At 65.9% G+C, this 40,885-nt stretch carries 43 protein-coding genes (1 of these 43 running past the window's edge); 18 read left to right on the top strand and 25 right to left on the bottom strand.

Annotation, left to right across the window (positions count from 1 at the left end; all coding sequences use genetic code 11):
* The first annotated feature begins 344 nt into the window (after positions 1-344).
* The 5 genes from DFO45_RS23165 to DFO45_RS23145 are packed head-to-tail and all read left to right on the top strand — an operon-like array spanning position 345 to position 4,999.
* Positions 345-866 (top strand): hypothetical protein, encoded by a 522-nt coding sequence (locus tag DFO45_RS23165; protein WP_012169145.1) that lies wholly within the window; start codon positions 345-347, stop codon positions 864-866.
* A 25-nt stretch (positions 867-891) separates the two neighbouring features.
* Positions 892-2,592, top strand: a complete 1,701-nt coding sequence (locus DFO45_RS23160; protein WP_012169146.1) for an ATP-binding protein — start codon at positions 892-894, stop codon at positions 2,590-2,592.
* Positions 2,592-2,963, top strand: a complete 372-nt coding sequence (locus tag DFO45_RS23155) for a response regulator (RefSeq protein WP_012169147.1) — start codon at positions 2,592-2,594, stop codon at positions 2,961-2,963. Before DFO45_RS23160 ends, DFO45_RS23155 begins: the two co-directional genes overlap by 1 nt.
* Before the next feature lie 30 nt (positions 2,964-2,993).
* Positions 2,994-4,214: an EAL domain-containing response regulator gene (locus DFO45_RS23150; protein ID WP_012169148.1), complete on the top strand. Its 1,221-nt coding sequence runs from the start codon at positions 2,994-2,996 to the stop codon at positions 4,212-4,214.
* Positions 4,211-4,999, top strand: coding sequence for a response regulator (locus DFO45_RS23145; RefSeq protein WP_012169149.1), 789 nt, complete (start codon positions 4,211-4,213; stop codon positions 4,997-4,999). Before DFO45_RS23150 ends, DFO45_RS23145 begins: the two co-directional genes overlap by 4 nt.
* Positions 5,000-5,228: 229 nt before the next feature.
* Here DFO45_RS23145 and DFO45_RS23140 read toward each other — a convergent pair whose 3' ends face one another.
* Both DFO45_RS23140 and DFO45_RS23135 read right to left on the bottom strand, forming a co-directional pair.
* Positions 5,229-5,897 (bottom strand): response regulator transcription factor, encoded by a 669-nt coding sequence (locus DFO45_RS23140; RefSeq protein ID WP_012169150.1) that lies wholly within the window; start codon positions 5,895-5,897, stop codon positions 5,229-5,231.
* Between the two features lie 912 nt (positions 5,898-6,809).
* The gene (locus DFO45_RS23135; RefSeq protein WP_012169151.1) at positions 6,810-7,193 is read right to left on the bottom strand and encodes a response regulator; all 384 of its coding nucleotides are present in this window, start codon (positions 7,191-7,193) and stop codon (positions 6,810-6,812) included.
* Between the two features lie 191 nt (positions 7,194-7,384).
* Between DFO45_RS23135 and DFO45_RS23130 the strand changes: the two genes are divergently transcribed.
* The gene (locus DFO45_RS23130; RefSeq protein ID WP_012169152.1) at positions 7,385-8,095 is read left to right on the top strand and encodes a protein phosphatase CheZ; all 711 of its coding nucleotides are present in this window, start codon (positions 7,385-7,387) and stop codon (positions 8,093-8,095) included.
* Positions 8,096-8,287: 192 nt separating this feature from the next.
* Here DFO45_RS23130 and DFO45_RS23125 read toward each other — a convergent pair whose 3' ends face one another.
* The 23 genes from DFO45_RS23125 to motA form a co-directional block, all read right to left on the bottom strand.
* Positions 8,288-8,911 carry a transglycosylase SLT domain-containing protein gene (locus tag DFO45_RS23125; protein ID WP_070097019.1) on the bottom strand — a complete coding sequence of 208 codons (624 nt, stop codon included), beginning with the start codon at positions 8,909-8,911 and terminating at the stop codon, positions 8,288-8,290.
* Entirely contained in the window at positions 8,856-10,775 is a 1,920-nt protein-coding gene (locus tag DFO45_RS23120) for a flagellar hook-length control protein FliK (protein WP_133866694.1), read from the bottom strand. Before DFO45_RS23120 ends, DFO45_RS23125 begins: the two co-directional genes overlap by 56 nt.
* Positions 10,772-13,390, bottom strand: coding sequence for a hypothetical protein (locus DFO45_RS23115; protein WP_133866693.1), 2,619 nt, complete (start codon positions 13,388-13,390; stop codon positions 10,772-10,774). Before DFO45_RS23115 ends, DFO45_RS23120 begins: the two co-directional genes overlap by 4 nt.
* On the bottom strand, positions 13,390-14,808 hold the full coding sequence (locus tag DFO45_RS23110) for a MotB family protein (protein WP_133866692.1): 1,419 nt from the start codon (positions 14,806-14,808) through the stop codon (positions 13,390-13,392). Before DFO45_RS23110 ends, DFO45_RS23115 begins: the two co-directional genes overlap by 1 nt.
* An 8-nt stretch (positions 14,809-14,816) precedes the next feature.
* On the bottom strand, positions 14,817-15,533 hold the full coding sequence (locus DFO45_RS23105) for a hypothetical protein (protein WP_133866691.1): 717 nt from the start codon (positions 15,531-15,533) through the stop codon (positions 14,817-14,819).
* The gene (gene fliF, locus DFO45_RS23100) at positions 15,530-17,209 is read right to left on the bottom strand and encodes a flagellar basal-body MS-ring/collar protein FliF (RefSeq protein WP_012169158.1); all 1,680 of its coding nucleotides are present in this window, start codon (positions 17,207-17,209) and stop codon (positions 15,530-15,532) included. Before fliF ends, DFO45_RS23105 begins: the two co-directional genes overlap by 4 nt.
* 469 nt (positions 17,210-17,678) lie before the next feature.
* On the bottom strand, positions 17,679-18,557 hold the full coding sequence (locus DFO45_RS23095; protein WP_133866690.1) for a flagellar biosynthetic protein FliP: 879 nt from the start codon (positions 18,555-18,557) through the stop codon (positions 17,679-17,681).
* Positions 18,554-19,084, bottom strand: coding sequence for a flagellar basal body-associated FliL family protein (locus DFO45_RS23090; RefSeq protein ID WP_012169160.1), 531 nt, complete (start codon positions 19,082-19,084; stop codon positions 18,554-18,556). Before DFO45_RS23090 ends, DFO45_RS23095 begins: the two co-directional genes overlap by 4 nt.
* An 18-nt stretch (positions 19,085-19,102) precedes the next feature.
* Positions 19,103-19,822, bottom strand: coding sequence for a flagellar basal body L-ring protein FlgH (locus tag DFO45_RS23085; protein WP_012169161.1), 720 nt, complete (start codon positions 19,820-19,822; stop codon positions 19,103-19,105).
* Positions 19,822-20,517, bottom strand: coding sequence for a MotE family protein (locus DFO45_RS23080; protein WP_043878836.1), 696 nt, complete (start codon positions 20,515-20,517; stop codon positions 19,822-19,824). The genes DFO45_RS23085 and DFO45_RS23080 overlap by 1 nt, the downstream gene beginning before the upstream one ends.
* Positions 20,518-20,864: 347 nt before the next feature.
* Entirely contained in the window at positions 20,865-21,965 is a 1,101-nt protein-coding gene (flgI, locus tag DFO45_RS23075; RefSeq protein WP_012169163.1) for a flagellar basal body P-ring protein FlgI, read from the bottom strand.
* Positions 21,962-22,534 carry a flagellar basal body P-ring formation chaperone FlgA gene (flgA, locus tag DFO45_RS23070; RefSeq protein ID WP_012169164.1) on the bottom strand — a complete coding sequence of 191 codons (573 nt, stop codon included), beginning with the start codon at positions 22,532-22,534 and terminating at the stop codon, positions 21,962-21,964. The genes flgI and flgA overlap by 4 nt, the downstream gene beginning before the upstream one ends.
* Before the next feature lie 41 nt (positions 22,535-22,575).
* On the bottom strand, positions 22,576-23,364 hold the full coding sequence (gene flgG / locus DFO45_RS23065; protein ID WP_012169165.1) for a flagellar basal-body rod protein FlgG: 789 nt from the start codon (positions 23,362-23,364) through the stop codon (positions 22,576-22,578).
* A 12-nt stretch (positions 23,365-23,376) separates the two neighbouring features.
* On the bottom strand, positions 23,377-23,706 hold the full coding sequence (locus DFO45_RS23060) for a flagellar hook-basal body complex protein FliE (protein ID WP_012169166.1): 330 nt from the start codon (positions 23,704-23,706) through the stop codon (positions 23,377-23,379).
* Entirely contained in the window at positions 23,703-24,122 is a 420-nt protein-coding gene (gene flgC / locus DFO45_RS23055) for a flagellar basal body rod protein FlgC (protein WP_043879967.1), read from the bottom strand. Before flgC ends, DFO45_RS23060 begins: the two co-directional genes overlap by 4 nt.
* Before the next feature lie 2 nt (positions 24,123-24,124).
* Positions 24,125-24,610, bottom strand: a complete 486-nt coding sequence (gene flgB, locus DFO45_RS23050; RefSeq protein WP_348633850.1) for a flagellar basal body rod protein FlgB — start codon at positions 24,608-24,610, stop codon at positions 24,125-24,127.
* 104 nt (positions 24,611-24,714) lie between these two features.
* Positions 24,715-25,167, bottom strand: coding sequence for a hypothetical protein (locus tag DFO45_RS23045; protein ID WP_133866689.1), 453 nt, complete (start codon positions 25,165-25,167; stop codon positions 24,715-24,717).
* Entirely contained in the window at positions 25,151-26,230 is a 1,080-nt protein-coding gene (flhB, locus tag DFO45_RS23040) for a flagellar biosynthesis protein FlhB (protein ID WP_012169170.1), read from the bottom strand. Before flhB ends, DFO45_RS23045 begins: the two co-directional genes overlap by 17 nt.
* Positions 26,231-26,245: 15 nt before the next feature.
* The gene (locus DFO45_RS23035; RefSeq protein WP_012169171.1) at positions 26,246-27,271 is read right to left on the bottom strand and encodes a flagellar motor switch protein FliG; all 1,026 of its coding nucleotides are present in this window, start codon (positions 27,269-27,271) and stop codon (positions 26,246-26,248) included.
* A 10-nt stretch (positions 27,272-27,281) separates the two neighbouring features.
* Complete coding sequence (gene fliN, locus DFO45_RS23030; RefSeq protein ID WP_012169172.1) at positions 27,282-27,644, bottom strand: flagellar motor switch protein FliN; 363 nt, start codon at positions 27,642-27,644, stop codon at positions 27,282-27,284.
* A 112-nt stretch (positions 27,645-27,756) separates the two neighbouring features.
* On the bottom strand, positions 27,757-28,101 hold the full coding sequence (locus DFO45_RS23025) for a hypothetical protein (RefSeq protein WP_043878838.1): 345 nt from the start codon (positions 28,099-28,101) through the stop codon (positions 27,757-27,759).
* On the bottom strand, positions 28,082-29,011 hold the full coding sequence (locus tag DFO45_RS23020) for a FliM/FliN family flagellar motor switch protein (RefSeq protein WP_012169174.1): 930 nt from the start codon (positions 29,009-29,011) through the stop codon (positions 28,082-28,084). The genes DFO45_RS23025 and DFO45_RS23020 overlap by 20 nt, the downstream gene beginning before the upstream one ends.
* 4 nt (positions 29,012-29,015) lie before the next feature.
* Entirely contained in the window at positions 29,016-29,906 is an 891-nt protein-coding gene (gene motA, locus DFO45_RS23015; protein WP_133866688.1) for a flagellar motor stator protein MotA, read from the bottom strand.
* Positions 29,907-30,141: 235 nt separating this feature from the next.
* Here motA and flgF point away from each other — a divergent pair, with 235 nt between their 5' ends.
* The 12 genes from flgF to DFO45_RS22955 form a co-directional block, all read left to right on the top strand.
* Entirely contained in the window at positions 30,142-30,864 is a 723-nt protein-coding gene (flgF, locus tag DFO45_RS23010) for a flagellar basal-body rod protein FlgF (RefSeq protein WP_012169176.1), read from the top strand.
* 61 nt (positions 30,865-30,925) lie between these two features.
* On the top strand, positions 30,926-32,248 hold the full coding sequence (fliI, locus tag DFO45_RS23005) for a flagellar protein export ATPase FliI (protein WP_012169177.1): 1,323 nt from the start codon (positions 30,926-30,928) through the stop codon (positions 32,246-32,248).
* A 108-nt stretch (positions 32,249-32,356) separates the two neighbouring features.
* Entirely contained in the window at positions 32,357-33,649 is a 1,293-nt protein-coding gene (locus tag DFO45_RS23000) for a flagellar hook protein FlgE (protein ID WP_133866687.1), read from the top strand.
* A gap of 36 nt (positions 33,650-33,685) precedes the next feature.
* Positions 33,686-35,143, top strand: coding sequence for a flagellar hook-associated protein FlgK (flgK, locus tag DFO45_RS22995; RefSeq protein ID WP_012169179.1), 1,458 nt, complete (start codon positions 33,686-33,688; stop codon positions 35,141-35,143).
* Positions 35,144-35,152: 9 nt separating this feature from the next.
* The gene (locus DFO45_RS22990) at positions 35,153-36,211 is read left to right on the top strand and encodes a flagellar hook-associated family protein (protein ID WP_012169180.1); all 1,059 of its coding nucleotides are present in this window, start codon (positions 35,153-35,155) and stop codon (positions 36,209-36,211) included.
* A 20-nt stretch (positions 36,212-36,231) separates the two neighbouring features.
* A complete protein-coding gene (flaF, locus tag DFO45_RS22985; RefSeq protein ID WP_012169181.1) occupies positions 36,232-36,579 on the top strand; it encodes a flagellar biosynthesis regulator FlaF in 348 nt (115 codons plus the stop codon).
* The gene (gene flbT, locus DFO45_RS22980) at positions 36,576-36,986 is read left to right on the top strand and encodes a flagellar biosynthesis repressor FlbT (protein ID WP_245518235.1); all 411 of its coding nucleotides are present in this window, start codon (positions 36,576-36,578) and stop codon (positions 36,984-36,986) included. The genes flaF and flbT overlap by 4 nt, the downstream gene beginning before the upstream one ends.
* 68 nt (positions 36,987-37,054) lie before the next feature.
* Complete coding sequence (gene flgD, locus DFO45_RS22975) at positions 37,055-37,471, top strand: flagellar hook assembly protein FlgD (RefSeq protein WP_133866686.1); 417 nt, start codon at positions 37,055-37,057, stop codon at positions 37,469-37,471.
* On the top strand, positions 37,468-37,734 hold the full coding sequence (gene fliQ, locus DFO45_RS22970) for a flagellar biosynthesis protein FliQ (protein WP_012169184.1): 267 nt from the start codon (positions 37,468-37,470) through the stop codon (positions 37,732-37,734). The genes flgD and fliQ overlap by 4 nt, the downstream gene beginning before the upstream one ends.
* Positions 37,735-38,018: 284 nt before the next feature.
* Complete coding sequence (flhA, locus tag DFO45_RS22965; protein WP_133866685.1) at positions 38,019-40,100, top strand: flagellar biosynthesis protein FlhA; 2,082 nt, start codon at positions 38,019-38,021, stop codon at positions 40,098-40,100.
* Positions 40,097-40,846, top strand: coding sequence for a flagellar biosynthesis protein FliR (fliR, locus tag DFO45_RS22960; protein ID WP_012169186.1), 750 nt, complete (start codon positions 40,097-40,099; stop codon positions 40,844-40,846). The genes flhA and fliR overlap by 4 nt, the downstream gene beginning before the upstream one ends.
* A 3-nt stretch (positions 40,847-40,849) precedes the next feature.
* Positions 40,850-40,885, top strand: partial view of a hypothetical protein gene (locus tag DFO45_RS22955; RefSeq protein WP_133866684.1) — the start only. The gene runs 396 nt beyond the window's last position; only the first 36 of its 432 coding nucleotides appear in the window; it begins with the start codon at positions 40,850-40,852; the stop codon falls past the right edge of the window.

The following is a 40,885-nucleotide window of genomic DNA, read 5'->3' as shown; positions in this document are numbered from 1 at the left end:
CACGCAAAGCCCCCGCATCCCAAAAAGAGCGGGGGCTTCGTGCGTTCTGCACACACAACGAAAAGCCCGAAGACCCCGCAGAGCAAGCAGGGCGCCCAAGGCGGACCGCGCTACGGCTGCGGTCGCTCGAATGCACCGGCGAGGTGCCAAATACATATGGGCGGGTTCGGGATACCGCCATATCGGATGGAATGGACCGCTATCTCGTCCAAAGTGGAGGGGTTTGGCCGCCGTTTCCGACCGTTCGTGTGCAAATCTCTCTGCGTTGAGGTGGGGTTGGCGGGGCCGCATCGTCGGATCTGGCGTGCGCCCGGGCGTGAATCCCGCGAAGAGAGGCGCGGGTCGTGCAGGCCGCCACCATTGGTTTCAGATGGGCCGTTTTCGCCCTTTTGCTCATGGTCGCGGCGCAGGCACCGGCGCTGGCCACGGGTGCGCGCCTCTATCTCTCCGTCTCCTTCGTCACCGTCAGCGGCCTGCCTCTGTCCGATCACGCGTTCGATCTGGACCAACTCGACCTGCTGCCGCAGGACCGCATCATTACCGCCACACCCTGGACCCACGGGCCCCAGAGCTTCACCGGCCCGCCGCTCGCAACCCTTGCGGGGCTTGAGGCGAACCGGGGCCGGCGGGTGCGCGCGGTGCGCGTCAGTTCATGGGCGGACTGGACAGTGACGATTCCTGCTTCCGATTGGGAGCGTCTCAATGTCATTCTTGCCACGCGGCTGAATGGGCAGACCATGCGGGTGCGAGACAAGGGGCCCTATTGGATCATGTACCCAATCGGTGATACGCGGGATGTCGATACGCAAATGTATCAGGCCCGCATGATGTGGCAGGTCAAATCTCTTGAATTCGTCGTTGAATAATCGATCCCGCTCGTGGTCCAGGCTGATGCCGGCCGCGCTGATCGTGACGACGCTCGGCCTCTTCCTGGCGACGGGGATGCTGTATGTGACGCAGACGCAGCATCGCGCGCTGCTCTCGGCCACCGTGCGCTCCTCCGGCTGGGTGGCCTATCAGGCCCAGCTCGAGTTCGTGAAGACGCAGGGCCAGTTCGAAATCGCCATGCTGCGCCCCAGCCGTCGCGCGCTGGACGAGCTTCAGTTCCGACTGGAGCTCCTGCGCTCGCGGTTGCCGCTGCTTTATGATTCCGACGAAGGGCGGCTGCTTCAGGAAGTGGCCGCCCAGAAGGATGTGCTGCAGGCCTTCGAGCGAACGCTGGATGCCACCATCGATTCCCTGCCGGACACCTCGCCCTCGGCGCCCGAGACGGTGGCGCGTCTGCGGGGGGCCTATTATGAGCTCGAGCCTCTGGGGCGGGTGCTCCAGAAGGTGCTGATGCAGTCCATCGCCTATAATGAGGAGATATTCCGACGCGAGCGGGAGGTCGCGGCAAGCCCGGCCATCGTGCCCTTTGCCCTGCTGTTCGTCTCCGGCACCTGCCTTGTCGCCATTCTCTTCATGGACGGTCGGCGCGACCGGCAGCGTCTTGCGGACGTCACGGCCGCCAAGGCCGAGGTGACGGCGGTGCAGGACAATCTGCGCGCGATCATCGAGGCCATGCCCATCGGCACGATCATCGTCGATCCCGACGGCGATCAGGTGCGCTTCATCAATCCGAGCGCGGCCGCGCTTGTGGACCCGTCTCCCGATCATCCGGAATGGCGGCGGCTGATCCGCGCCGCCTTCGAGGCGGCGATCGACGAGAACGGCCGCAAGACCGGGACTCTGTCCATGGCGTTCGCCAAGCCGCTCGGCGACATCGTCTCCCTGCGCGGCGCGGTGTGCGGCGTGATCTGGGAAGGGCGCCCCCAGATCCTCATCCTGCTGACCGACACGAGCCGGGTGCGCAATGCCGAGTTGCAACTGATGCAGGCGGCCAAGCTCGCGACCCTGGGCGAGATGGCCACCGCCATTGCCCATGAGCTCAACCAGCCGCTCGCGGTGATCAAGATGGCGGTCGCCAATGCCCGCCGGCTGGTGCTGAGCGAAGCGGACCCGGAGGCCATCACCAGCAAGCTCGATCGCATCGGTGCGCAGGTGGACCGGGCGAAACGCATCACCGATCAGGTGCGGCGCTATGCCCGCATGCCCGGCGACCAGACCGCCTCCTTCGTATTGCGGCAGGCTGTCGAACTGGCGGCGGGCTTCGTGGCCGAGCAATATCGCGCCGCGGGCATCCGCATGGTGCTCGATCTCGAGGTGTCCCCGGAGCTTCTGGTGAGTGGCGACCAGACCATGTTCGAGCAGGTGATCGTGAACCTGCTGATCAATTCGCGCGATGCCTACGACAGCCAGCGGCAGGATACGCACCAGCCACAGGTGGTGGTGCGTGCGGTGGTGCGGGGCGGCGAAGTGGTGATCGAGGTGACGGACGATGCCGGCGGCATCCGGAACGATATTCTGGGCAACATCTTCGATCCCTTCTGCACCACAAAATCGGCGGAAAAGGGCACTGGTCTCGGTCTCTCCATGGCGCGCAATGTGGTGCGTGACATGAACGGGACCATTGCTGCCGAGAACGTGGAGGGCGGAGCGCGCTTCACCATCGTTCTGCCGGCAGCCCGCACGCAAGCCCAGGATGTTGCCTGATGCCGGGTTATTCGATTCTGATCTGTGACGACGAACAGGAACTGGCCGAGGAACTGGGGGAGTTTTTCAGCTCATTGGGGTGGAACGTGCGGGTGTGCCTGACGGCGCCCGCGGCCCGCGCCGCGCTGCATGACGGCTTCGTGCCCAACTGCCTCCTCACCGACCTGCGCATCGCCGATCACGATGGAGCCGAGCTTGTGTCGCACGTCCGCGGGCTTCCAAAGGAATTGCAGCCGAAGGTTGTTGCGATTATTACTGGCCATGTGGTGAGCGAGACCGAAGCGGCGGACTTCAAAGCAGATTTTCTGTTTGTGAAGCCGGTTGATCCGGTGGTCGTGATGGAGGGAATTGAGCGTCTCCTTGCCGGCTGAGCTCCGGGAAGGGCGCCAACAGGGGATAGAATGCCGCGCGCCCAGGCCGTGCTCGTTCTCGATGATGAACCGGAATTACGGGAAGATCTGGCTGAGCTTCTCGTGGGTGCCGGTTTTTCGGCCGAAGGGCGGGGCGATGCCCGGAGCCTGACCGACGCCGAGTTCGGGGCCTTCGACGTGGTGATCCTCGACCTCGCCATGCCGGGAACGGACGGGCTCAGTGTCCTCGGCCGTCTCGCCCATGTGCCGCAGGCCCCCCGCATCATCTTCATTTCCGGACATGGCGAGGATGTGCTCCAGACGGCCGCCGCCGTGGCGCGCCGGGAGCACCTCCAGGTCGCGGGTGTTCTGCGCAAGCCTTTCACGGCCGAGGACGTGCTGCGGCTGCTCGGCCAATCCTGGGTGCCGCTCGATTCCGGCGCGAGCATCGCCTGGTCCGACGCCGACATCCGCTCGGCGCTCGCCGAAGCCATTGATGAACGCGCACTCTCCGTGGCGTTCCAGCCCAAGGTGACCGCCAAGGGGCTGATTTTCGCCGGGGCGGAAGCGCTGCTGACCGGAGACCTGCCGCGGCTCGGATATGTCTCCCCCGAAATCATCGTGCGGGCCGCCACCCGCGAGCCGGAACTGATCGGGGCGATGAGCCTTGAGGTGCTGCGATGTTCTGCCGCGGCGTGCCGGGCCTGGATCGATGCGGGCTGGGATGTGCCGGTGAGCGTCAATCTGCCTTTCGAGGTGCTGTGCCTGCCGGACATTTCGGAACGGCTGTTGTCGCCGATCCATGAAGAGGGCCTCATGCCCCGGCATGTCATCTTCGAACTCACCGAAGATGCAATTTATGATTCCTCAAGTGACGTACTGGCAATCTTGGCGAGGTTGCGCCTCGCGGGATTCGGCCTGTCGCTGGATGACGTGGGGCGCCGGCAGAGCGGCTTGCTCCAACTGGCCAATCTGCCGATCACGGAAGTGAAGATCGATCTCCAACTGCTCGCTCAGGCACGAACCTGGAGCAAATCCCGCAGCGTGTTTGTGTCGGTGGCCGAACTCGGTCATCGTCTCGGATTGACGGTCGTGGCGGAGGGCGTTGAAACGCGTGATGACCTTGTGCTCGTCCGCAGCCTTCCCGTGGATTATGTTCAAGGCTATCTCGTGTCGAGAAAACAACATTTGCCGGATCTCCTTGCCATGCTGGCAGCCAGTTCATCCCGCGGGGCGCCCTTCGCTCCGGATCACGTGGTTCCGATATCATGAGCACCGAAAACTCCGTTCCGCGCGTTCTGCTGGTTGACGATGATCCGGATGTCCTCGCCGAACTGAGCGAGGGGCTCGATGCGCTGGGCCTGCCCTCGCTGACGGCTGAAACGGCTGTTGAGGCGCTCGACATCGTGCAGCGCCATGACGATCTCCAGGTGATCGTCACGGATCTGCAGATGCCGCGCATCGACGGCATCGAACTCCTGCAGAAGCTGGCGGTCCGCCGGCGGACGAAGCCCATGGCGGCGATCGTCATCACCGGCCATGCCTCGCTCGACCGGGCGGTCGGGGCCCTGCGCCTGCACGCGGTGGACTTCCTTCAGAAGCCGCTGTCGGCCGAAGAAGTGGCGCACGCCATCCATCGGGCGTTCTCGCTGGTGGAGGACGAGACGGCGGCGGCGAACGGCAATCCCACCACTCTGGTGCAGCCCACCGCGCGGCCGAACTATCTCAAGGCGCTCGTGGCCGCACGGGCGGATCGCGATGCGATCTTCCAGGCGGGGCTATTCTCTGATCCGGCCTGGGACATGCTGCTGGATCTGGCGGTGGCGGAAGCCACGAACCGTCCCATCTCGGTGACGAGCCTGTGCATCGCGTCCGGCGTGCCGACGACGACCGCCCTGCGCCGCATTGATGATCTGAAGGATGCCGGGCTTCTCGACCGCATTCCCGATCCCGGCGATCGGCGGCGCATCCTCGTCAAGCTGACCGCCATGGGGCGCGAGCGCATGGAAGCGTTCGTCCAGAAGCAGGCGGGCCGTCTTGGCCTGAAGCTCGACTGAAATCTGAAACTCCGCGCGCCGGATCTCCGGCGTGCCCTCATCCCGTGCGTTTGGCTTCGGGATTGCATCGCCGCGGCCCTTAGGCGGGACGGCATCGGGCTTATGGTTCACATGCGTCGCGGAACAGGCATGCGAACCTTGTCTTTCGTCCTCTTGCACCGTCACGAACCGCCGCGAGGGCGGCGCCCCGGCAGGAGATGCAGGCCTGCCGGGGGAACGCTCTTCCTGATCAGCCGATGAACTGGTAGCCGATGTAGCGCTTGGCGTCGATCACGTCCTCGCCGAGCTTCATGCGCAGCTTCTTGCGCAGCTTGCTCATGTGGCCTTCGATCACGCTCTCGTCCACGTCATCGTTGAAGATGCCGTAGATGGTGTTGAAGATCTGGGTCTTGGTGACGCGGCGGCGGCTGTTCTTGACCAGATACTCAAGAATATGACGCTCACGGCGGGGCAGGGGCAGCGGAACACCGTCCACTTCCGGGTCGCGGCCATCGAAGAACACGCGCAGGCGGCCGTTGGTGGCCGGGCCGGCGGCCGAGTTCACCCGGCGCCACACCGCGTCCGAGCGGGCAACGATCTCGCGGACATGGACGGGCTTGCGGACCACGTCGTCGATGCCGGCGGTGAAGAGTTCCAGCGTCTGCTGCAGCGAGCGCACGTCCTCAAGGGCGATGATCGGCGCGCGGCTGTGGGTGCGGATCATTTCCGGGAAGGCCGGGCGGTTGTCGAACTCGCCAAGGAGGAAGCCCTGCACGGCACCGATGTCCTGGTCGGACGCCGTATTCAGCCATTCCTTGAATTCGTTGCACCCGAGGCCGAGGGACGAGAAGCCCTCGCGCGAAAAGCTGGAAACGTAACCGTCCGTGACAGTGGCTCGTTGATCAACGACGACGTACATGGCTGCATCCCCCGTACAGTCGCGCCTGGCGGCGCGGTGCGATTCAGAAACGAGGCATCGGCTGATTGCGGGTTCCGAGGCTTCGTTGAGAAACGGTTACCGGCCGGGGGGTGAACGGGCAATCTCAATAGATTCACGAATGGACGCAGAATCGATCCAGTTTGGGCTCAGTTGCGCTGCGGCGGATGTGCTTTTCGCTTTGCGTGTTGCAAATCCTTTAAATTTCGACCGAATTTCGAGCGAAATACCACTCCAGGATTTGTCCGCCTTGTCACCTCCCGTTTAGATTGACGCCGATTTGGGCCAATTATGGGAGGAAACGAGGCAAAAACGCCCTGTGTAAAAAGCGTCCTGCAAGCTTCATCCGATCAGGAACGTAATCGGTTGCAGAGAGTTCCCGCGTTGCAGAATCGGAAGTTGTAGCGCGCGCGTCATTTCTGTCGAAATGTTCATTAACATCTATGAACGGACGTTCAGGCTTCTTGTTAATCTGAAAATTCGTTCAGGTTCGCGCGGCGCCCCGTACAACGGACGTTGAGGCCTCATGTGTCATCCACGAGCCTGCCCTGGCCTGCGGACAGATGGAACCATCCTGTGCGGTCCGGAAAACCGGGACGCCCGGCAGCGCAGGATAAGGATGCCAAGGGAGGTCTGAACGGATCTGAAGGAGGGGCGAAGCTGGCGCGGCTCTGACGGGCAGCGCGGGCACGCGATCCATGCCCCGTTCCTCTACCGTTCAGGATGTCGGCCGGCGCTTAGAAAGCGCTCGGGCCGGATGCGGAGCATCCGGCCCGAATATTCGCCCTGCCGATACCTGCCCGGACACATGCCGTGGGCCGGGCGGGGCCATTCCCGGGAAGGGCTTTCGCCCTTCGATGTGCAGACCGCAGAGGCGAAGGGGCTGTCGCCCGATCAGGCCTCGAACACGGTGTCGATCTTGCCCTTCAGCGTCTGCGCATTGAACGGCTTCACGATATAGTTGCTCACGCCGGCCTTCTTGGCGGCGATCACGTTTTCGGATTTGGCTTCCGCCGTCACCATGATGAAGGGGATGTCGCTGAGATCGGCGTCATCACGCACGCGCTTCAGCAGCTCGTAACCCGTCATCGGCTCCATGTTCCAGTCGGAAATCACGAGGCCGTACTTGCGCTCTTTCAGCTTGGCGAGCGCCTCGGTCCCGTCGGACGCCTCGTCAACGTCCTCGAAGCCGATCTGCTTCAAGAGGTTACGAATAATCCGAACCATCGTCTTATAATCATCGACGACGAGAACCGGCATTGTCAGGTCAACCGCCATGGCACACTCCGTTAGCGGGAAGCAAGGTCGATACTACCGAGAGGTGACTCATCGGCTGGGCAGTTTCCGTTTTAGCCAATAACACCTTGCCCCAAGCTTGCAACGCTAGATGGGGGGGACTATCCGACATCGGTTGCGATGAACTATAGAAGTACACCATCATTCGTCGACTGCCCAGTAAGGAGGTTCGGATGTCGGTTAGCCGACGGCCGTTTCGCATCGAGGCTTCGGACCGCATGACCAGCATTGTGGAACCCGCTGGCAGCGGCCCTATTGCAAATGGCCTCGACGGTCAACTCGATAGGATTCTCAATGAACTCGAGGCGGTTCGCACCGAGATCTCGAAGTTCAAGGAGCGTGATCCGTCGGTGGATCGCGAGCGTGACCGGAACGCCTTGTGGGCCGGTATCGAGACGATCCAGGACGCCATTCGCAGCACCAAGCGCGAGATCGCGACCCTCCATTCCGAGGGCACCCGCGGCGAGAACCTGTTCACCGCCACGGACGAGCTCGACCATGTCGTGCAGGATACGGAAGACGCCACCGAGGTGATCCTCTCGGCGGCCGAAACCATCGACAATTCCATCGCCACGCTGGCTGCGCGCCTTTCGGGTGAGGATCTGACGATGGCCGAGGAGATGCAGGCGCAGATCGTCCGCATTTTCGAGGCGTGCAACTTCCAGGACATCACCGGCCAGCGCATCCGAAAGGTTGTGAAGCTGATGGTCTTCATCGAAGAGCGCGTCACCCGTATGACGGACATCTGGGGCGGCGCCGACATGGTGGCCCAGAATTCCGGCATCGCCCAGCGCGAGGGGGACGAGAAGCTTCTCAATGGTCCGGCGCTCGCGACCGACGAGAATGTGGTGTCGCAGGACGACATCGACTCCCTCTTCGCCTGACGCGACCCGCATCGATCCGAAAGGCCGGCCTTGTGCCGGCCTTTCTTTTTGGGGCTGATCCTCGATCGGCAACACCCGTTCCGAGGCTGGCCGCGCGCCGGCCTTTTTGTTGCGCGGAGCCCGGACGCATCGCCGGAAAAGAAAAAGCCGCCCCGAGAGGCGGCTTGCTGGCTTGATGGATGCCTCGGCGCGTCAGTCCGGCTGCTGGACCTGAGCCTGCTGGGGCGAGGGGGGCGGGGCGTCGCAGAAGGCCTTGGCCGAGGGCGTCCAGGCGCCGACGCCGACCGCCACCAGATTCTTCATCACGCGGCACACATAGCGGTGCTGGGCCACATTGTTGTTCGGGCCGGCATTATAGCGTGCGGCCGCCATGGTCCAGCTGCCGTGGCGCTGCTTCAGCTCGCTCAGGAAGCGGGCAGCCTGCTCGACATTCTCGCGCGGATCGAACATCGCCTCGAGCGATTTGAACTCGGCCCGGTGCCAGTAGAAATTCGCCTGCATGCAGCCGATGTCGATCAGCTTCACGCCGCGGTCGTTGGCTTCCTTGAAGCGGGCCAGGGCCTCGGTCAGGGTCTTGGGCTGATAGTCCTTGCCCTCGATATAGAGGGTGAAGGGGTGCATCTTGCCGTTGACGCCGGTCTCCGTAAGGCCGACCGCATAGAGGATCGGCAGCGGGATCTTGTACTTGGCCGCCGCCCGCACCAGTTCCTTCTCGCAGGCGTCCGGCTGCACCGTCTGGGGCGGGCCGGCCTGCGCGGGACTAAACGCGGAAATCGAAGCCAGCGTCAGCAGAACGGCTACGGTTGCGCGCTTCATCATCCCTGCCTCCTTTCTGGCTGTCGTCGTTGCCGGAGCCGCGGTTATCCTGGTCGAGGCCATCACGGGAATCCCGCGCCTCGGGCTGCGTCTGGGCGCCGTCGCCCTCGAAGGGACGGCCGGCATCGCGGCCGGTGATCTGGCTCGTGCCCCCGTCGATACCGACGATGGAGATCGTATCGGCAGAAATGCCGGACGCCTTGAGCAGGTCGGTGAGGGCGTCGCGATCACGCTCCAGCATCCGGGCGGTTTCCGGATTGCTGGCGCGCAACTGGATCTCCAGCGTACCGCCGCTGAGCCGCATGCGCACGTTCACCGTGCCGAGTTCGTCCGGCTTGAGCTGGATCTGCAGGATGCGGACCGGCCCGGCGAGAACCTGCGCGGTGGAAGAATCCGCGCTGGCGATGCCGGCGCCCTGGTCCATGGAGGTGGCTTCGGCCGCGATGGCTGCGCCGATCTGCTGGAGGGCCGGCAGGTTGGGCGTGGCGATGGCATTGGTCGGAGCGATGCCGGCGGTTCCGGTCAACGGCGCGGTCTCTGCCGTGCCGTGGGCGGCTTCGCTGACATTTGAGGTCTGGCCCTGCTTCACGTCCGATCGCGCGGCCTCAGCCGTGGTTTCGGTCAGGCGCTGGGTGTCGGGCTGGTTCCGGTCGTCCTTGCCGGAATTGCCGCTGCGGCTGTCCTGCCGGGTGCCGGTGCGGGCAGCATCGGCGACGGTCGCCTGCGTGGAGTCGGTGGTGGTCGCGTCCTCTCCCGCATCCGCAATGACGGTCTTCCCGGAGAGGGGGGCGGCCCCAGACGTGTCCTGCACCGCCAGGCGCTCGGGGCGCAGGCCGCGCAGGCCGGCCGCAGCACGGGTTTCGGGCTTGGCGACGGTCGTGTCGGCGCCGAGGGGCGCCGCCGCGGCGGAAGTTGCCGCCGCATCCGTCGGTGCGCTGCCGCCATTCATGGCCAGCGTGCGGATGGGGGCGAAATGGGTTTCCCGCGAGAGCACCGAGACGCTCAGCGTCCGGCCCTGTCCGGTGCCGCCGTCCTGGTCTCCGGTGTTCGGCGCGACGACGGCCGTGGAGGCGGCATCCCGCCCGTCCGTCTGGCCGTCCTCGGTGGTGCGCGGAACTATATCGGTCAGCTGCGCCAGTCCCTGAAGGACCACGGCCGCCGGATCGGACAGAGCAGGCGTCGCGGACGCATTCGCATCCGTTGCACCTTGTGTATCGTCCGCCTCGCTGATGAGGAGGGGCTGATCGGCGTTGGCGCTCCGGATCTCGTCGTCCGAGAGCACGGCAGGCTTTGTGGCGGGGCTGAGGCCGTTGATGCCGTCCTTGCTGCCGAACAGCAGGCGGTTGAGGCCGTCATTGGCCAGCCGGCGGCCGCGTGCGGCCCGCTCCATCTCGGTCTGTGACTTGCCCTTGCCCTGGTCGTCCTTGGGCGTCGCGACGTCGCTCGACGAGGCATCCGCGCCATCCTGGCCTGGTGCCGCACCGTCGAACATCGCGAGAAGCGTGGAGGCTTGCGCGGTCGTCGCGCCGTCCGCGGTTGAGCTGATGGATGCGTTGGACGGGGCCGTCTCCCCGCTGCGCTTGCTCGCCGCAGTGGCGAGCGCGTCCGCGAGCGAAAATGCCTTGTCCGGCTTTGCGTTCTGGTCGGCGGCCTTGCCGTTGCGCCCGGCCTGCTCTTCGCCGGCCTTGTCGGACTTGGCGCCGGACAGGCTGTCGCCGCCGTCCTTAGACGCGCGGCCGAGATCGCGGAACACGTCCGCGAACCCGTTCCCGCCCTCGTCACCGCCCATCTCCTGGACCTTGCCGGCGCTCACGTCTGACGTGACGGCCGAGGGCAGGGCACGGGAGATGTTCAATGCGCTCATAAAGGCGACTCCTTCAGCATTGCGTCGACCTTATCGAGCGTGCCTTGCGCGCGGCTGACGAGTGCACCAGCCGGCGAACCTTCGTCGAAGAGCGAGGGCTGCTTGGCTTCCGGCGCGGGCGCCGCAGCCGGCTGTCCGGCCTGCGCCGTCTGCGCGGCGGGGGCCTGCGGGGCCGGGCGCGCGGGCTGTCCAGCCTGCGGGGGAGGCGGGGGAACGGCACCGGGTGCGGGCGGCGGCGGGCCGCCGGCCGGAGGCTGGCCCGGGGCAACGCCGCGCGACTGTGCCGCGGCCTGCACCTGCGCCGCGATCTGGGCCTGCGCGCTCGTGGCATCGCTGCGCTGGGCGGTCGCCGGCTGTGCCACCGGCACGGTTTCGTTGGCCGTCCACTTGGGCAGCAGAGCTGTGCCGGCGGTGTGGGTCACCTGCATCGGGTCGACCTTCACCTGCGGCTTCACCGCCGCCTGCTTCACCGTCTCGCCGGCCGAGCGAACCAGCTCCGCCGTGGTCAGCGCGGCGTTCAGCAGCATCACGTCGTCCGGCGGGAGCCGGCTGCGGATGATGCTCTTCAGCTCGACAACGGCCGCATCCACTTCCTTGCTGGAAGCCGCGTTGACGGCGGCCTTGTAGACGCGGGCGCGTTCGGCGTCGGTCGACACGGGGTCGGCATCCACAAGCACGCGCTCGGAGGCGAGCGAGGCCGCCGTGAACTTGCCCTGGTTGAGCGCACCGCGCGCCACCATGAGGTAGATGTCGACGCGGCTGTCGCGATCGAGCGGCTGCAGCAGCGAGACGAGGCGCTGGAACTGGTCGCGGTCGTTCACGAACGCCATGCGGGTCAGAGCGGCAGCGAAGCGCTGGCGGAAGTTGCCCGCATAGACCGAGTGCCGGAAGCGGTAGAGATACTGCTTCGAGAGATGCTCGAACTTGTTCAGTTCGCCGAGCTGGGCGGCGACGAGGATCTCGCGGCGCAGAGCTGCTTCCTCGACCAGCGTGCCGGGCATGACGAGGCGGGCGATATCGAGCTGCGCCATGGCCTTGCGCGGGTCCTTGCCGACCGTGACGGCGGCCTGGACCATGGCGATCTGGCCGCCCAGCGCGTCGGGCAGCTGCAGCGGGTTGATGTTCGCCAGATAGCGCTCGGCGTCCTCCGGGCGTCCTTCGACGTACGCGAGCGCGCCCTGGAGCAGGCGCTCGTCGATGGCTGGCGCGGGCTTCAGCGACAGCAGATTGCGCAGTTCCTTCGGCGAGCCGCCGCTGAGGAAGAAGACGACCGCCGCGCGGGCATTGCGCGGGTCCTGCCAGACCTTGGGATCGGCCTTGTGGAAGGCGTCCTCGATCTCGGCGATGAGCGCCCGCTGGGCCTGGAGAGCCGCGGTGTCGCCGGTGGCGATCCGGTCCTGAAGGCGCTGCAGGCGGCGCACCTGCTCATAGGGCAGGGGGCCGGTGCTGCGCTCGACCGGGATCGCCTGATCGGGCGGCGGCGGCGAATTGCTGGTGTCCGCCGGAGGTTGCGGGATTTCCTTCTGGCCGGCGGCTTGCGCCGGCGTCGGGCCGACCGCCGAGACGATGCCGGCAAGGGCGGACGTCACGGTGGGGATCCGCTGGAGCATGGCCTCGGCCACGACGGACGGATCCGGCGGAAGCTGCGGCGGCAGACCGTCTTCGGTCCGCGGGCGGGCGGCCGGTGCCGCGGCCGCAACGGCGACCGGCGTGATCCGGGGCACGGCGGATTCCGGCGGGGTCTGCGCCAGAACCACGGCCTGAACGGCATCCTTCACCGGAATGTCGCGGGGGCCGACGACCACCTCGGGCATCGGATCGGCGAGCAGTTCCGGCTCGGGCGCCGCCTTCGGCGCCTGGGCCACCACGGCCGGAGCCGGGGCGGGCGCCTGAGGTGCGGTATGAGCTGACGTGGGCGCGGCCGCCTTCGCCTTGTCGGCGGCGGCGGTTTTGGCGTTGGTCTTCGGAGCCGGCTTCTGGGGCGCGGCGCCCGCCGTCTTCACTTCGGGCTTGATCGCGACCACGCGCACCGGGCGCGGATCGAGCCCGGCCACCGGGCCATCCTCGGAGCGGGGGCCGGGAACCGGCGCGATGGCCGGAGCGGCCGGAACGATGAAGGTGTCGGCCACGCGCTGCGGAGCGGCGGGGGCGGTCTGGCGGACCGGCGCGGCAGTGGGCGCCGCCACCTGCGTCATCGCGGGCGCGGCGGGTGCCGGATGCGTGACCTGGGCCGTCTTGGGGGCGACCTGAAGCAGGAGAAGGGCGGAGGCCTCTTCGATATGCGGCCGGCGCGGCGGCAGCGGCACGGGCAACTGCGCGAGCGCCGGCTGGGTCTGCGTGGACTGCGGCGCGGGAAGGGCCGCGATCGACTTGCCGGCCGCGTCGGCGGCAGGTGCCGCTTCGGCGCTCGCCGGGCGGCGCTGGGGCAGCGGGGCGGGCGCTTCGGCGGACACTCCGCCATCCGTGCCGTCCACAGGCGCATCGCCCGGTACCTGCGTGTTCGCAGGCTTGGGCGCCAGCAGCTTGAAGAGGTTGAAGTCTTCGGCATGGGCCTGCGGCGCGGCGAGCAGCAGGGCGAGGCCGAGGGCGAGGTGGGAGACGGATCCGAGGCGCATCAGTTGGGCACCCGAAGCAGAATTTCGATGCGGCGGTTTTCGGCGGCGTAGGGTTCCGCCTTGTTCTTCAGATTGCGGTCGGCATAGCCCTCGATCATCGCCACCCGTGGCTCCTGCAGGCCGCCGCGCACCAGCATGTAATAGGTCATGTGGGCGCGGGCGGTGGACAGGCGCCAGTTGTCATAGGTGTCGGAGCGATAGGGGCGGCCATCAGTATAGCCACGGATGACCACCTCGCCGGGACGCTTGCCGAGCGCCTCGCCGATCTTGGCCATGGCGCGCACCAGACGTCCGTCCGGCACGGCCGAGCCGACCGGGAACATGGAATAATTGATGTCGTCCGTGAGGCTGAGGACGATGCCTTCCTTGGTCACGCGCACGTCCACCTTGGGGGCTGCGACGCTGCCGAGATTCGACTGCACGGCGGCGACGGCCTCGGTCTTCAGCTTGTCGGCGTTGGCCTGGTCGATCTTGAAGGTGGCGGCGCCGGCATTGGCATCGCCTTTCGCCTGCTCGCCCTTGGCCTGGTCGCCCTTGGCGGCCGCGCCCTTCGCCTGGGCGCCGTTCGCGGCATCGCCCTTGGCGAGTTCGCCCTGCGCCATGTCGCCCTTGCCGGCCAAGGGCGCGGCCTTTGTGGCGTCGAGCTTGCTCGGATCGGCCTTGGGCGCCGCGGCGGGGGCGCCGTTGCCGCCGACGGCCGTCGCCTGGGCGTTGGCCTGCTGGGCCGACGCCTGCGCCTCGGCCGCGTCCTGCGGCTGCGGAGAGAAGACGTCGCCGTCGGTGGCAAAATCGCCGCCGCCGCGCGCCGACACGGCCGCATCGGGGCGCGATGCGGTGGGGGCGTTGAGGCTCTGCGGGCCAGGCTTCTCTGTCCGCATCTTGCGGGCCTGGTTCATCTGCCAATAGACGGGATCGAAGGGGTCGCGCACGGCGTCGCCGGCCGAATTGCCCGGCTGGCCGGTCTCGCCCACGGCGGCATCCGGCGTGCTCATCTCGGACGGATCGGCCTCGCCCGCGAGCTTCGAGAGCACCGCATAGGGGTCCTGGAAGGCGGCGCGGTCCTGCTTGCCGCGCTGGGTATCGGAGCCGGGACCGGTGCCGGCGCCAGCGGTTTCCTTCAGCGCGGACTTCTGGTCGCCGTCGGCGGAGGTGCCGTCGGGCTTGATGTCCTCTGGCTCGTTCAGGCCCTTGCGCTCGGTCATGCTCTCGGCGAGGTGGACCGGATTGAAGTAGCTGGCAATGGCCTTGCGGACATCCTTATCCGTGACGTTGATCAGCCACATGATGAGGAAGAACGCCATCATCGCCGTCATGAAGTCGGCGTGCGCCACCTTCCACGCGGAGGAGTGATGCTCGTGCTCCTCGTCCTCGTGGCGCTTGATGATGATCAGTTCGTGGTGTTCGCCCTTGTCCGCCATGATGCGCCTCAGGCCAGAGCTTCAGTCAGGTGCGCGCTCCAGGCCCGCAATTGGGTTTCGATGATGGTGTCATCCGCCGTCACGCGCACGTCCACCTCATCCTTGACCTCGTATTCCATACCGAGCTCGCCGCAGCGCGCCTTGAGCGCGTCCAGCATGTCCTGCGGCCCACTGACGCGGATCATCGGCACGCCGGGCGTGGAGAGCAGGCGGCTGACCTCGGCGGTGAGCCGCTCCAGGGCCTGCGCGCGCACGCCGTCCTGAATGAATGGCATGAGGATGCGGCCGACGGCGGTGGCGATGCGCTCCTCCATCTCCGCCATGGCGCCCTTCAGACCCTCGGCCATCGTGGTCCCGGTTTCGAGGATCCACTGCTGGCGCACGAGCTGGAGATGGGCTTCGAACGCTTCCGCGTCGCGGGCGCGCTCCGCCTCGAAAGCCTTCTGCGCCTCGGCGAGGGCTTCCGCGCGGGCGGCCTTCACCGCAGCGGCGAGAATGGCGGCCGGATCGGGCGCAGGCTCCTTCTTGGGCTGGACCGGGGCGGCGGCCTTGGCCGTGAGCGGCACCGGCTCGGCCTTGGTCGCTGCGACGGGCTTCGCCTCGAAGAGCGGCTTGATGTTGCGGCTCGGGACGCCGGGCTTGCGCGCCTCGGCGAGTTCCGCCGGGAGGGGCGCGTCGGTGCCGGAGAAGAGCGGCAGGTGGTGTCTCAGGACCTTCGCGCTCACGCCTTGGCCTCCTGATGCAGCCACTGACGCAGGATCGCAGCGGCCTGCTCCTCGTCATACTCGATCATCTGCTCGAGCCGGCGCTGGGGCGAACGGTTCACCTTGGAGGTGACGTCGCCGATCAGGTTGACCGGGCCCGAGTCGCCGCCGGTGAAGCCGGCCAGCGTGGTGACGCCGTCGAGCGTGTTCGGGTTCTGGGCCGTGGACGGCAGCACCGTATCCGGCGGCAGTTCGGTCGGGGCGGCGAGCATCGCCGCCTCGATGGCTTCCGCCTCGTCGGGCTCGGGCCGGGCCAGGATGGCGCGCAGCGCCGGGCGCAGGCCGAACCAGATCAGCAGGATGGCAACGACCAGGATGGTCACGGCATTCACGATGGTGCCGGCCTGACGGAACAGCAGCTCGGACCAGGTGAGCGGCGGGATCGGCTCCATGTTGTTGCCGCCGTCGGCGAAGGGCACGGCCACGACCTTCAGCTTGTCGCCGCGCTCCTTGTCGAAGCCGGCCGCCGAGGAGACGAGCTGCTCGATCTCGTAGGTCTGGGTCTCCAGCGGGGTGCCGTCCTTGGTGCCGGTGAGGCGCTCCTTGTTCACGAGCACGGCGATGGACAGGTTCTCGACGCTGTAGGCATCGCGGACCGTCTGGCTCTGGCGCGTGGAGATCTCGAAATTGGTGAGCTCTTCGCGGCGCTGGTTGTTCTCGTTGTTCTCCGTGCCCGTGCCCGGGGTGCCGGGAGGCGGGGGGATGTTCTGCTGCACCGTGGTGTTGGGCTGCTGCGAGCGGTTCTGCGTCTGGCCCTGCTCCTTCACCACGCGCGTGGAGCGCTCCGCCTTCGACGCCGGGTCGTAGGTGGTCTCGTTGATGGTGCTGCGGTCGGTGTTCAGGCGCGAGGACACGCTGACCTCGAAATTGCCGAGGCCGAGGAAGGGGGTGAGGGTGCGGCGGATCTTCTCTTCCGTCTCGCGGTTCACCTGCTGCTGGAGCGCGGACTTGCGCGTCGCGGCTGCGGTGACGCCGTCCTCGGTGGAGGTGAGGATCGTGCCCTCGGTGTTCAGCACAGTGACGTTGTCGAGCTTCATGCCCGGAATGGCGGCGGCCACGAGGTGGCGGATCGCCTGGGCGGTGGAGCTGTCGGCGGAATTCTCGGTGCGGATGACCACGGAGGCGGTGGCGAGCTGCTGGTCGCGGCGGAAGGAGCCGCGGTCGGGCAGCACGATATGGACGCGGGCCGCCTTGATGCCCTTCATGGTCTGGATGGTGCGGGCGATTTCGCCCTCGAGCGCGCGGACCTTGGTCACTTCCTGCATGAAGGAGGTGAGGCCGAAGGAGCGCACGTCGTTGAAGAGTTCATAGCCGGAGCTGGAGCTCTGCGGCAGGCCCTTGACCGCCAGCAGCATGCGGGCGCGGGCCGTGTCGGAATGGGCCACGAGAACGGTGGCGCCGTCCGAGCTCACATCGAAGGGAATGCCGGCATCCTTGAGCGCACCGCCGATGCGCGTGACGTCGTCACGGCTCAGGTTGGCGTACAGCGTCTCGCGCTCCGGCTGGCTCAGATACATGGCGCCGAGGCCGATCACCGCCATCACGGTGAAGGCGATCAGGCCGAGCGCCACGAGGCGCCGGGCGCCGAGCTGACGGAGGTTCGAAAGGAGCCGCTCAAGCTGCTCGCGGGCATTCATGCGCGCCGCCTCATCGTGATTGCATTCGACTTGGGACTTTGGCTGGGGCCGGTGTCCCGGACGGACGGAGCAAAGATCGGCCTGAACCTGCCTCTGCTCTGGAGTGCAATCTTCCCTTTCAACCTTGCACGGGCGTTGCAGCGATTGAGGCGGGAAAAAGGACGGGCAGCCTTGGCTTTCAGGGGGCCAGCCGAGGGGGAGAAGACCCTTGATTCCACTGCGGAATCTCTGCGGTGGACGACGGCCTCAATCACCGGGGCGCGTCAGGGTTCCCCAGCCGCGCGCGCGAGGTTGTAATGGGGGAGGTAGGTGCGTGCCGAAGGGGCGGAGCAGGCTTGCAAGCCGGGTCTCCGAGCACATCCGAATACGGCGGTGCCGCCGCGGGCAGAGCGACACCTGGCCCCGCTGCACAGACACCCAGCCGGAGCCTTTCGGGGCCTCCGACCAGGGATCTTGGGGGCCGTGCAGCTCAGAAGAAGGAGCGCACGAGCCCGCTGACGAGGATGTTCCAGCCGTCGATCAGGACGAAGAACAGGATCTTGAACGGCAGGGCGAGGGCCGCCGGCGACATCATCATCATGCCCATGGACATCACGAGGGTCGCCACGATCATGTCGATGATGAGGAACGGCAGGATGATGAGGAAGCCGATCTCGAAGCCGCGCCGCAGTTCGGAGATCATGAAGGCGGGAATGAGGATCCGCAGTTCGATCTGCCGCTCGGGCTGGGCATTCTGGTCCCGGTTCGGGCTCGTGGCCGGAGCCGAATTGTTCTGGGCCGCCGTCTCGGGATCGTTCTTCGACGGCCGGCCGGTGGCCGCCGCGATGTCCGCGAAGAGGCGCAGGTCCTTCGGGCGCACCTGCGAGAGCATGAACTCCCGGAACGGTTCGGAGATCTTCGTGAAGGCCTCCTCTTCCGTGATCTTGCGCTCGGTCAGCGGCCGCACGCCCTCGGTCCAGGCCTTATCGAAGGTCGGACCCATGACGTAGAAGGTCATGAAGAGGGACAGGCTGATGAGTACAAGGTTCGCCGGCGTGCTCGACAGGCCGAGGCCGGAGCGCAGGAAGGAGAGGGCGATCACGAAGCGGGTGAAGCTCGTCACCATGATGAGCAGGCCCGGTGCGATCGACAGCACCGTGAGCACCATCACCATCTGGATGATGCGACCGCTCACCGCGCCGCCATTGTCCCCGAGCAGCGAGTCGAGCGACGGAATCTGGGTATCACCCTGCACCCGATTCTGGGCGTAGGCGAGACCGGCCGAAAGCAGCAGGCCGAGCAAAGCGAGCAGGCAGGGGCGGATCAGGGACCAAGCGTTGCGATGGCCCTTCGGGGCGGGGCGGCTCATTGCACCACCAGCGTCTCGATGATGAGTTCGTCCACGCGCCCTTCGCTGCGGACGCGGGCACGCTCGTTGAGGTCCTCGCGCAGCTGCTGGAGCGCGCTCGGGCCCTCGAACTGGCTGAGCGTCAGCGTGCGCAGATACGACATCATGTCCTCGCGCAGCGTGGATTCCGTCAGCGCGGGGTTGGCGAGGGCGCCGTTCTTGAAAACGAAGGACGATTCGATGCGCACCCAGGTGTTCGGCGGGCTCGCGAGGTTCACGATCACCGGCTTCATGGGCTGCATCATGGTGTTACCGGCATAGAAGAGCTGCTGCTCCTTCTTCACCGGCTCTTCCTTCGCCTTGGCCGCAACCACCTTTTCCACGGTGGTGGCCAACTGGACGCCGAGCCCGCCGCCGGTGGCGACGCCGAGCACGGTGAGGATCAGGATGGCAAGGATCAAGCCCTTGGTGCCGTTCTGCTCCTTGCCCCCGGCACCGGTTGCTGCCGCCACGGTCGCGGACTTTGCCTTATCGTCTGACGCGGCCATGGAACCCCCCTGGTCCGCTTACATCGGGTTGACGGCGTCGAACAGGCGCTGGCCCCAGGCCGGCTGCTGGACGTCGTTGAGGCGGCCGCGACCGGCGTAGGAGATGCGGGCTTCCGCCACCTTGTCGTAGGCCACCGTATTGTTCGAGGTGACGTCGAGCGGATTCACGATGCCGCCCAGCGTCAGGACGCGGACCTCGTAGTTCACGAGGATTTCCTGCGAGCCGTTGATGACGAGATTGCCGTTGGGCATGACCTCGGTGACCACGGCGGCGAGCGACAGACGCAGCTTTTCGGAGCGGTCGATCTTGCCCTTGCCGTCGGTGCTGGTGTCGCCCGTCAGGCCGAGATTGCCGGAGGCGCTGCCCGAGGTTGAACCGCTCTGGAAGCCGGACAGGTTGAGCGCCGACGCGAAGCCGACGTCGCTGGCCGACTTGCGCGAGCGGTTGGTGTTGTTGTCGAGCTGGGCCTTGTCGTCGATGTCGATGGTGATGCGGATGACATCGCCCACCGCCGCCGCGCGCAGGGCGCGGTACATGCTCTGGCTGTTCAGATTGTAGGCGGAGCGGAAGGTCCGCTCCTTGGCCTGCTGGAACGGCTGGGGCACCGGCATGCGCCCGGCCTCGAGGCCCTGGCCGACCGGCGTCAGCGTGGGGCCATAGGCGAGGCTGTCATAGGAATTGGTCTGGCAGGCGGCGAGAAGCAGCGCGCTGGCCGTCGCAAGAATGACGGGCTTCATCAGGAACGTCCTTCCGCTTGGGCCTGGGCGCGACGGCTAATGCCCACCATGGTGTTGGTGAGGGTCGCGGCGCGCGCCGGCTCCATTTCGTTGAGGATGGCGCTGGCGGAGCGCGGATTGAGCTTGGCGAGGATGGCGGCGGCGGCCTCGTCCTGCATCACCGAGATCTGGGCGGCAGCCGCGTCCGGACGCATCTGCGAGATCACGGAGATGAGGGCCTCGTCGGCCTTCTTCAGAAAGGCCTCGCGGCGCTGCAGCCAGTCCTGATACTCGGCGCGCTTGGCCTCGAGGGCGGCGATGCGCGAGTCGATTTCCTTCTCCATGGCGGCGAGCGCAGCCGCCTGGCGGGCGAAGCGGGCGTCGGAAGCGGAGTTGGCGATGTTCCGGCAGTAGGCGAGCGCATTGTCGTCGCGCGCATCACCGGCGGCGGCGGTCTGCTGCTGGGCCTGCACGGCCGGAGCGATCGAGAGGGCGGCGACAACGGCGAGGGCGAGTGCGGCCCAGCGGCGTCCGGCGCGGACCGGCGCGGCCACAACCTGGGTCACTGCGTGGGAGAGACCGGCCCGCAGGCGGGCGTTCTCATGGCTCAGCCGGGCGATACGCGAGGCGCCAACGGCACCGATCACGATGGCCCCGGAGGCGACGCCCAGAAGATAGGGGATGAGGAGCTGCCACAGGGTCGTCTGCGCAAACATCACTGAGCCTCCTTGCGATGGGGAAACCCGGAAGATGCACTGCCGCACCTTGCGTCAAGCTGGGTCTGCGCAACGCTGGGGAGCGCGCCCGACCCGGACGGGATAATGCGGCGCGGCCGCTGTCCCGGCGCGGCCGTCATGGCCGCTCGAATGCCCTTGGCGTACATCGGCATCTTCCTCGAAGGCTCCGACGAGCCCGCTTGGCGCGGGCACATGTCGGGGCTGAGAGCGGGGCCGCAGGTTCCGGTGAAGGCTCCTGCGGCTCACGCCATCTCAATGTGCTTTTCAGGGGTACAGACCAATGCTTGCGCCACGCTGTCATGCGGCGCGGCACGCACCGCCGGTCGCTACTGGACCACAAGCTCCGCCTGCAGCGCGCCGGACGTCTTGATGGCCTGGAGGATCGCGATGATGTCGGAGGGTTTGAGGCCGAGCCTGTTGAGGCCCCGCACCAGTGTCTGGAGGTCGGTGCCCCGCACCACCGCCAGATGACCGCCGGCCTCGTCCGCCTGGATGTCGGTGCGCGGCACCACCACGGTGGAGCCGGAGGCGAAGGGATTCGGCTGCGACACCACCGGCGTCTCGGTGACGCGGACGGTCACGCTGCCCTGGGTCACGGCAACGGTCGAGACCTGCACGTTGCGGCCGATGACCACGGTGCCCGTGCGCTGGTCCACCACCACCTTGGCGGGCGTATCCACCTCGATGCCCAGCTCGCCGATCTCGGCAAGGAAACGGGCGGGATTGGCCTGGGGCGGACGCTGGACCACCACGGTGCGCAGGTCGCGCTCGCGGGCGAGCGGCCGGCCGTAACGCGCCTGGGTATAAGCGTTGATGGCATCGGCCATCAGCGAGGCGGTCTTGAAGTCCGGATTGGTGAGATCGATCAGATATTCGTTCAGGTCGCGGAGCTGACCGGGGATCTGCCGTTCCACCAGCGCACCGTTCGGGATGCGGCCGGACGTGGGCACGCCCTGGGTCAGCGTTTCCGCCTGCCCCTGCACGCTGAAGCCGGAGACGGCGAGCTGGCCCTGCGCCACCGCATAGGTCAGGCCGTCGGTATTGTTGAGTTGCGTGATGAGCAGCGTGCCGCCCTTCAGCGACGTGGCATCGCCGATGGAAGAGACCGTCACGTCCACCCGCGAGCCGATGGCCGCGAAGGCGGGCAGGTTGGCGGTCACCATCACGGCGGCGGTGTTGCGCGCCCGCAGCGGGCTGCCGACCACATTGATGCCCATGCGGTCGAGCATGGCCTGGAGGGCCTGCTCGGTGAAGGGCGAGTTTCGCAGCGTGTCGCCGGTGCCCTGGAGGCCCATGACGAGGCCGTAGCCGATGAGCTGGTTGTCGCGCACGCCCTGGACGGACGAGATGTCCTTGATGCGGGTCAGCGCCAGCGCCGGTCCCGCCAGAAGGACGACAAGCGCGGCGATCAGGAAGCGCGAGATCATTGGCCGCTCACCCGCACCGAGCCGTCGGACTGCACCGTGCCGGCGATGATGAGGCCGCTGTCGAGATTCTTGAGACGCACGATCTTGCCTACAGAGCCGTCTTCCATCGCCATGGCGAAGCCGGAGATGGTGAGGCCGCCTTCCTGCAGGACGACGGGGGCGAGGTGCCCGCGCGAGACCACCTGCGGATCGGCATAGGCGTTGACCGGGATCGGCGTGCCGGCCTGGAGGCCGCGGCGGGCCACCTTGCCGATGAGCGCCTGACGCGAGGTGGCCACCGCCACGCGGTCGGACGGGCTGACCGAATAGGCGCGATCCACCAGCATGGAGTCGCTGATGGTGTCGCCGGGATAGATCGCGACCGCCGGAACCGGGAGCACGATGCTGGCAGGCTCCGGAATGGCCGGGGCCTGCGCCGAGGGCGCCGGAGCCTTGCTGCGCGCGGCGGCCTCCGCGGCTTCCGCCGCGGCGACACGCGAGGAGATGCTGAGGCCGGACGTGCTCTGCGCGGCGGCGGGCATCGTGGCGAGGCCCGCCAGTACGGCGAGCGCTGCGAGGATCGTGCGCATGGCGGCTCTGGTGTCCTTGATGGAGCTGACGGCGCGGGCCGTCAGCGGATGCCGGTGGAGACGGTCTTCGACATTTCGTCGGCGGCCTGGATCACCTTGGAGTTCATCTCGTAGGAGCGCTGGGCGGCGATCAGCTCGGTGATTTCCTTCACCGGATCGACGTTGGACGCCTCGAGGTAGCCCTGCTGGATCTTGCCGAAGCCCACGTCGCCGGCAACGCCGACGATCGGCTGGCCGGAAGCGAGCGTCTCGCGATAGAGGTTGTTGCCGAGCGGCTCCATGCCGGACTCGTTGGCGAAGTTCACGAGCGTGAGCTGGCCGAGGAGCTGCGGATTGGTCTGGTTCGGGATGGTCGCATAGACCTGCCCGCTCTCGTTGACCTGGATCTCCGTGGCATTGTTCGGGAACTGGATCGCCGGGTTGATCACATAGCCGTCCGAGGTGACGAGCTGGCCCGTCGCGCTGCGGTTGAACGAGCCCGCGCGGGTATAGACCGTCTGGCCGTCCGGCGTGGTGATCTCGAACATGCCGCGGCCGTTGACCGCGAGATCGAGCGTGTTGCCGGTCTGGGTCAGCGGGCCCTGGGTGTGCAGGTTGCGGATGCCCACCGTGCGGACGCCGAGGCCGAGCATCGCGCCTTCCGGAATCGCCTGGCCGCCGTCGCGGTTCGGGATGCCCTGGGTGCGCTCGGACTGGTAGAGAAGGTCGGAGAATTCGGCGCGGGCCCGCTTGAAGCCGGTCGTGTTGATGTTCGCGATGTTGTTCGCGATCACTTCCACGTTCGTCTGCTGGGCATTCATGCCGGTTGCGGCGATAGCGAGTGCTCTCATGATGCGGACTCCTCAGATCGCCATACGGCTGACTTCTTGATACGCGGCGACCACCTTGTCGCGCACGGCGATGGCGGTCTGCAGGGTCTGCTCGGCAGACATCACCGCCTCGACCACCTGCTGGATGGAGGCCTTGCCCTGGATGGCCGCGATACCGGCGGCTTCACCCTGGCGCACGGTCTTCATGGCATCAGTGGTGACGCTGGCGAGCACGTCGCCGAAGTCGGCGCCCTGCTGGCCGTTGAGGGCGGTCAGCTTGGTCTCGGTCGTCTCCATCTTCGTGGAAGAGATCGAGGTGGGCGTGCGCAGACTGGAGCTCAGGGCGGAGACGGTTTCGATCATGACTGCGTCCTCAGGAGGTCCACGGTCATCGCCACCATGGAGCGGGTCTGCTTGATCATCTGGAGGTTGGCTTCGTAGGAGCGGTTGGCTTCGCGCATGTCCGCCATTTCCGTGAGCATGTTCACGTTGGGCAGCTTGACCATGCCGCTCTCATCCGCCGCCGGATTGCCGGGGTCGTATTCGGTGAGGAAGGGCGCCTGATCGACGCCGAGGCTCTTCACCTTCACGTTGGAGGCGCCGAGCGTGCGGTCGAGCTCGGCCTGGAACTGGATGGTCTTGCGCGTATAGGGGTCGGCGCCGGGCGTCGAACCGGTGGAGCGCATGTTGGCGAGGTTTTCCGAAACCACCCGCATGCGCTGCGCCTGAACCTGGAGGCCGCTACCGGCGATCTGGCCGGCCACCTTCAAGGGATCGATCATCAAGAGCTCCTAACGCTCGTAAGGATCATGCGGTTGAAGGCACGCACGATGTTTGTGTTGAGGGTGTAGGTGCGGTTGACGTCGGCCGCCTTCAGCATCTCCTGGTCGAGATTGACCGAGTTGCCCGAGGCGGTGACTTCCCACGAGTCCGATTCCTTCGTCTTCGAAGTCTCGGCGCCCGCGAAGGGCACGCCCATATGCCCGGGCTCCGTCGTCGCCATGCTCAGACGGGTCTTGTTCATGACGGCCGAGAAAGGCTCGACCTCCCGGGCCTGGTAGCCCGGCGTATTGGCATTGGCGATGTTGCCGGTGATGGTCGCCTGCCGCACCGAGGCCCAGCGGGCCTGACGCGATGCAAGGTCGAACAGGTACAAAGGATCCAACGGGTCCTCCCGGATCGTCTCGGGACCAACCCTAGGTGTGAAACCTTGCACGGGGCTGGCGCTCGGATCGGGAACCGGCCCGACGGGCGAGAACGAAGCCAAGGAGGCGCCGTTCGTGCCGGGACAAGGCCTGGGCACGGGTCCGGTAGGAGGTCGTGTCGGAACGCGGGAATGCCGCGGGGTGGCGTGAAGCTGTCTGCGGCGCCTCAGGCCGGCAGGCGGCACTCGTCCAGTGCGTGCTGGAAACGCAGGAAGCTGTCCTCGATGGAGGCGACAGGTTCGTTGAAGACGATGCCTTCGATGGTGATGCCGATTCCCTTGCCGTCGAACTCGATGCGGAAATAGGCCGTCAGATCGATGTGCTGGAGTTCCATCTCCAGCGTGACCACCGGCGGGGCACCCCACTCCTCGACGATGTTGGCATGGTGCGTGTAGTGCAGCAGCCCCGGGCGCAGCGACAGCTCGGCCGAGGAGGCGACGATATCGTCGATGTTCTGGTCCTGCCGGCCGTGGATATAGCCGATGATGACGCCGGCGTTGGTATAGAAGAGTTCACCGAGGAAATGACGAAGGCATTCTGCGAGCGCGCGCTCGTAGACCATCAAGCGCTGCTCGCCGACCGTCGCCCGGTTGACCACATGGTCATTGCTTGGCAGCATTCGTTCCTCGGGAATAGATAAAGTACAAAATCTTCGCCACGGGTTTGTAGAATTCCGGCGGGATCCACTGATCGACCTCCACCGCGTCATACATGGCGCGGGCCAGCGGCTTGTCCTCGATCACCGGGATCGAACAGCGCTCCGCGATCTCGCGGATCTTGAGCGCGATCAGATCGGTGCCTTTGGCCACCACCTGCGGTGCACCGCCCTTCTGGCGGTCATAATAGAGCGCGATGGCATAGTGCGTCGGGTTGGCCACCACGAGGGTCGCCTTCGGCACCGAACTCATCATGCGCTGGCGGGCGCGCTGCTGCGCCAGCGAGCGCATGCGCGCCTTCACCATCGGGTCGCCCTCCTGCTGCTTCATCTCCTCCTTCACTTCCTGCTTGGTCATGCGCAGTTCGGCACGCCAGTGGAAGCGGGACCAGACGAGATCAAGGGCCACCAGGACGATGGTGGCGACGCAGACGGCGGATATCAGCCGCGTGGCCAGCGACAGGATGACCGATGGCATCAGCAGCGGGTCACTGTACATGGCGTTCATCACCTTGTCCCGCTCGGACATGAGCAGGACGCCGCAGATGACCGCCACCACGACCAGTTTGAACGCCGATTTTCCGAACTCGATACCGCCGTCCCGGCTGAAGATGCGCGTCCATCCCTTCATGGGATCGATGCGGCTGAACTGCGGCTGGATGCGGTTCAGCACGAGGCGCGGCGTGTTCTGGAACAGCGAAGCCGCAAGGCCCGCCGCCGCCAGCAGAAGGACCGCCGGCAGAAGGACCTGGCCCATCAGCAGCAGCACGCCCCAGGCGAGGGCGATGGCATCGTCCGACCCCGCCAGCGTGAAGCCCGCGGGATTGTCGAGGAAGTGCGTGAGCTCGACGGTCAGGATGCGCACGGGATTCACGACGAAGAACGTCAGGACCCCGAGGATGCCCAGCAGCGAGGCGAACAGCGCCGTCTCGCGCGAATAGGGAACGTTTCCCTTCTCCAAGGCATCGGAGACTTTGCGCTCCGTTGCCTCTTCGGTTTTACTTTCCTTGTCGGTATCGTCGGACATTGACGGCGCTTCTGCTTATCGCACGTAGGCTTCGTCGTCGTTGCCGGTATTGATCTCGATTTCGCCGCGTCCCGCCATGTCCAGTGCCATGTCGGTGATCGTGCGGCGGGCCTCCGCCACCTCCTTCTGTGCCGACGGCTCGCCGTTCCCCAGTTCCTGCTCGACCATGCGGCGCACGCGCGAGCCGAGCGACTGGAGGATGATTTCGCGGAATTCCACGTCCGTGCCCTTGAGCGCCAGGATGAGCTTGTCGTTCGGCACCTGGTCGAACAGCGACGTGCGCGCCTTGGGCGTGAGCTTGACGATGTCCTCGAAGGTGAAGAGCAGGCCCTTGAGGATTTCCGCCGACTTCGGCCGGGTGGCCGCCAGCGAGGACAGGACCATTTCCATGTCTTCGCGCTCCATCTTGTTGATGATGTCGGCCATGCGGGCATGCGGGTCGGCGCCGGCGTTGCGCGAGAAGTTCATCATGAAGTCCTCATGGATGGTCTTCTCGATCACCTGCATGGTGGCGTCGACGATGGGCTTGAAGGTGAGCATGCGGCGCATCAGGCTGTTGCGCTTGTCCGCGGGGATGTGGCTCATCACCTTGGCGGCGCACGAGGGGCGCACCTTGGAGAGGATGAGCGCCGCCGTCTGCGGATGCTCCTTCATGATGTAGGTGGCGAGGATGTTCTCGCTGACCGTGGAGATGCGGTCCCAGATCGAATGATTGGCTGCGCCCAGCAGCTCGTTCATGATCTCGGCGATCTGCTCGGGCGGCAGAACGCCCGTCAGCAGCCGTTCCACATCCTGTGCCGTGCCCACGAGATTGGCGCCGGCGACGAAGCTCGACGCAAATTCCTCGATCAGGCTTTCGACGACCGCGGTCGGCATCGGCCGCAGTTCGGCAATCGCGCGCGTGACGAGCTTGATCTCGTCCGGCTCGAAATGCTTGAGGATGCGGTTGGCGATCGGCGTGCCCATGGTCATGAGCAGCGCCGCCACCTTGTCCGTGCCGTGCAGTGGGCGGGACTTGCCGGTCAGCGGTTGGGGGGCCATGGGCTAGCCGTCAGTTGTGGTCGGCGCCGCCGGGGCCGACGATCTCGGTGAGGGTCACGCCGAAACGGGAGTTGTCTTCTTCCACCACCATCACCTCGCCGCGGGCGATGATGCGACCGTTCACCACCACGTCCACGGGTTCGCCCACGCGATGGTCCAGCGGCACGATGGCGCCGCGACCGAGCTTCATGAGATTGGCCACCGGCATGCTGGCCGAGCCGAGCACCACCTGCAGCAGCACGGGGATGCGCATCACGGATTCGAGGCCCTGGCCGGTGCCGATGGTCTCTTCCTTGCCGTTGTCTTTCAGCGCCTTGGAGAAGAGCGCTTCGTCCTGGGCGGTGTCCTTGTCGAAATCATCGGGCGGTGCCATGGGGTGCTCCCGTCAATTGGCTGGTCCGAGCGCGCTCTCGGGCGCCCGTAGAAAGTGGAAGGTTGGGCCGATCCGGTCGCCGCGACCGCATCGGATCTGGGTCTGAAGACCGTCAGGCGCCGCGCGCCAGCATCTGCCCGTTCGCATGCTTGTCCATGCCGGCCTGCTCGGTGCGGGCGCGGCGGAGGGCGAGGCTGTTGCGCTCGAGATCCGCGATGGCCTCGTGCGCCTGCTCGATCTTGTCACCCAGCGAGAACAGAAGTTCCCGGCCGTCCGTATTGAGGGCGCACACCGCCTGATGGGCCGAGATGAGCGCCGCGGAGCTTTCCGCCAGCACCCGCTCGTAATGGGCCTGATGCGCCTCGAGTTCCTTGAGCTTGCGATAGACCAATACCACGCAGGCGGTGGTCATGACGAGCGCGACCAGGAGCACCATGTCAACGGGGAAGAATGTCATCGACGAACTCCTGGTTCAGATTGATCTGCTCTTCGACCCGCAGCACATAAGCGCCCTCGGCCTGGCCGAGATGGCACCAGAAGAGCGGCTGGTCGGCGCTTTCCAGCTTCACGAGCGTCCGCGGCGTGGCCTGCAGGTGGAGCACCTGGCCCACCTTGAAGTCGGCGATCTCGCCGAGGGGATAGTGTCGCTCCTCGAGGATTGCGCGAACCTTGACCTGCGTGCGGTTGACCTCGTCGCGGATCTGCTTGGTCCAGATCGGGTCGCGGCCGGAGGTCTCGGCGGGCGTGGTGCGGGCGAGTGCCTGGCGCATGGGCGTCAGGGCCGACTGCGGGATGATGACGAACATCTCGCCGCCGCGGTTCAGGGCCTGGAGCAGGAACTTGGCGGTGACCGCAAGGTTGTTGCGGCGGCCGATGACCGCGAAGTCCATGCGGGTTTCCTGCCGCTCGAACTTGAACTGGGTGTCGCTCACCATGGTGAAGGCGTTGTGGAGCGCCTTCTGCATCTGCTCGAAGATGGCCTGCGAGATGCGCAGCTCGATGTTGGAGAAGCTGCGCTCGTCGTCCACCGGCGGCTCGGAGCCGTCGGCACCGAACAGCGCCTCGATCATCGTGAACACGAAGTCGCGGTCAAAGCCGACGATGATGTGGCTGTCCCACATGGGAACGTGGAACACGCCGGCCACCGCCATGCCTTCGTACATTTCCAGCACGTCGCCGATGCGGCCCGTCTCGATGCTCGAGAGCGAGTAGAAGGCCTGTGAGGCGGCCAGCTGGCGCAGGCCTTCGGCGCAGAGCGTGCCCAGGCGGTCGAAGATGACGTGCAGCATGGGCATGCGGTCGATCGACAGCCCCGCCGCATCGAGCAGCATGTCTCGAATGTCTTGATGGGAATGCGCTGCATTCATGGGATCACGCGGCCTGCTGCTGGGGCGGAGAGTTCGAGGACGGCACGTTCGAGATGGCCTCGCTCTCGACCTCGTCGATGGTCGGACGCTCGCCTTCCGCAATGGTCTTGCGGCCATGTTCCAGCGCGATCTGGGGGAGGGCGCCGTTCATGAAGGCGATCAGCGTCTGCTTGACGATGATGAAGGGCTGGCACTGCTTCTCGCGGGTGACTTTGATCTTGTGGGCCAGCGGGGAAATGATGGCGTAGGACGAATAGATGCCGACGAAGGTGCCGATGAGCGCCGAGCCGATGTAGTGGCCGAGGATTTCCGGCGACTGGTCGATGGCGCCCATGGCCTTCACGATGCCCAGCACCGCGGCGCAGATGCCGAGCGCCGGGAGCGCCTCGGCCACCGTGCCGAGCGCGGCGGCGGGCTTCGTCTTGTGCTTCTTGATGGTCGAGATCTCCTGCTCCATCAGGCCTTCGATCTCGTGCGACTTGGCGTTGCCGATGATGATGAGGCGGGCATAGTCGCAGATATACTGCGTCAGCTCCTTGTCCTTCAGGATCGTCGGGAAGTGGGCGAACAGGCCGGAGTTGGCCGGATCGTCGATGTGCGCCTCGACCTCGTTGCGCGGCTTGGCGCGCACTTCACGCATCAGGGCATAGAGCAGGCCGAGCAGCGCGAGGAAGTCCTTGCGCTTGGGCGCGACGCCCGACATGGCGTGCATGATGCCGCTGCCGGTGTCCTTGATGACGGGCATGGGGTTGGCGATGATGAACGTCGAAAAGGCGATGCCGCCGATGATGACGTACTCGAACGGCTGCCAGACGACGTCCAGATGGCCGCCCATGGCCATGAAGCCGCCGAAGGTGGCGCCCAGGCCGAGGACAATTCCGAGCAAGACCATCATGGCGGTGGATCCCCTGTTTGATCCCTCGGTGTTAGGCAACGTGCATTGCGCGAGGCTTGGCTTGCTGCGGACACGCACATTGCCGCTGCGAGGCAGGCTCGGGCAAGCCTCGGGTGAGAGCTTCCGTCGCGAAGGTTAAGTGCCCTCCCGTGCGCGTGCCGAATACGGCGTCACCGGAGGGGTTCCTGTTCAAGCGTCGGACCGGCTCCCGGTCCCATGGTCCCTCGGAGGCAGCATGTCCAACGGCCTTTACGTCGCCCTGTCCGGTCAGATGGCGACGGAAAAGCGGATGGCCACGATTGCGAACAACGTGGCGAACATGAACACGCCCGGCTATCGGGCCGAAGAAATCAAGTTCTCCAGCATCATGGCCGAGCAGGGGGCGAAGGACATCAAGTTCGCCTCCACGGGCGAGAGCTACACGTCCCGCCGCGCCGGCCCCATCACCTATACCAACAGCCCCTATGACGTGGCCGTTCAGGGCAAGGGCTGGTTCTCGGTGAAGACGCCGGACGGCGTCGCCTACACCCGCGACGGGCGTTTCAACGTCACCGCCGACGGCATGCTGGTCAGCGTGAACAATTATCCGGTGCTCGATCAGGGCGGCACGGCCGTCATGATCCAGCCCAACCAGGGCGAGCTGAAGATCACCGCCGACGGCACCATCATCCAGGGCACCAACCCGGTGGGAACGCTCGGCCTGTTCGAGATTCCGCTCGATGCCAAGCTCAAGCGCTACGACAATTCGGCGGTCATCCCCGACAAGGCGGCGACGCCGGTGACGGACTACAATTCCAACGCCATCCGCCAGGGGTATGTGGAAGGCTCGAACGTCGATCCGGTGATGGAGATGACGCGCCTCATCATGGTGCAGCGTGCCTTCGAGAGCGCTGCGCAGGCCATTTCCCAGCAGGAGACCTCGGGCACCGATTCCATTCGCGCGCTCGGCCCGCAGTAATCCCCTCGCGTGTTCCGGCCGGGCGCCCCATGCCCGGCCTCTTCCCCCTTGAGGTGGCGTGATGAATGCCCTGGTCCGTCTTCAGGCTGCCGTTGAATCCGCCATGGAAGACGTGCCCCCGCTGCGTGTGGGCGGCATCGTCCGGGAAGTGACGCCCACCTATTTCCGCGTCAGCGGCATCTCCAGCTACCTGCGTCTCGGCGACCGCGTGGGCATCGACCAGGACGGGCGCACCCGCATCGGCGAGGTGGTTCGCGTGGACGAGGCCGGCGCCGCCGTGAAGCCGTTCGACGAGCGCGTGCCCGTGGGCATGGGATCGGTGGCCTTCCGGGCCGGCTCCCTCAGCCTCAGCCCGGACCGCTCCTGGAAGGGGCGGGTCATCAATGCGCTCGGCGTACCGCTCGACGGAGAGGGGCTTCTTGCCCGCGGCGAGCACCGCATGCCCATGGATGCCGAGCCGCCTCCGGCCATGACGCGACAGCGCATCCAGAAGGGCATCCGCACCGGCGTCCGGGTGATCGACCTCTTCACCCCGCTGTGCGAAGGCCAGCGCATGGGCATCTTCGCCGGCTCGGGCGTCGGCAAGTCCACCCTTCTTGCCATGCTGGCCCGCAGCGCGGTGTTCGATACCGTCGTTGTCGGCCTGGTCGGCGAGCGCGGCCGCGAGGTGCGCGAGTTCCTCGAAGGGCCGCTCGCCTCGAACCGCCACCGCTCCGTCGTGGTCGTTTCCACCAGCGACGAGAGCCCGATGATGCGGCGCCTTGCGCCCCAGTCGGCGCTGGCGGTGGCCGAATATTTCCGCGATCTCGGCGAGTCGGTGCTGCTGATCATCGATAGCGTGACGCGCTATGCCCACGCCGCGCGCGACGTGGCGCTGGCCGCCGGCGAGCCGGCCGTGGCGCGCGGTTATGCGCCCAGCGTCTTCTCCACGCTGCCGAAGCTGCTGGAGCGGGCTGGGCCCGGCACCGAGGGCGCCGGCTGCATCACCGCCGTCTTCTCGGTGCTGGTGGATGGCGACGACCACAATGATCCGGTGGCCGATGCCATCCGCGGCACGCTCGACGGCCACATCGTGCTCGATCGCGCCATTGCGGACCAGGGCCGCTTCCCGGCCGTGAACGTGCTCGGCTCCATCTCGCGTCTGGCCGATCACGTGTGGACTCCCGAGGAGCGCGACCTCGTGCGGCGCCTCAAGTCCATGGTCGCCCGCTTCGAGGATACGCGCGACCTGCGCCTGATGGGCGGCTACCACGCCGGCAGCGATCCGGAACTCGATCAGGCTGTGGCGCTCGTTCCGAAAATCTACGAGGCGCTGCGGCAGTATAGCGACTCCCCGCCCTCCCTGGATCCCTTCGGAGAACTGGCTCAGGCCATCCGCGGGTGAGCCGCGCAGGCGGGTTTGGCAGCCTCGCACAAGCTAATTCTGGTCCATTTGGGATCGGGTACCGGCCACGACAGGGCGAAATGCGCCCATATCATCGGGAGTTTTTCCATGAGCCTTTATGGGACGCTGCGGACCAGCGTGTCGGGCATGAATGCTCAGTCCAACAAGCTTGGCACCATCTCTGACAACATCGCGAACTCCAACACGACCGGCTACAAGAAGGCGACCACCGACTTCTCGTCCCTGATCGTGGACAGCAGCACCTCGGAATACAATTCCGGCTCGGTGAACACCAAGATTTCCTACGACATCTCCAAGCAGGGCACCACGACGAGCTCCACCTCGGCCACCGACATGATGGTCAATGGTGATGGCTTCTTCGTCGTGCAGGACGGCGGCGGCTCGACCTATCTGACCCGCGCCGGCAGCTTCACCGTGGATGCCACGACGGGCAATCTCGTCAACACCGCCGGCTACACGCTGATGGGCTATGACATCAGCAAGGGCAACAACGTCACCCCGGTGGTGAACAGCACCGCGGGCATGGTGCCGGTCAACATCGGCAGCATCGCCCTGGCGGCCGTGCCCACCACGTCCGGCACCATGACGGCGAACCTGCAGTCCACCTCGGCGGTGGTCAGCGGCGCGACGCCGGGCGGCAACACGGCGGCGGCGACCTACACCTACAAGAGCTCCGTGTCGGTCTATGACAACCTCGGCAACCAGGTTGTCCTCGACGTCTATTTCACCAAGACCGCCGCGGCGAACCCCGCCGCCACGCCGCCCACCACCGGCGGCTGGGAAATGGCTGTCTACAATCAGGCCGACGCGACCACCGGCGGCACCACGCCGTTCCCGTACAGCTCCGGTGCTCTGGCCACCCAGACCCTGACCTTCGACTCCACCGGCCAGCTCCTGACGCCCGCGACGGGCAAGGTGTCGCTGACGGTGCCGAACGGTCAGACGATGAATTTCGACATCAGCACCATGACGCAGCTGTCGAACGACTACAGCATCAAGGCGCCGACCAACGGCAGCCCGGCGACTTCGGCCTCCGACATCAAGGTCAATTCGCAGGGCATCGTCTATGCGGTGGACGGCAACGGCAACACCACCAACCTGTACCGGATCCCGGTCGCAACGGTGAAGAGCCCGGACAACCTGACGCCGGTCTCCGGCAACGCCTATCAGGTGACGCAGGAATCGGGTGCCATGCAGATCGGTCTGTCCGGCTCGGCCGGTGTCGGCACGATCAAGTCCAACACGCTGGAAAATTCCAACGTGGACGTGGCCAGCGAGCTCACCGACATGATCGTCGCCCAGCGCGACTACACCGCCAACTCCAAGGTCTTCCAGACCGGGACGGATCTGCTCGACGTTCTGATGAACCTCAAGCGCTGATCCTGACGCCTCGCCCTCCGGATCCTGGGGACCATCATGAGCCTTACCAGCGCGTTTTCGACGGCGCGGAACTCGTTGCTGAATACGGCGACGCAGCTCTCCACGTCGGCGAAGAACATCGAGAATGCGAGCAACACCAGTTACTCGCGCAAGAACGCAAACTTGGTCTCCGGGGACGCGGGCAACACCAGTGTCGTCGTCGCCCGGGCGGGCGACGCCGCGCTCTTCCTGAAGATGCTGGACGCCACGTCCAACAGCTCCAAGTACGCGGCACTGCTCACCGGCCTGACGACGCTGCAAAGCACCATCGGCGATACCGAGACCGACACTTCGGTGGCGGCTCGGCTGTCGACCTTCCAGACGGCGCTGTCGTCCTATGCCAATGCGCCGGACAATGACACGCTCGGCCAGGCGGCGATCACCGCGGCGGAGAATCTCGCCACCGCGCTGAACTCCTCGACTCGCACCGTCCAGTCGGTGCGGGCGGAGGCGGATGCGAACATCGCCAATTCCGTGTCGAAGGTGAATGACCTGCTCTCGCAGTTCAAGATCGCCAACGACGCGGTGATCGCCGGCACGGTGAAGGGCGACGACATCTCGGACGCTCTCGACGCCCGTGACGCTGTCCTTTCGAAGCTCTCGGAAGAGATGGGCGTCACCACCGTCCTCGGCCAGAACAACGACATGAAGCTGTATACGGACGGCGGAGCCACGCTGTTCGACCAGTCTCCGCGTTCGGTCACCTTCGTGCCTTCGGCCACCTTCGACGGCACCACCGTCGGCAATGCCGTCTATGTGGATGGCGTCGCCGTCACCGGCGCTTCGTCCGTCATGCCGCTCAAGTCCGGCGCCATCGCCGGCTATGCCGAGATGCGCGACGTGACGACCGTCACCTATCAGGACCAGCTCGACGAAGTCGCGCGCGGCCTGATCAGCGCCTTCCAGGAAACCGACCAGTCGGGCGGCGGCGGGGCAGCCAAATCTGGCCTGTTCACCAACGGCATCGACACCACGGTGGCCGGCGGTCTGACGCGCAACCTGGCGGCGACGATCACGGTGAATACCGCGGCCGTCGTGTCCAAGGGCGGATCCGTCAGCACGCTGCGCGACGGCGGCATGAACGGCGCTGCTTACGCCTACAACACGACCAATGCCGCGAGCTTCGGCACGCGCCTTGCGGCTCTGCAGACCGCGATCAAGGCCCAGCAGACCTTCTCGAGCACCACGCAGCTGACCAGCGGCGTGAGCCTCCAGACGTTCGCCTCGTCCTCGGTCAGCTGGCTGGAGGGGCTGCGCACGTCCACCACCAACAAGTCCGAGACGCAGAAGACCTTGCTCTCGCAGGCGTCCACGGCCGTGTCCAATGCCTCCGGCGTGAACACGGACCAGGAATACGCCACGCAGTTGCAACTGGAGAAGAGCTACCAGGCCTCCTCCAAGATCCTGAGCGCCGTGCAGAGCATGTACGACGCGCTCTTCAGCGCCATCCGGTGAGATTGAGCCATGCAGAGCAGCTACATTTCCACCATGTCCTGGACGCTGTCGGCGATGAAGTCGATCACGTCCCTGCAGACGCAGATCGAGAAGAAGAACACTGAGCTCGCCACCGGCCGCTATGCGGATATCGGTCTCGAGCTCGGCGTCAAGACCTCGCTGAGCGTGGATCTGCGGCACGAGTACAATCAGGTGCAGGGCCTGCTGGATTCGAATTCCCTCACGGATTCGATCATGACCCGGTCGCAGACCGGCCTCACCAACATCCTGAACAATGCCAGCACCTACCAGAAGACCCTGCTGAGCAGCCAGGCGTCCGCCGAGACGGTGACGCAGATGCAGCTCGAAGGCCAGCAGGGCCTCGCCTCGCTCCTGTCGTCGCTGAACACCACCGACGGCACGCGCTATGTGTTCGGCGGCATCAACAGTGGCCAGACGCCCATGAAGGACTTCGCGACCAACGCCCAGGTCGCGATCCAGACCGCCTTCCAGACCGCGTTCGGCTTCCCCGTCTCGGACCCGCAGGCGGCGAACATCACCTCCGGGCAGATGCAGACGTTCCTGAACAACGTGTTCTCGGAAGACAATACGAACACGTCCGCGCTGTTCAATGACACGAACTGGGCGGCGCAGTGGTCCAACGCGTCGAGCACCAATCTCACGCGCCAGATCTCGCAGACGGAGAACGTCAGCGTCTCCACCACGGCGAACGACACAGCCATGCGCAAGCTCGCCATGGCATATTCGATGATGGGTTATCTGGGCGTCGGTTCGTTGAACATGAGCGCGCTCCAGACGGTCATGGACACGTCTCGCGCCACCCTGTCGGCGGGCATGACGGGCGTGACCAATACGGCCGCCGCGATCGGCGTGTCCCAGACCCGCGTAACGACGGCCAATTCGGAGCTGAACAAGACGCTGGACGTCGTCAAGAGCAGAATCAACTCGCTCGAAAGCGTGGATCCGGCTGAAGCCAAGACGCAGCTCGATACACTTACGAACCAGCTGAGCATGAGCTACTCGACGACGACCAAGCTCCTGCAGCTCAGCATCATGAACTACGCCTGAATTCTAAAGGGAGCGCCGCGATGTACAAATTTTCCTACGCGGAGATCTTGGAGGACTCGTCCACGGAATCGCGTGCGCGCGAGCGGGACGCCTTCGATCGTGCGCTCGAACTCCTGGTGTCTGCGGAATCGGCGGGTCTCGACACGCCCGAATGCCGTGCTGCCATGCTGTTCCTGCAGCGCCTGTGGGGCCTTCTGATCAGGGACCTCACGGATGCCAACAACGAGCTGGCGCCCGAACTGCGGGCCGACCTCGTGTCGATCGGTCTGTGGAACATCCGCGAGGCGGACCGCGTGCTGGAGCAGTCCTCGAGCAACTTCTCCGGTCTCATCAACATCAACCGCACCATCCGGGATGGTCTTCAATGAGCAAGGCGATGCAGATCACGCTGCGGCCGGGTGAGAAGATTTTCATCAATGGCGCGGTGCTGCGTGTGGACCGCAAGGTCACTCTGGAACTCATGAATGACGCGACTTTCCTCCTGGAAAGCCACGTCCTTCAGGTGGAGGACACCACGACCCCCCTCCGCCAGCTCTATTTCGTGATCCAGGCGATCCTCATGGATCCCCGGAATGCGGAGGCCGCCCGGCACCTGTTCCACACCCAGTGGGCGGCGCTGCGCCAGGCGTTCAAGAACGAGACGGTGCTCGAAGGCCTCGAGACGATCGCCAATCAGGTGATCGGCGGCCGGACGTTCGATGCCTTGCGCACGCTGCGCGGGCTGTTCGTCATCGAGGACGCCATCCTCGCCCATGGTGGGAGCAAGGCTGCCTGAGCGGGCCGGGCCGCTGGTCGGCTTCGCGCAACCTTCGCCAGGCATTGTGTGCGTGAAGGAGAACCAACATGACCACCGTTGCGAGCACCACCAGCTCTACGTCCACGAACACGGCGGCCGCCGCGTCGACCGCGGCCAAGAATGCGAGCACGGTTGATTACAACCAGTTCCTGCAACTGCTCGTGGCGCAGCTGAAGAACCAGGATCCGACGCAGCCGATGGACTCCACGGCCTATCTGTCGCAGCTCGCCTCCTTCTCGCAGGTCGAACAGCAGACCAACACCAACAAGAAGCTGGACACGCTGCTCTCGGCGAGCGCGCTCCAGTCCGCGGATGCCGCCATCGGCAAGACCGTGACCAGCGCCGACGGCACCGTCAGCGGCACCGTCGCCTCTGTGAGCCTCGTCAGCGGCGGCGCGCCCATCGCGACGCTGAAGGACGGCTCCAAGGTTACGCTCGACTCCACGGTGAGCATCAGCGGATGAACGAGGCCGACGCCCTCGACGTCGTCCGAAACGCCATCTGGACCATCCTGTTGGCGGCGGGACCTGCGGTGGCGGCGGCGATGCTGGTGGGCATCTTCATCGCCCTCATCCAGGCGCTCACGCAGATCCAGGAAGCGACCCTCACCTTCGTGCCGAAGATCATCGCCGTGCTGGTGGTCTGCGCACTCACCGGGTCGTTCATGGGCAGCCAGATCATGGCTTTCACAGAAGAAATCTACGGCCGCATCGCCAGCGGCTTCTGAGTTCGGCCGGGACCGCCCGCGGGCGGTTCCGGCTCGCAATTCGCCTGCGCTTCCGGGCGCGGGCGCCGCTCCGGCGACCCGCCGGGGCTGTTCTCGCCAGGCCGTTGACCGCCTGACCCCAACGACGAAGCGCGCAAGCCTTGGTCGCGACGGGCTCCGGCACCGACAGTCGCACATGCAGCCGGGTCGAGGCCCGGAGTTGCGAGCCCAGACGTCATGAGGACGTCGCGCGCAGAGACAGGACACCGGCCCCGCGCGGCCGTGGCGTCCGGGAATGAGATGAGATGGCCGACGTTTCGCTTACCGCCGGAGACCAGCGCTCACGCCGCGACATAGGCTTTGCCGTTGGCATCGTCGCGATTCTCGCGGTGCTCTTCCTGCCGATCCCGCCGCTGCTCATCGACATCGGGCTTGCGCTGTCGATCGCGCTCTCGGTTCTGATCCTGATGGTGTCGCTCTGGATCCAGAAGCCGCTCGAATTCTCGTCCTTCCCGACCATCCTTCTGCTCGCCACCATGCTGCGCCTCGCGCTCGGCGTGGCAACCACGCGCCTCATTCTCGCGCACGGTGCGGACGGCGTGCACGCCGCCGGTGCCATCATCGCGGGCTTTTCCAAGCTCGTCATGAGCGGCGATTTCGTGATCGGTATCGTGGTGTTCGCGATCCTCGTCACGGTGAACTTCCTCGTCATCACCAAGGGCGCCACGCGTATCGCGGAAGTGGGCGCCCGCTTCACCCTCGACGCCATCCCCGGCAAGCAGATGGCCATCGACGCCGATCTCAACGCCGGCCTCATCGACGACAAGGAAGCCCAGCGCCGGCGCAGTGAGCTCGAAGAGGAAAGCTCCTTCTTCGGCTCCATGGACGGTGCCTCCAAGTTCGTGCGCGGCGAGGCCGTGGCGAGCTTGATCACCATCGCCATCAACATCTTCGGCGGCATCATCATCGGCGTCACCCGCCATGGCCTGCCGATCGGCGAGGCCGCGGACATCTACACCCGCCTGTCGGTGGGCGACGGCCTGGTCTCGCAGATTCCCGCGCTCATCGTGTCGCTGTCCGCCGGTCTGCTGGTGTCCAAGGGCGGCACCAAGGGCTCGGCGGAAAAGGCGGTGCTCGGCCAGCTCGGCGCCTATCCGCGCGCGCTGTTCGTCTCCGCCGGCCTCCTGTTCGCGCTGGCTCTGGTTCCCGGCCTGCCGCTCATCCCCTTCGCCGCCCTCGGCGGTCTGATGGCCTTTGTCGGCTATGCGGTGCCCAAGCAGCTCGCCAAGGAGAAGGCCGAGAAGGAAGCCAAGGAAAAGGCGGTCAAGGAGCAGCAGGCGCTCGAAGTGCGCGAGTCGGTGAAGGAGCAGCTGAAGACCGCCGAGATCGAGGTGGTGTTCGACAAGCAGCTCGCCGGCGTGATGACCCGCGCCTCCACCGAGTTCGGCCAGCGCATCGCCAAGATGCGGCGCAAGTTCGCCCAGCGCTACGGATTCGTGGTTCCGGACGTGAAGATCTCCGAGAGCCTGAACGTCCCGGCCAAGACCTACCAGATCAAGATCCACGGCACCGTCGTGACCTCGCAGGAGATGCGCATCGGCGAACTGCTGGTGGTGACCGGCGACGGCGCCAAGCCGGACGTGCCGGGCGACGAGGTGCGCGAACCCGCATTCGGCATGAAGGCCATGTGGGTGGCGGAAGCCTATCAGGCCGAGGTGCGGCGCGAGGGCTTCACGGCGGTGGACAATTCCACCGTGATCCTGACGCACCTCAGCGAAGTGATCGCCAACAACCTGCCGCAGCTCCTGTCCTATAAGGACATGCGCACGCTGCTGGACCGGCTCGATCCCGAGTACAAGCGCCTGATCGAGGACATCTGCCCCTCGCAGATTTCCTACTCCGGCCTCCAGGCGGTGCTGAAGCTGCTGCTCTCCGAGCGCGTCTCCATCCGCAACCTGCACCTCATCCTCGAAGCCATCGCCGAGATCGTGCCCCATGCCCGCCGCTCCGAGCAGGTGGCCGAGCACGTGCGCATGCGTATGGCCCAGCAGATCTGCGGCGACCTTGCCGATGGCGGCGTGCTGCGGGTGCTGCGCCTCGGCAGCAAGTGGGACCTCACCTTCCACCAGAGCCTCAAGCGCGACGCCAAGGGCGACGTGGTGGAGTTCGACATCGATCCGCGCCTCGTGGAGCAGTTCGGCACCGATGCCTCCGTCGTGGTGCGCGAGCAGATGAAGGAGGGGCAACCCTTCGTGCTGGTCAGCGCGCCCGACGCGCGGCCCTACGTGCGCATGATCATCGAGCGCATGTTCCCCTCGCTGCCCGTGCTCTCGCACGTGGAGATCGCCCGCGGCGTCGAGATCAAGTCCCTCGGGACCATCTCGTGATCCCTCTGGACGTCTCGATCCTGAGCGCCTTCCTGGTGTTCTGCAGGATCGGGAGCTGCATCATGATGATGCCGGGCCTGTCGGGCTATCGCCTGCCCGTGCGCGTCCGCCTGCTGCTGGCGGTGGCGGTTTCGCTCGCCATCCTGCCGCTGATGTATGACGACCTCGTCAATTTCATCCGCAACGCCAATTCCGCGCAGCTTCTGCTGTCCATCGGCACCGAGATGGCGACGGGGGCCATCATCGGAACCCTGGCCCGCATCTTCTATCTTATGCTGCAGATGATGCTGGTGGCCATTGCCCAGTTCATCGGCCTGTCCTCGCCCATGGGCCTGCCGGAAGACGGCGAGGTGCTGCCATCGCTGGCCACGCTGATGATCCTGGCGGCCACCACGATGATGTTCCTGACTGACCAGCATTACGAGATGCTGCGCGGTCTCATTGCCTCCTATCGGCAGATCCCGGTGGGGGTGGGCTTTGGCGGCCGGGGCGCGCTCATCCAGGCGTCGGACCAGCTTTCTGCGGCGCTGATGATCGCAATGCGCCTGGCCAGCCCGTTCCTGATCTATTCGCTCATCATCAATTTCGCGGTCGGCCTCATCAACAAGCTGGTGCCGCAGATCCCGGTTTACTTCATCTCTGCCCCGTTCATTCTGCTCGGGGGCCTCATTTTGCTTTACGGTCTCTCGGATCAGATGTTGACCGCCTTCTCCGCCGCGTTCAATCTCTTCCTGAGGACGGGGTGAGGCATGAAGCAGCGTCTGCGCAAGGCGGGCCGGATCGTC

Source organism: Azorhizobium sp. AG788, assembly GCF_004364705.1.
GTDB lineage: Bacteria > Pseudomonadota > Alphaproteobacteria > Rhizobiales > Xanthobacteraceae > Azorhizobium > Azorhizobium caulinodans.
This window is presented reverse-complemented; position numbering and strand designations above follow the sequence as displayed.

Bases quoted from the DNA above. Each gene is read 5' to 3' on its own strand.
- DFO45_RS23020 (WP_012169174.1), bottom strand. From the start codon at position 29,011: ATGAATGCAGCGCATTCCCATCAAGACATTCGAGACATGCTGCTCGAT.
- DFO45_RS23000 (WP_133866687.1), top strand. From the start codon at position 32,357: ATGAGCCTTTATGGGACGCTGCGGACCAGCGTGTCGGGCATGAATGCT.
- DFO45_RS23145 (WP_012169149.1), top strand. From the start codon at position 4,211: ATGAGCACCGAAAACTCCGTTCCGCGCGTTCTGCTGGTTGACGATGAT.
- DFO45_RS23115 (WP_133866693.1), bottom strand. From the start codon at position 13,390: ATGCGCCTCGGATCCGTCTCCCACCTCGCCCTCGGCCTCGCCCTGCTG.
- flgI (WP_012169163.1), bottom strand. From the start codon at position 21,965: ATGATCTCGCGCTTCCTGATCGCCGCGCTTGTCGTCCTTCTGGCGGGA.
- DFO45_RS23080 (WP_043878836.1), bottom strand. From the start codon at position 20,517: ATGTTTGCGCAGACGACCCTGTGGCAGCTCCTCATCCCCTATCTTCTG.
- motA (WP_133866688.1), bottom strand. From the start codon at position 29,906: ATGATGGTCTTGCTCGGAATTGTCCTCGGCCTGGGCGCCACCTTCGGC.
- DFO45_RS23160 (WP_012169146.1), top strand. From the start codon at position 892: ATGCCGGCCGCGCTGATCGTGACGACGCTCGGCCTCTTCCTGGCGACG.
- DFO45_RS23060 (WP_012169166.1), bottom strand. From the start codon at position 23,706: ATGATCGAAACCGTCTCCGCCCTGAGCTCCAGTCTGCGCACGCCCACC.
- flhA (WP_133866685.1), top strand. From the start codon at position 38,019: ATGGCCGACGTTTCGCTTACCGCCGGAGACCAGCGCTCACGCCGCGAC.
- DFO45_RS23125 (WP_070097019.1), bottom strand. From the start codon at position 8,911: ATGAAGCGCGCAACCGTAGCCGTTCTGCTGACGCTGGCTTCGATTTCC.
- DFO45_RS23120 (WP_133866694.1), bottom strand. From the start codon at position 10,775: ATGAGCGCATTGAACATCTCCCGTGCCCTGCCCTCGGCCGTCACGTCA.
- DFO45_RS23110 (WP_133866692.1), bottom strand. From the start codon at position 14,808: ATGGCGGACAAGGGCGAACACCACGAACTGATCATCATCAAGCGCCAC.
- flgF (WP_012169176.1), top strand. From the start codon at position 30,142: ATGTCCAACGGCCTTTACGTCGCCCTGTCCGGTCAGATGGCGACGGAA.
- flgD (WP_133866686.1), top strand. From the start codon at position 37,055: ATGACCACCGTTGCGAGCACCACCAGCTCTACGTCCACGAACACGGCG.
- flaF (WP_012169181.1), top strand. From the start codon at position 36,232: ATGTACAAATTTTCCTACGCGGAGATCTTGGAGGACTCGTCCACGGAA.
- DFO45_RS23140 (WP_012169150.1), bottom strand. From the start codon at position 5,897: ATGTACGTCGTCGTTGATCAACGAGCCACTGTCACGGACGGTTACGTT.
- fliF (WP_012169158.1), bottom strand. From the start codon at position 17,209: ATGAATGCCCGCGAGCAGCTTGAGCGGCTCCTTTCGAACCTCCGTCAG.
- flgK (WP_012169179.1), top strand. From the start codon at position 33,686: ATGAGCCTTACCAGCGCGTTTTCGACGGCGCGGAACTCGTTGCTGAAT.
- DFO45_RS23085 (WP_012169161.1), bottom strand. From the start codon at position 19,822: ATGAAGCCCGTCATTCTTGCGACGGCCAGCGCGCTGCTTCTCGCCGCC.
- flhB (WP_012169170.1), bottom strand. From the start codon at position 26,230: ATGTCCGACGATACCGACAAGGAAAGTAAAACCGAAGAGGCAACGGAG.
- DFO45_RS23150 (WP_012169148.1), top strand. From the start codon at position 2,994: ATGCCGCGCGCCCAGGCCGTGCTCGTTCTCGATGATGAACCGGAATTA.
- flgG (WP_012169165.1), bottom strand. From the start codon at position 23,364: ATGAGAGCACTCGCTATCGCCGCAACCGGCATGAATGCCCAGCAGACG.
- DFO45_RS23090 (WP_012169160.1), bottom strand. From the start codon at position 19,084: ATGGCCGCGTCAGACGATAAGGCAAAGTCCGCGACCGTGGCGGCAGCA.
- DFO45_RS23130 (WP_012169152.1), top strand. From the start codon at position 7,385: ATGTCGGTTAGCCGACGGCCGTTTCGCATCGAGGCTTCGGACCGCATG.
- flgA (WP_012169164.1), bottom strand. From the start codon at position 22,534: ATGCGCACGATCCTCGCAGCGCTCGCCGTACTGGCGGGCCTCGCCACG.
- fliN (WP_012169172.1), bottom strand. From the start codon at position 27,644: ATGGCACCGCCCGATGATTTCGACAAGGACACCGCCCAGGACGAAGCG.
- fliQ (WP_012169184.1), top strand. From the start codon at position 37,468: ATGAACGAGGCCGACGCCCTCGACGTCGTCCGAAACGCCATCTGGACC.
- DFO45_RS22990 (WP_012169180.1), top strand. From the start codon at position 35,153: ATGCAGAGCAGCTACATTTCCACCATGTCCTGGACGCTGTCGGCGATG.
- DFO45_RS23025 (WP_043878838.1), bottom strand. From the start codon at position 28,101: ATGACATTCTTCCCCGTTGACATGGTGCTCCTGGTCGCGCTCGTCATG.
- flbT (WP_245518235.1), top strand. From the start codon at position 36,576: ATGAGCAAGGCGATGCAGATCACGCTGCGGCCGGGTGAGAAGATTTTC.
- DFO45_RS23035 (WP_012169171.1), bottom strand. From the start codon at position 27,271: ATGGCCCCCCAACCGCTGACCGGCAAGTCCCGCCCACTGCACGGCACG.
- DFO45_RS23095 (WP_133866690.1), bottom strand. From the start codon at position 18,557: ATGAGCCGCCCCGCCCCGAAGGGCCATCGCAACGCTTGGTCCCTGATC.
- fliI (WP_012169177.1), top strand. From the start codon at position 30,926: ATGAATGCCCTGGTCCGTCTTCAGGCTGCCGTTGAATCCGCCATGGAA.
- DFO45_RS23135 (WP_012169151.1), bottom strand. From the start codon at position 7,193: ATGGCGGTTGACCTGACAATGCCGGTTCTCGTCGTCGATGATTATAAG.
- DFO45_RS23155 (WP_012169147.1), top strand. From the start codon at position 2,592: ATGCCGGGTTATTCGATTCTGATCTGTGACGACGAACAGGAACTGGCC.
- DFO45_RS23045 (WP_133866689.1), bottom strand. From the start codon at position 25,167: ATGCTGCCAAGCAATGACCATGTGGTCAACCGGGCGACGGTCGGCGAG.